Here is a 57671-nt window from a genome sequence, read left to right as displayed (position 1 = left end):
TTCAATTTCTGCTTGTCTCATAATAACTCCTTTTCCTTCAATCATTTATAATGAGTTACTTTACTTATCTTGATTATCTAAAATATCAATAACCTTGTATAAATCTGCTTCATTAATTTGGTAAGGTGCTTCTTTTCGAACAATTGGCTTAGCACAAAAAGCAACCCCAATGCCAGCTGTTTTAATCATTGGCAAATCATTAGCACCATCACCCATTGCAATGGTTTGACGTAATTCCAAATCATTTTCAGCTGCCCATTTAATAAGACTTGCTTTCTTAACGTCTTTTGTAACCACGTCACCAAGAACTTTTCCTGTCAAAAATCCATCTTTGACTTCTAAGCGATTAGCTTTGACATAATCGAGACCGATGCGCTTTGCTAAAACATCTACAGTTTCATGGAAACCACCTGACACAACAGCCACCTTATAACCACGACGATGAAGCTCAGCTACCAATTTTTCAGCACCATTTGTAAAATGCATACGAGCAAGTACTTTGTCAAAGATACTTTCAGGCAAGCCTTTTAGCAAACCAACACGTTCATCTAAAGCTTGTTTGAAATCTAACTCACCATTCATGGCACGTGCAGTGATATCAGCAATTTTTGCACCAACACCTGCTTCTTCACCTAATAAATCAATGCCTTCTTCTTGAATGAGGGTTGAATCCACATCCATTACCAATAAACCATTTACTTTAGTCATGACGCACCTCGATTGCTTTAGCGTGAGCTTGCAAACCTTCTGCATAAGCAAGCGTTGTTATATCGTGACTAGCAGCATTGACAGCATCCTTAGAGTATTGCATGTATTGAATTCGTTTTACAAAATCATGCACTCCTAGTGCTGATGAAAAGCGACTAGTGCTTGTTGTCGGCAAGACGTGGTTAGCACCAGCATAGTAATCTCCAATAGGCTCACTTGTAAAATGACCTAAAAAAACTGAACCAGCGTTTTGAACTTTATCAAGGTAATCGTAAGCATTGTCCATTGCTAATTCCAAATGCTCTGGAGCGACCTGGTTCATCAAATCAAACATAGCTTCAACAGAATCAGCAATAATAATACGACCATTATTTACAACTGACGCACGCGCAATTTCTTCACGTGGCAAAGCTTTAAACTGTTCATCAATCTCTTTTTCAACAGCATCAGCTAATCTAGCTGAATCAGTCACCAAAATTGCACGAGCACGCACGTCATGTTCAGCTTGAGAAAGCAAATCTGCAGCAACGTATTTAGGATTAGCTGAGCTGTCTGCAATCACTCCAATTTCAGAAGGTCCCGCAATCATATCAATTCCTACCAAGCCATAAACCATCTTCTTAGCTGTCGCAACAAAGATGTTTCCTGGTCCAGTAATCTTATCTACTCGAGGAATCGTTTCTGTACCATATGCCAATGCAGCAACACCTTGAGCACCGCCAACTTGGTAAATCTTATCAACACCAGCAAGCGATGCAGCTACCAAAATAGCTGGTTCGAAATGCTTTTGAGGTGGTGTAATCATAATGATTTCTTTAACGCCAGCAATTTTCGCTGGAATCACATTCATCAAAACTGACGATGGATAAGCAGCTGTTCCTCCTGGGACATAAACACCAGCACGTTCAATTGGACGAATCAATTGACCACGTAGGACACCGTCTGTAGGTTGATCTTCAAAACCAGATTCTAATTGTTGCTTGTGATAACTTTCAATGTTAGCTTTTGCATTTTTTAACGCTTCTAAAACTTCAGCGTCGATTTCCTCAAAAGCTTGATCAATCAAATCTTGACCAACTGCAAAATCATCCAAAACAATCTTATCAAATTTTTCTGAGTAAGCTTTGAGAGCTTTATCTCCATTTTCTTTGACATCTTCCAAAATTTGGCGAACCGCATCATCAACATCAAGATTTTCTTTACTTAATTCAAGTTGTTCTTGGTAGAGAATTTTTGAAATTTCTTCTGTCGTTCCTGTTAAACGTTTCATTTAAAAGCTACCTCCTCATTTCCGACGATACTTTCCAATTTTTGGATAAATGGCATAATTTCAGGATTATTTTTCAAGGCCGCCTTATTCACAATTAAGCGAGCAGAGATGCGGCAAATATCTTCGTAAACCTTAAGACCATTTGCAACCAAAGTATTTCCTGTTTCAACAATATCAACAATGGCATCCGCTAAGCCAATAACTGGAGCAATCTCGACACTACCTTGGATAGAGATAATTTCGACGTCTTCTCCTTTTTTATTAAAATAATCGGTCGCAATGGTTGGGTATTTTGTGGCAATACGTTTACGCTTATGGTCATGTGGTTTGTAGTCATCTGTTGAAGCTACTGAGAATTTACACAAACCAAAATTCAAATCTAACATTTCAAGATAGCCAATCGGATGTTCAATTAACAAATCTTTACCAACTACACCAAGATCAGCAACGCCATGGCGCACATAAGTTGTGACATCTGGTGCCTTGACAAGTAAAAAGCGGAATTTCTTATCTGGACTTTCAAAAATTAAATTGCGGCCCTTGTCTGCCATAAATGACATGTCAAACCCTGCTTTTTCCAAAAGTTTTACCGTATCCTTTTCAATACGCCCTTTGGTTAAAGCAATGGTAATTTGATTTTCCATCAGGCACCTCCTTCTAAACTATCATGTACAGCTTGGTAAATAGCATCGATATCAACTGCCCAACCAACAGCTGTTAACTTTTTAGCTTCAAAGCGTTCAAAAAGTTTATCGTAACGACCACCTGAAGCAAAGGCATCTGGAACCTTATCACCAAAGACCTTAAACATGACACCAGTGTAATATGGCATTGATGGAATCTGCGCCAAATCAATATTACTTTCTGGTAAAATATCAGAAACTTGTTCAAGAAGTTCTTCCAAATCTGTCAACGCTGCCAAGATTGCCTCATTTTTAACAAGCTTACGAGCTTCGTTGAGGACTTGATGACTTTCACCAAAAAGGTATGGTAAATTTTTCAAAAAGTCATCAAACTCACTTGGATACTTCTTAGTCAACTCATTTAGCTGTGTGATATTTTTATCTTTAACGGCTACGTCCAATTCTTTTTCGGCCGCAACTGGCAAATTCAAATCTTCAAAAATCGTTTGTAAAATTCCTGCATGTGAAAATTCAAATTGATAAGAAGGAATATCTGCTTTATCAAGTGACGCTTTCGCTGAAGCAATTGCCTCGTAAACCGCTTCTTTAGCAGGATAACCAACAATTTCAATCCCAGCTTGCGTGTGTTCGTTCATCAATCCACGCATTTCTTCATTGTATTTAAAAACTTTGCCAGAATATGAAAATTTGATTGGTGTTTCAACTTGCGTCGAAGCAATAACACGACCAATTTGACTGGTAATATCTGGCCGAAGTGTCAACAGTTCACCGCTTTTATCAAAAAAATTGTAATTATTTTTAGTAATGGTATCACTAAAGACTTCGAAATGTTCCAAGGTAGGTGTTTCAATGCGATTAAAACCTTGACTCATCAAAAAGTCACTAATATCTCGTTCAATTTTGTAGGTCACACGTGCTCGTTTGAATAATTTGTCGTGCATTCCTACAGGTAATGTTGTCTTCTTCATTCAATCACTCCTCAAATCATTTCACATTAAAGTGCTAAAAAATCCTTAATTGCCTTAAGCACTTCTTCCATTTCATCTTGTCTACCGATTGAAATACGCAAATGATTTTTAATACGTTCAACTTTCGGGAAGTAACGGACATAAATATTTTTTGCTTGCAGGTAATTAAATAGATCACCTGCACATTTTTTAGGACATTTCGCTAAAATAAAATTAGTTTTGGATTCTAAAACTGTAAAATCTAGAAATCTTAATTCTTTGGTAAACCAATCTCTAGTTGTCATGATTTTCTGACAAGTATCTTCGTAATAATCCCAAGACTCAACGGCTGCAAGTGCTAAGTTTTCAGCAATTAAATCAACATTGTAAGGATTCACCGAGTTTTTAACGGCATTGATTACTGCCATTAATTTTGGACTCCCCATACCATAACCAACACGAAGACCGGCAAGAGAGGCATCTTTTGAAAATGTACGTGTGATGAAGACATTTTCATATTTTTTAAGCAATGGCAGAGCTGTTTCACCACCAAAGTTGATATAAGCTTCATCAATAACAACCACCACGTCTTGATTTGCACGAATAATCTTTTCTAGCTCATCAAGTGACTTATAAATTCCAGTTGGTGCATTTGGATTAGTAATGATAACTCCGCCATTATCAGCAATATAATCACTTGAATTAATTTCAAAATCACTATTAAGTGGAACCTCACGATAATTCACGCGATATAAATCTGCCCATACCTTATAAAATCCGTAAGTCAAATCAGGAAATAGAACCGGTTCATCACTATTGAAAAATGCTAAGAATGCCATTGATAAAATATCATCAGAACCATTACCAACAATAATTTGATCTGGATCAAGACCATGTTGCTTAGCGAGTGCAATACGCAATGATTTTTGATCTAATGTTGAATATTTTCGCAATTGATGGACGTCAAAATGCGCAAAAACTTCTGCTACTTTTGGACTTGGTCCGTAAGCATTTTCGTTTGTATTTAATTTAATTAAATTTTCACCGCTTGGTTGACTTCCGGCAACATAAGGTTTAATCTCTCTCAATCCTTTTATAGTTGTCATAATATGTTCCTTTCTATTTTCTGATATAAAAAAGACGCCCTCGCAAAAAATCTTTGCAAGGACGTTAAAAACGTGGTTCCACCTCTGATTCAACAGCCAGTCGCCTAGACTGTTCTCATGAAGTACGTGACTTCTATTCCGTAACGTGGAATCACCCGTCGTGCACTACTAACTGATAAAAGCAGCATTCGCACACGCACTCAAGAATGTGTCGCCCAAGGATTGCACGCTTTTCTCACCACCAAGCACTCTCTGTCTGTTGTCTCAGGCTTTTTCTATCGTCGCTTTTTTATATTAAAGTTATTTTACAAGAAAATTCTGAAAATAGCAAGCCATATTTTCGGATTTTTTACATTTATTTAAATTCCTGTAAATATTGTATAAATACCAATATATTATGTATAAAAAAAAAAGACAATCCAAGGATTGTCTTTTTAACTTTATTTAGAAACGAATTTGTTCACGTGTCTTTTCATATGATGATACAAAACGATCAGTAACACCTGGTTCAACTGTTTCAAGAGCATATGAGATTTCATCAAATGATGCTTGATAATCGTTGTCTACTTCAAAAAGATGCAAAGCATGTTCGAAACTACTTTGAACGCTTGGTTCAAAGCTACGGTAACGGTTTGAGTATTGTAACAATTGTTCAGTCAATGTTGCATTTTGAACAACTTGGTAAGTTGCTTCTTCAAGATTAGCAATTGCTGCAGTAGCAACGTCTGTCAAACGAGACACTGCTTCAATATCAATACGTCCACGACTAAGTTCATCAATCAATACTTCTAACTGTTTACTTGTTGTAAAGAATGCACTCAAGAAATCTTGAGGAATTCCTGGCAAGTTACGTTTTTCCATGTAACGTTTGATTGAATGCAAACGATTAATGTATTGATCCAAGCTTTGACGAGCAACACTTTCAATCTGTTCAATGTTCTTAACTTGTTCAAAGACTTGCATTTGACCTTCTTCAACCGCATCAAGAGTTTTCAATGTGCGATCAAAAATCAATTGAAGTTCTGAGAATGGTTTATCTTGATTATCAAATACTTCAACGATTGGCAAGGTTTCTTGTTCAATTTCATCCAAGTTCTTAGTGAATGAACGAAGGCTAAGATTTTCATTGTCATTCAAGATGTATTTGTGAGACAAACGTTTGATTTCGTGTTCCAATTTTTCATTATTGGCTTTAGCATGTGCCAAATAATCTGGAATAATTTTACTGTCTTTAAGCGCAGCCTTGTGAGCAGCAATTTCACGTTCAAACAATTCATACAATGAATCAATTTTTTCTTGAATGTGTTCATTTTCATCACGCGCACGATCCAAGTCCAAAGTTACAAGTTCAGAAGAATTTGCACGAATGGCATCACGAACTTCTTGGAAACGAGATTCGATGTCTCTTTCAGCAAAGTGATAATTTTGTTCAAGCAAACGACGGTAACCTTGTTCCAAATCATCAAGTTGATCTGGAAAATCATCTTCCAATTTAGCAACAATTGCTGGAATTTGCTCTGAAATTTGACCAAGTGCAATAGTGTGTTCTTCAGCACGATCAAGCACTTCTGACGCTTCAACCGGGTCACCAGTTGAGTTAAGTGTCACAAATTGAGAGAACTCAGTTTCAATGTTCTTCAATTGTTTCTCAACTTCAGACATTGTTGAACCAAAATTGTCTTCTTTTTCTGAAATAGACGCTTGAAGTGTTTCATACAAGTCCAAAGCATGTTTAACTCGAGCACTGTTCTTTTCTTCTTGTTCTTTCAAAACAGCAAGTGCTTCTCGAATAGCATTAATATCTTCTTCAACCAAGTTCAATTGGCTTTCAACGTTGTCAATTTCATGTTTAGCACTGATAAATTTGAAACTATCATTAAGGTCTTCTGCTTCAAAAATATGGTTTTCAATATCTGAAAATGAATTTAATGAAAGGTCAACCCATTTTTGGTTCCATTCACGAAATGTTGTTTGACTTTGCCCGATAAGATGAAGGTTTTTGACAGCTTCTACTTCTTCATTGACTGGTAATCCAAATAACGATTGCTTTCTTTCTTCTAAACTTGCAATCAATGAATCATTTCGTTTGCGTACAATGACGCCAACTAAATAAGCAATAATGACTAAAACAACTATTGCTACAAGCAGTAAAATAATTCCGCTCGACATTTAAAACTCCTTATAAATTGTCTTTTTTATCGTAAAAAATAGCTATAACATTACGATTATAACATACTTAGAGATTGTGTGCAGTATTTTTATGTTAATATTCGATTAAATATCAAGCGTACTATAAACCGCATTTTCTTCGATGAACTCACGACGTGGTTCAACCTTATCTCCCATAAGCATATCAAAAATCTTATCTGCTTCGGCAGCGTCATCAACAGAGACACGTGCCATTAAACGATTTTCTGGATCCATTGTTGTTGCCCAGAGTTGGTGATCATCCATTTCTCCAAGACCTTTGTATCGTTGAACAGATGGTTTTGAACGACCATTGCTATAACGTTCAATCGCTGCTTGTAGTTCAACTTCTTGGTTAGCTCCAGGTTGGATATATTCTTTAATTTCGCTACCAACTTTAACACCGTAAATTGGTGGCTGCGCGATGTAAACATAACCTGCCTCCAATACAGGACGCATGAAACGATAAATCAACGTCAAAAGCAACGTGCGAATGTGAGCACCATCGACATCGGCATCGGTCATGATAACAAGTTTATGGTAACGTGCTTTAGTAACGTCAAAATCAGCTCCGAAACCTGTTCCCATAGCAGTAAACAGACTACGAATTTCTTCGTTAGCAAGAATTTTATCCATACTTGCTTTTTCAACGTTCAAGATTTTACCACGGATTGGTAAAATCGCTTGGTGCTCGCGGTCACGTCCTGATTTTGCAGAACCACCCGCAGAGTCCCCTTCGACGATGAATAATTCATTCATTGTCGCATCGTTTGAAGAACAGTCAGCCAATTTACCAGGAAGGTTTGAAATTTCAAGCCCTGATTTCTTACGTGTTACTTCACGCGCACGTTTCGCAGCAATACGAGCTTTAGAAGCAAGAATACCTTTTTCAACGATTTTCTTAGCGATTTGAGGATTTTCTAATAAGAAACGTCCAAAGGCATCGCTAAACAAACGGTTAGTAATTTTAACAACTTCTGAGTTACCAAGTTTTGTTTTGGTTTGTCCTTCAAATTGTGGATTAGGGTGTTTAACAGAAATAACAGCTGTTAAACCTTCGCGGACATCATCACCTGTTAAATTATCGTCTTTTTCTTTCAACAGTTTGTTTTGACGAGCATAATCGTTAATCACACGTGTCAAGGCTGTACGGAAACCTTGCTCGTGAGTACCACCTTCATGCGTGTGAATGTTATTCGCAAAACTCATCACTGTCTCATGATAGCCAGTTGTGTATTGCATAGCAACTTCAACTGAGATACCGTCCATTTCACCGTCAGTATAAATTGGTGTATCAAAGATGACATCTTTATTTTCGTTAATAAATTCAACGTAACTTGAGATACCACCTTCGTAGTGATAATGCTGTTCTTGTTCGATACCTTCACGTTTATCAGTAATTGAAATACGTAAACCGCGATTCAAGAAAGCAAGTTCTTGAATACGTTTAGCTAATTTATCAAAATCAAATACTGTTGTTTCTGTGAAAATTTCACCATCTGGAGTAAAGTGAACTGTTGTTCCGTGACGATCTGTATCGCCAATGACTTTCAAATCATCAACGACATGACCACGGCGGTATTCTTGATAATGGATTTTACCATCACGATAAACCGAAACATCCAATTGTGTTGAAAGGGCGTTAACAACAGATGAACCTACCCCGTGTAGACCACCTGAAACTTTATAACCGCCTCCACCGAATTTACCTCCGGCGTGCAAGACTGTAAAGACTGTTTCAACGGCTGGACGACCAGTTTTTTCTTGAATATCTACCGGAATACCACGTCCATCATCGACAACTGTAATTGAATTATCTTTCTCAATGAAAACCTCAATGTGTGTTGCAAATCCTGCTAAGGCTTCATCGATTGAGTTATCAACGATTTCCCAGACTAAGTGGTGCAAACCTTCTTTTGAAGTTGAACCGATATACATACCTGGGCGCATACGTACAGCTTCAAGTCCTTCTAAGACCTGAATCTGACTGGCATCGTACTCTTTCGCTAATTCTGCTAAATTTTTATTTTCTTCCGTCATTTACTTCACTATCTCCAATAAGGATTTTTTTCCATCAACTAACAAGGTATCAAAGCCAGCAGCCTGACCAGCTTCTTTATCAATTTCACGATCTCCAATAACTAAAGCATTATCAATCTTATACTTTTTCTTAAGGTATAACATTGATTCTGGGTTAGGTTTACGAGCAAAGCCGCTTTCTGAGGTAACGACTTCTGTGAAATAAGGGAGTACCTTTGTTTTTTCTAAAATATCAAGGACTTGTTTATTTCGATGAGAAACCAAGAAATTTCTCCCACCGCTTGCCACAATTGCCTGCAAAACTTCGCTGGCGCCCGTAAAAAGAACCGGTGTTTTCAAATATTCAGCCTCTAATGCCTTATATGCTTTCAAAAATTGTGGTTGGTTTGGGATAAATTTCTTAACAGCGGCATCTGTTGATTCTTTTAGCTTTTCATAAACGTCATCGTGTGACGCTTGGCATCCAAAATCAGCTAAAGTTTTCACAAAAGCCTGAGTGGACATTTCATAATTATCGAGTAAAGTGCCACCCAAATCCCAGATATAATCATGGTAATTCATAACCAATATTATATCACATTTTTACATTTTTTTATAGTCTCTACCTAATCAATTTCTGGCACTAAAAAAGGTTTGGGAAATGTCCCAAACCAACTTAGTAACGTGCACTTCTTCTGAAATGTTCTTCAATTTCTTGCTCATGATGCAAATTATTTTGGTAACTCATCGATAAAATCAAACCAACACAAATCAAATTAGAAATCAATGATGAACCACCTTGTGAAATGAATGGCAAAGGAATGCCAGTCAAAGGTAGAATACCAATAGCTGCGCCAATATTTTCGAAAATATGGAACAAAATCATCATGATAAATCCTGTTGAGATGTAAGTGTAGAATCGATTATTTGATTCAAAAGTCACACGGAGCATTCGATAAATCAAAACAAGATACAAAGTCATGATAACCGCACAGCCAATAAAGCCAAAATCTTCTGCAATGACAGTGAAAATCATATCACTTTCACGAACTGGGACTGAAAGATCAATCACGTTAAAACCTTTACCACCAAGTCCTCCACTACCAATCGAAATCATACCTTGTGTTTGTTGATAAGCGATTGACTTAGCGTATGAAAAAGGATCTAACCAAGCCGAAATACGGTTGATTTGATAAGTATCCATCCCCAATCCATAGAAAATATCTTTGCCATGTGGTGATAGAAAAAGTGCTAAAAATCCACCAATGATTACCGTTACAGCAATAACAACAGGTAAGATAATCCACCAAGAAATTCCAGACAACAAAACCAAGCCAGCTAAAATAGCCGAGAAGACCATAGCTGTTCCCAGGTCTTTTTGTAAACCAAGAAGAATCATCACTGGCAAGGTAATCAACGCAAAGATTCCGAGTAACTTCCAATCATTTTTTAAGTTATCTTCTGGAACCTTATGTCGGAACCAAATCGATGCTCTAGCGAGCATCAAAATATAGGAAACCTTCATGAATTCAGAAGGTTGAAATAAGGTCACAGACCCAATGGTTACCCAGTTTTTTGCCCCGGTTGACTCTACTAATTCTGGACTGTAAAAAATTAATGGTAAAACCATTAAAGCCAATCCCAATACATACAAATAAGGGGTGACTTTCCATAAAAATTCGGTACTAAAGAGCATGACAACAAAGGCAACTACGCATCCTAAGAAAATCCAAACGCCTTGTTGTGTCATTACTTTTGTAATTGTTCCAGGGTAGTCATTTGAAGTTGCAATATAGACAGCCACCAAACCAATTAGCAAAAGAAAAAAAACAGGTAAAATTACAGAATAGTCGATACGACTATCAATAGAATATTTTTTTCTTGCCATTTTACTTCCTTCGTTTCTAGTCAAAAAATATTATATCATTTTTTATTTAGAATAGAGGAAAAATACTAGTGAAAATAAGAGAATTTTTCAGAAAAAATAATCCATTTTTTCAACTATTTTTAAATGTCATTTCAAAAAAATAAGACTATTTACTAAAAATAATTCTAACAAAATACGCAACTTTTTGGGGATAAATTTCGAGTAAATTATATATGATAACAAAAAAGCCCTTGAAACCAAGAGCTTCTAACTAGCTTATATCTCCCCTGCCGGAATCGAACCAGCAACTACTCCTTAGGAGGGAGTTGTTATATCCATTGAACTAAGGGGAGCTATGAAAAAATCTGTCGCTAGGACAGATTTTTATCATCGAATATTTATCGTCAAAATTAACGACGGATTTCTTTAATACGAGCAGCTTTACCTTGCAATGCACGCAAGTAGTAAAGTTTAGCACGACGTACTTTACCGTGACGAACAACTTCGATTTTTTCTACACGTGGAGTGTGAACTGGGAATGTACGTTCAACACCGATACCACTTGAAATTTTACGAACTGTGTACATTTCTGAGATCCCTTGACCTTTACGTGAAATTACCACACCTTCGAAAATTTGGATACGTTCGCGGCTTCCTTCAACAACTTTTGCGTGAACACGAACAGTATCACCAGGTTGGAATGCAGGGATGTCAGTACGTAGTTGACCTTCAGTCAAGCTTTGAATTAATGGATTCATTTATTTATTCTCCTATCTTACTAATCATTAGGTGCTTGTCCCAGCGGATTAGCCGTATTTTAGTGCGTCCATTACACACTCTTCGTATTTTACCAAAAATCACTATAGCTGTAAAGCGAAATGAATGATTTTTTTGAGTGTTTTTACTAAAACGTAAGGACTTCTTGCCCTGTATAAATAGAGTACTTACGGTTAAGACTATAGGCAAAAATCATAACCAAAGCAAAGTAAGGAAGATTAACAAAACCAAAAACTTCTCCGCCAATAAAAATCGGTGCCAAAAAAGTATTTGTCGCACTTCCAAAAACACTAATATAACCTGATGCAGCAACAAATTCAATTGGCAATCCAAAAATATTAGCCAAAACCACACCAAGTGATGCTCCAATAGCAAAGAGCGGTGTTACTTCTCCACCTTGAAAGCCAACCGCTAAAGTGGCCACTGTTAACAAGAGCTTCAAAAGCCAATCATAAAAGTAAATGTCTTTTCCAGAAAAGCTTGCCTCAATCAGATTTGTTCCAAGTCCAGAATAACGTCCATGATAAAGCATTAAGAAAATAAGACTTAATAGAATACCACCAAATAAAATACGATAATAAGGATTATCCATAACTTCTTTAGCTTTTTGTTTAGCATAAGTCAAAAATGCTGCAAAAACATTTCCCACTATCCCAAAAATAATTCCTAATAAAGCTAAACGACAAAAGACTGATGCATTAAGAGGCAAAGAAACATTCACAAAATGAGAGAATTTTTCTAGTCCTAATGCGTGTGATGTTGCGCTTGCGACAAATGAAGCAATTGTCATCGGAACAAGAGCTGGCAATTGTAACTTGCCAAGAACTAAGATTTCAAGTGCGAAGAAAACTGCAGCTAAAGGTGTTTGAAATAAACCAGCAAAACCAGCAGCCATACCAGTCACTAAAAAGATGCGAGAGCTATTTTCAAATGAGAAAAACTTACTAAAAGCATGTGAAATGGTTGCACCAAGTTGAACGGCTACTCCTTCTCGACCAGCACTACCTCCAAAAAGATGAGTTAACCATGTTGCCACAGACACTAACGGCAACATAACTAAGGGAATTTCTTTTTCTTTCCCCTGACCAACTTCAAAAACTAATCCCATTCCTTGGCTAGCTCGTACATCGGCTTTTTGATAAAAAAAGACAATCATAAGTCCAACTAACCCTAAAAATGGAATCAGATAGTTAAAATGTCCCACTCTAAAGGCACTAAGCAGTAGTAAAACACGTCCAAAAACAGTGTCAACACAGCCTACCAGGATACCAATAATAAAACTAGCACCAATTACCTTTAAAAGGGCTCCATAAGAATAGTCTTGATTATCTTTTAGCTTTTTAACCATTATTAGCACCTCTTAGGCCAAATCGTCACTCAATTGTTTTGCTTGATAATCGCGTGAATTTTTCATAATATCTGCAAAAGTATTGACAAGCGTTGTTTCAAAATCTTTATTTTGAACACGGCTAGCCACTTTATTTAAGATGACTTCTTCACGGCTCGTATCTAAAATAGGTTTTCCAGTAGCTTTTTTGTATGCTGCCACTTGATTCACCAAAGTCATACGTTTTTCAAGAAGAGCCACCAATTCTTGATCCACCTGGTCAATTTCTTGACGGATTACATCCAATTCTTTTACTGACATGTCCCTCTAACCTTATCTTTCCAATTTCTACTATAAAGTTACTTTTTCTTTTTTCGTTTGAAATAACTTCCCAACAAAGTGATTGAAACAAACACAACAAAAAGTACAATGATACGTTTTATATTTCCTGCAACGACAGCATCTCCACCTAGAGCATATAATAAACTACTAGGAGCAACACCGACCGTAACATAGAAAAACCACCTGCGCCAAGGCAATTTGATTTTTGCCACATGATAATTAATTAAAATCGTTGGAATCACAGGAATCATATAACCTATCATAATTCCAAGTTCCTGATTTTCAACAGCATCAATGACATTTTTTAAACTAGCAAAATGTTTTTTTAGCTTTGTATCATTTTCTTTCAAGTCAATCATTTCTAGAATTTTAACAAAAACAAAATTGCCCAAGACATTTGCCGTTAAATTCATCAAAAAGCCAATCACTGGACCGTAAATCAAGCCATTAAAGACAGCAAAAATAGCATTTGACATAAATGGAATTGCTGCTGTCAAAGCTGTAAAAAATAACAGAACAGAGATATTCAAAAGATTTTTTGTCCGCAGCCGCATAAAAAACTCAGTTAAAGCCGTCTTGGAGCTCGATTGCCAAAAGGTAGTAATGAGTTGCCAATGTCTTACGACATAAATGATAAAATAGCAGGCCACACTAAGCAAACTAAAAATCACTAAGAATTTGCACAGTTGACTATATCTGTACTTGTGTTTTTTCATATCGCTTCCATTATAAAGAAAAGTTTATAGCTTGACAAGAAAACTTTAAAGATAATGCCTTCTTCTGAAAAAAGATAGTTTATCCAACAGAACCTTCCATACTCATGGTAATGAGACTGTTCATTTCAACAGCATATTCCATAGGAAGTTCTTTAGTAATTGGCTCCATAAAACCATTAACAATCATAGCTGTTGCTTCTTCTTCTGAAATTCCTCGGCTCATCATATAATAAAGTTGTTCTTCTGAAACTTTTGAAACTTTAGCTTCGTGTTCTAAAGAAACATTTGAATTATGAATTTCATTAAAAGGTATCGTATCAGAACTAGATTCTTCATCCATCAAAATTGTATCGCATTCAATATGAGATTTTGAGCCACTGCTATTTTTTCCAAAATAGACCGAACCGCGATAATCAGTCTTACCACCGTCTTTAGCCACTGATTTTGAAATTAAAGTTGACGAAGTATGAGGAGCGTTGTGATAGACTTTACACCCTGCATCCAAATGTTGCCCATAATTGGCAAATGCCATAGAAAGAACTGAAGTTTTAGCATATGGACCATTTAAAATAGAACAAGGGTACTTCATATTAACCTTGCTGCCGAGGTTACCATCAATCCATTCTAACATACCATTCTCTTCAACCCTACCACGTTCAGTAACAAGGTTATAGACATTGTCAGACCAATTTTGCATGGTTGTATAACGAAAGCTTGCATCGCGTTTGACAACAATTTCTACAGTTGCAGCATGTAGGCTATTTGTCGTGTAATTGGGAGCTGTACACCCTTCAATATATTGAATAGAGGCTCCTTCATCCACAATAATTAAGCTGCGTTCAAATTGCCCCGCATTTTCCCCATTAATACGAAAATAAGTCTGTACTGGAATATCACACTGAACACCTTTTGGCACATAAATAAAAGTTCCACCTGACCAAACGGCACCATTTAAAGCGGCAAACTTGTGTTCACTATTTGAAACAATTTTTCCAAAATATTCTTTAAACAGTTCGGGATATTCTTGAAGGGCTGTATCGGTATCGGTGAAAATTATCCCTTGTTTTTGGAACTCTTCTTTCATGTTGTGATAAACCACTTCAGATTCGTATTGCGCAACAGCACCAGATAAATAATCACGCTCTGCTTGTGGGATTCCAAGCCGTTCAAACGTTTCCTTAATCTTATCAGGAACATCATCCCAATCATTGACTTTTTTATCAGATAGCTTTTGAAAATAAATCACATCATCAAAATCAATTCCTGACAAGTCTGGTCCAAAGTCTGGCATTGGCAATTTATAAAACAACTCCAAGCTCCTCAAGCGATAATCAAGCATCCACTGTGGTTCATGCTTGTATGCTGATATCTGACGTACAATTTCCTCAGTTAAGCCCTTGCCTGTTGAATAAGTTGGGGTAAGTTCATCGTGAAAACCATAATCGTAATCTCTATTTTTGGCCATATGACCACCTCACTTTATATAACATTCTTTATGAAATGGAGAAAAAAAGAGATTGGAGCACACTCCAATCTCAGTTAGCTATTTAGTTCACTTTTTCAGAAATAGTTTCTGCGAAAGCTTCTAGATTTGCAATATCTTCGTCTTCTGCAGCCAAGTCAACTTTAACTGAATCAGCACCTTTTGTGGCACCAGTCAATGCAAATTGAGCTTCAAATTCGTCAACTGCTTTACAGAAGTAATCATAGAAAGTATCACCAGATCCAACAACACCAAAGATTTTATCTGACAAATCAACATCTGCAAGATCTTCATAAAAATCAACGATTTCATCTGGCAATTCACCATCACCATATGTATACGATGCAACGATAGCAACATCAGCATCTTCAAAATCAGCTGCATCTACTGTTGTACATTCATCAACTTCGACAGTGTGTCCAAGTTCTTCAAATTTATTTCCTACGATGTCAGCAATTTCTTCAGTATTTCCTGTCATGCTGGCATAGACAATCTTAACTAAAGCCATAGTTCCCTCCAAACATAAATTACCACTATTGTAGCATATTTTTACAGAAATGTTTTATATAAATTGTCAATTTTAGATAATAAATCAGCTTTTTGAGCTTCTGTCGTAAACGATGCACGAATAGCATTTTTATTAAATGTTAGAAAATCATTAATGCCAGCACCGAAATGTTTCACAAAAAGGGAATATTCTTTAGTTAGGTTAGTATCAGAAACCGTACGATTATCTGTATTAATAGTAATATTAGCACCAGCATTTTTTAAAGCAAAGTAAGGAAATTCATCCAATGATTTAGCGGCTCTAGTTTGAAGATTACTTGTTAAACAAAGCTCTGCAGTTACATTATTTTTTACAAACTGCTCAATTAATTCAGGATGGTTATAAATAGCTGTGGTATGACCCAAGCGTTTAATATCAAGGGCAATCGAATCTGCGATATAATGTGCACAGCCACATTCTCCAGCATGAAAAGTTAAAGGTAAACCTAATTCTTGGGTATAACGAATCAATCTTTCAAGCTCAGCTGGTGGAAAATCTAATTCATTTCCAGCAAAGTCAAAACCAACCAACCCTTTTTCCGCTAAGGAAACAACATGGTCAAAGATATCTCGTGTCACATGTGCAGGTGATTGCCTCATTCCACAAACAAGAACTTTGGCTACAATCCCAAATTCTGCTTCTGCCTGCTTAAGCCCTGAAAGAACCGCTTCTACAGTCTCAGATGCTGTCAAACCTTCATCCATCGAAAACTCAGGTGCAAAACGAATTTCAGTGTAAATAACATTTTCCTGCGCAGCCTGTCTAGCCACATCATATGCTGCCAAATGAAGAGCTTCTTTAGTCTGCAAAAGTGGACGAACAAAATCAAATGCTTTAAGATAATCCATCAAAGATTCTGCCTCAGCGGGTGCAACTACCAATTTTTTCAATTCCTTGTCAGATTCTGGAACAGAAATATTCGACATCTCTGCCAATTGACGAATCGTCCCTAGTGAAAGAGAACCATCTAAGTGACAATGTAGTTCTGCTTTTGCCAAATCTTTTAATGCTCTTGTATCCAAGTTAGCCTCCCTAATTAAATTTTTTAGCTACTATCTTAACATATTCTTTTAACTTTGCAAAGAATTTTTACCAAAAAAAGATAAACCAGAATATTTTCATGGTTTATCTCTTTACTTTCTCCATTAAGACTTAAAATAATTGTTTATAAAGTGCGATTGTTTCTTCAAGGGTTGGCATGAATGGATTACCAGGTGCACAAGCATCCACCATAGCATTTTTAGAAAGAAATTCAAAGTCAAATTCTTCTTCCTTAATCCCCAATTCTGTTAATTTCTTAGGAATACCAACGGTAGCTGACAAACTTTCAATGACTGAAATAGCATAATCTGCACATTCTTGGTCACTTTTATCTTCAATATGAAGCCCTAGTCCTTTAGCCACATCACGGAAAGCTGCTGGAACATGTTTGGCATTTTCGCGTTCTACAATTGGTAAAATCATCGCACAACAAACACCATGTGGTAAATGATAAACAGCACCAAGTTGGTGAGCCATCGCATGCACGTAACCAAGTCCTGCATTATTAAATGCCATACCACCTAAGAAAATAGCATTAACCATGGCTTCACGCGCTTCAAGGTCATGACCATCAGCAACTGCACGTGGCAAATATTCTTTGATTAACTCAATCGCACCAACTGAAAGTTTTTTCGTTGCAGCATAAGCACCTGGTGTTACCAAAGCTTCGATAGCGTGAGTTAATGCATCCATACCAGTTGCTGCAGTTAATGACTTAGGCATTGAAACCATTAATTCTGGGTCATTGACTGACATCAAAGCTAGGCTATTTTTATCAACCATAACCATTTTGACTTTGCGTTCTTCATCTGTGATGACGTAGTTGATTGTAATTTCAGCTGAAGTCCCTGCTGTCGTATTAATAGCTACAACAGGAAGACCTTGTTCTTTTGATTTATGAACCCCTTCGTAATCTTGTGGGCGCCCTCCATTTGTAGCCAAGATAGAAATACTGCTTGCAGCATCTTGTGGAGAACCTCCGCCAAGTGAAATAATAAAATCACAGCCATTTTCTTTTAAAACCGCCAACCCCTCTTCAACATTTTTAACAGTCGGATTTGGATCAACATCGCTATAAATAATATAGTCGATGTTTTCAGCATCAAGCGGAGCTGTCACCTGTGGTAGAATGTCGCTTCCAGCAATAAAATGGTCGGTTACCAAAAGGGCTTTGTGATAACCTAATCTTTTGATATAACTACCAATCTCTTTGACAACACCACGTCCAATAAGGTTTACTGATGGAACATAAAACACTGACATAAGCATATCCTCTCTAAGATTTTTAGAAAACGTTTACATAGATATTTTACCACTTTGATCCTAAAAACAAAAAATAAAACATGAACTGAAAAGGAAAACTTAATAACTTTACCACATTCTCAAAAGCCCCATTAACACCTCTCAGTCTTTTCATGCTATAATAGGGTAAAATCTTGCTTACAAAGGAATTATATATGAATACATTTGAAGAAATTTTAGAAAAAATTAGAGCTTATGATACCATTATTATTCACCGTCACCAAAGACCTGACCCAGATGCACTTGGCAGTCAGGCTGGTTTACGTGAATTGATTAAGCATAATTTTCCAAATAAAAAAGTTTTGGCAACAGGATTTGACGAACCAACCCTTACTTGGATGACAAGCATGGACCAAGTTAATGATAGCGATTATGAGGAAGCTTTGGTTATTGTAACGGACACAGCCAACACGCCTCGTATCGATGATGACCGTTATACAAAAGGTGACTGTCTCATTAAAATTGACCATCACCCTAATGATGACGTTTATGGGGATTTGCTTTATGTTAATACTGAAGCTTCAAGTGCCAGTGAAATCATCTCAGATTTTGCTTTCTCAACAGGTTTAAAAATTTCATCTGAAGCTGCCCGTCTCCTTTATTCAGGTATTGTCGGAGACACTGGACGCTTTCTATACCCTGCCACAAGTAGCAAAACATTTTTGATTGCAAGTAAACTTCGTGACTATGATTTTGATTTTTCTGGCCTAGCTCGACAAATGGATTCTATTTCATTTAAAATTGCGAAACTTCAAGGCTTTGTCTATGATAACTTAGAAGTTGATGATAATGGGGCTGCGCGTGTGGTGTTGACGCAAGAAACTATGAAAAAATACAATGTCACTGAAGCTGAAACTTCTGCTATTGTTGGAGCTCCAGGTCGTATTGATTGTGTTCAATCTTGGGCAATTTTCGTTGAACAAGCTGACGGTAACTACCGTGTTCGCTTGCGTAGTAAAACACAGGTCATCAACGAGATTGCTAAACGTCACGACGGAGGAGGGCACCCACTTGCCAGCGGAGCCAATTCTTACAGCCTTGAGGAAAACGTGCAAATCTATCAAGAAATCAAAGATTTACTAGCCTCAAAAAACTAAGCTCAAGCCTGCTGTAGAGCGATTTTTAACAATTATATTTCAATTCAATTAATTTGCACAAAAGTCTTGTCAAAAATTGCATTATTTGATAAACTATAGAAGTTAAAATAACTATGGTGCTGAAAAAGTGCCATGGCAGAAAGGAAATCTTTTAACAATGAAACAAAACATCCACCCAGAATACCGTCCAGTAGTATTCATGGACACAACTACTGGTTACAAATTCCTTAGCGGTTCTACAAAAGCTTCTGACGAAACTGTAGAATTTGAAGGCGCTACTTACCCACTTGTACGTGTGGAAATCTCATCAGATTCTCACCCATTCTACACTGGTCGCCAAAAATTCACTCAAGCAGATGGTCGTGTGGATCGCTTCAACAAAAAATACGGTCTCAAATAAGAAACCGCATTTACTACAGAAAAACCATTTTCGAGAAATCGGAATGGTTTTTTATTTAAATCTAAAAGGATTTTTGATATAATTACAGCGAGGGCACAAAAGTCTCCATTGCTTTCGTGTTGCAACTGGCATTGTATTCATTTGTTTTTGCCCTCGATTTTCGAAAATTAAAACGTTAGCTATATCTAGCTAACGTTTTTTTACTATTAATAAAAAATCCCAAATCTTGCCTGATTAAGGCTTCTAACTTAGTGAATAAAGGCAATCCAGGCTTCATCGTCTGCTAAGATATCTGAGCTTGTATAAGAACCTCTATATTTATTCCAAACATGATTTGGATCAGCTGTTTGAGGTGTTTCTTGGCTATTTTGGTCCTCTTGTACTTCTTCAGGGCTTGTTTGAACTTGCTCAGCCACAACCGGTTCATCATAAGCAGTTAAACCATATTGCTCAATCAAAGCGTTTAACTTATCAGCATACAAAGTATCTGTAGCGTAGCGGCCAGTAAGTGCAGCTGTAGCATCTTGATAGGATGAAGTATTTGACTTCCAAGTATCTGAATAAAGACTCCAACTTAATAAATTAGCATAATCATTTAGTGAATCAGCTAAGCTACTATAAGAACGAAAAGCTTGGTCCACTTCATAAGTATTTCCGCTACCATCATCTTCCCAAGTCTGCATGATTACAGAATTACCGTTATACGCTCCTTTAATCCCAAAAAAATTATAATATGGTTCTTGGCTAAGTGCTGATTGGCCACTGCTTGATTCCAAAACTGCTTGAGCAATCATAACCGAGGCGTAAAGATTTCGATCTTGACCAATTTGTCGAGCTGTTTCGCCAATACTTGCAATAAAATCAGCCGTAGCTGTAGGGGAAACTTGACCTGATTCAGCTATAACAGCATGAGCTGCATGCCTGAAAGTGAGATTAATCCCCAAAGTAATACAAGTAACTAAGGTCGAACAAGCTAAAAAGAATTTTGTAACTTGTTTTTCTTTCACGGGACCTCCTAAAATGTAAGTGCTATCTTAAATCATTATAGCAAAGATTTTATAAGCTGGCAACGCAAGTCAAATCATTCATAAGGCTGCCTTTGATATCAAAGAAAAAAGGTTTGAATCAATGATTCAAACCTTAATCTATCTTAATGAGCAACAAGGTCTTGAGCGATTTCTTGACCTGATTCTTTTGCTGGGAAGTAAGTTGGCCAGTTATCCATTTCTTTTAGGATTTCATCTTGGCTGCTATTTCCCCAGAAGAGATGGAAATGTTCAGCTTTTGTTGATGAAATGTTGTGGTCACTAAATTGAACATACTTGAAGTCACCAGCGTCTTTATCATCTGTTTCGAACAAGTAACGGACACCGCGGTTTCCTTTTTCGTATTTTACAATTTTATAACCATCATATTTATACGTAAAGGTGTGTTTTTCACCATTTTGAACAAAAGTGATTGTGTTCTTTTTACCATCAATATTAATTTGTTCAACATCTGTCTTGTATCCTGTTGTGTAATAATCTTTAACTTCTTGAGCTGTTTGTTGGCCTTTTGAAGCTTTTGCTTTATAATCCCAGACTGGGTCAAGCGTTCCGTCAAGCAAGTATGGATAAACTGATTGCCATTTTCCTGTCCAATCACTTAATTTACGGTCAGTAACATCTTTATCTTTGAAATAACCATGTTGAACAGTTTTTGTATCATCTGTTTCAGCTTTAATTTCTTTACCTTTGACGTCTGTTGTCAATTGCAGTGCTTTCAAGTTTTCTCGCATTACTGAGAAATAATCTTCACCAGCTTTGATTTGTTTATTTGTCAAGCTTTCTAGTGGATTCAAAACTTTTGTTTTTACATCAGCTTCGTCTGCCAAAGTTGAAGCGACTTTACTTGAAGCATTTTCTTCAAAGTAAATATACTTGATATCATATTTTTTAACGTATTTTGCAAGGCTTGCAATACGTTTAGCTGATGGTTCTACTTCTGGTGAAATGCCAGCAATTGAGATTTGGTTCAAACCATAATCAAGTGCTAAATAACCAAAAGCAGCGTGTTGTGTAACAAAGCTTTTTTGTTTAGCATCTGACAAGCCATCTGTATACTCCTCATCAAGAGTATTCAGTTTATCAATGTAAGCCGCTGCATTAGCCTTGAAAGTATCTGCCTTTTCAGGGTATTTTGCAACAAAAGCATCACGGATATTTTCAACTAAAGTGACAGCACGTTTTGGTGACAACCATACGTGTGGATCGTATTGGTGGCTGTGGCCTTCACCTTCATGCTCTTCCCCTTCTTCTTCAGCTGTTCCAGCCATGAGAAGCATATCTCCACTTGCTCTAACAACGGTTAAATCTTTTGATTTAACAGACTTTTGAACTTTTTTAACCCACGTTTCCATGCTATCATCCATGTAAACAAACATATCAGCATCTGAGATAGCGGCTACATTTTTAGTTGAAGGTTCAAAATCATGTGGTTCTGTTCCTGCCTTAATCAGCATGGTAACATCAGCTGTATCTCCTGAAACAGCCTTAGTGAATTCATAGACAGGATAAAAAGTTGTCACAACTTTAATCTTGTCATCCGCTGCAACCTGCTTAATATGGCTAACTTGCCAAACAAGCAAAAGTGCAAGTACATTTATCAATAAAAGAAATCTCTTCTTCATGACGGCCCCTTTTCTTAACTAGTTAATTGTTTACCAGTAAAGTATATCTGAACTTTCAACTTTTTGCAAGCTTTTTTTATAAATTTTTTCGCTTTCATACAAAAAATCCTCTGAAAAATATTCAGAGGATTCGTTATTAGTCACTTACTGAGAAGCGATTTGTCATTAAATTACTTGCATCAAAAAGAATTTTATTCAAAAGTTTTTGTGTTTCTTCTTGGATGTAATCACTCATCGCTTGGTTTTCAGCATCAAAATCAACAGTCTCACCTTTAGCTAAAGCTTCGTCAACACGTTTGATACGCGCATGTCCTGCTGCCATTGTTTTCTCAACATAAGCTTCAATATCGCCTTCGTGTTGGTGGAAATGTGGATCTGCAATCGCTGCAATTAAGCGATTAGCCCAATAGAATGAATCAGTTGAGACATTTTCAGCAGTATTTACAAAATAATCTGGTGTTGTTGAAATCTGAGTGAAGAATGGCACCATTGTTCCAAATGGCATTGAACCATAAGCCAACCATTGAATACCTGTTGTATCATGTGGTTGATCTGGACGCAATTGAAGAATAGCAGTTTGGCTTGTGCGGTTGATACCGATTGTACGGAAAGTACGTTGTGTCACAGCGTTACCTTCTGGACCATATGGATCAAATTCTGTATCTTGGTAGTGATTACTCAAAACATATTTGACATCTTCAATAGTGATTTTACGATAAGGTTTTTGAGCCCATGGAATAAAGAAGCTACGTGGATCTTGCTCAATTTCAGGATTCAAGAAACGTTGCATTGCCCAAGCACGTGGTGTATTGTAATGACGGTCTTTATCACGTTGGCTACCAAAAGCGTAACGAGGATTAAAGTGCTCATTTGAGTAAGTCAAATCTAGATTATTATCCTCGATGAAATCACGCAAGTCACTTGAGTACATGTAATCATCTGGATTGTTAAATTCAAAATGATCAATACCAAGTTGATTTGGATTTGTGACGTAACAATCATCTGGCACTCGTCGAGCAATCCAGTGGTGTCCACCAACAGTTTCTAGCCACCAAATCTCATCAAGGTCAGAGATAGCAACACCATTTGATTCATAAGTACCGTACTCTTCTAGGATAGCACCTAGACGTTCCACACCTTCGCGCGCTGTACGAACATAAGGAAGCACCAAAGTTAGCATATCTTCTTCACCAATACCAGATTCAACCAATGGATCTGCTCCTAGAACACGCGCATTTGTTGTGATTGTTTCTGTCTCACTCATTGCAACATTGGCTTCGTTGATACCAGCTTCTCCCCAGATACCATCTTTACGCAAAGCATCTGGCACTGATGTGTAGCGCATTGGGTTGTCTGGCAGGTCAATCTCAAATGAAGACAGAACTGATTTGTAATGACGTGGTTGGTCTTCTGGGTTAACCACGATAAATTGTTTCGGTGTGAAATCACCACTTTGTGAATCTTCAGTTCGAGCAATGATGGTTGAACCATCATATGACGCTTTTTTACCGACAAGAATTGTAGTACAACTCATAGTAAACTCTCCTCTTTCTTATAATTCATTTGCAATTTTATTGATTTTACGCAATCGATGATTAACACCGCTCTTGGTCAAGGTTCCTTCCAAGTGGTCTGCGATTTGCTGAATCGAGTAATCAGGATTTTCTACACGAATCTTAGCCACTTGTTGCAATTCAATTGGTAAGGTCTCAAGTCCAACGGTATCCATGATTTTGATGATATTATTGATGGTCTTCATGCTTGCTGTGACGGTTTTAGCAATATTTGCCGTCTCTGCATTATTAGCACGGTTAACATCATTACGTGTCTCACGCATAATCTTAACTTCTTCAAAAATATCCTTACACTCTAAGGCACCAATGACTAGAAGAAAATCCATAATATCTTCGGCTTTTTGTAAATAAGTCACTGCACCATTTTTGTGTTCAATAACTTTGGCATCAAGGATAAATTTTCGCATCAAGTTTGCCAAATCTTCAGCGTGATCTTGGTAAACCGAAAAGATTTCCAGTTGGTATTTTCCAGACTCTGGATCACGAATAGTACCCGTTGCCAAGAAAGCCCCACGTAAATAAGCGCGTCCCTTGTCATCATCTTCAAGGATATTAGGATTAATGCCCATCTCAATACCAAAGAAAGAATCCGCCAATTGCAAATCTGTTAAAATCTCTCTGACATTTGTCGCCACAAAAACATTGTAAACACGATTTTTGCGTAGATTCGTCTTTTGATGATACTTAATCTCTGGCTGAACATGATAAATCGTCTCAATCAATTCATAGATATGACGAGCAACTTTTGCGTTTTCTGTCGTGATAGACAAGGTCAATCCTGCACCCGTCAAGCCAAGACTACCAGACATCTTAATAATGGCTGATAATTCACTCTTATCGAATCGCGACAAATTCAACAATTCTTCTTTAACTTTTACTGTAAAACTCATCGCTTTTTCACCCTCACAAGGTTCATTAATTCTTCAACAACATAGTCACCATTATGAAAAGCTCCGCCATTTTCTAAACGTAAGAAATCAGATGAAATAACACGTTTGACTTGTTTACGAAGCCCTGCAAAATCATGCTCAACTTGAACCAAATATTCATCAAATTTATTGTGATCCATATAATCTTGAGGTACTTTTTCAATATTGACTAAGACCGTGTCAATGACATCTTTTCCAAGATGACGATTAAGCACCTCAACATGGTTAGCATCTGTAAAATGCTCTGTTTCACCATACTGTGTCATGATGTTACAAACATAAGCCACTTCAGCTTTCGTCTCAAGAAGGGCCTGCTTAATTTCAGGAATAACCAAGTTTGGCAAAATAGATGTAAATAAAGATCCAGGACCAAGCACAATCATATCACTATCCATGATGGCATCGACCACTTTTCGACTAGCCGACGGTTCATCGTCATTATATGTATTTGTGACATAAACATGGTCAATCATCCCTTGATAATCAGCAATATGACTCTCACCAGTTACTTCATGACCATCTTTAAACACAGCATGCAAAGTCAAAGGATTCTCACTTGCTGGGTAAATTTTTCCTGTAACGTGGAAAAATTTTGTCAAAATCTGCATAGCACTATAAGTTGAGCCTTCCATCTCAGCAATCCCTGAAATAATGAGGTTACCAAGTGGGTGTCCTGCCAATGGCCCATCGCCTTCAGCAAAGCGATACTGAAAGACTTTTTCATAAAACTTAGGCATATCACTCATGGCAACAAGGACATTTCTAAGATCTCCTGGTGGTGTCAGCTGCATGACCGAACGTAAAGCACCTGAGCTACCTCCATCATCAGCAACCGTTACGATGGCTGTAATATCAACGTCTTCATGTCTTAAACTATTTAAAATAACAGGAATACCTGTCCCACCACCAATAACGGTAATTTTAGGTTTTCTCATGAACGGTTCACAGTCTCCTTGCGACGATTTTTATCACGGTGGGTTTCATTGACTACCCAATCCGCTTTGAGCTCTTCAGCTAAGCGATGAGCAAAAGCAACACTACGGTGTTGTCCACCTGTACAACCAACAGCAATCGTTAAAATAGACTTTCCTTCTTTTTGGTAACCAGGCAAGATAGGTTTGATAAGACCAATCAAATGTTGGTAAAAATCCTCAGATTCTTCGTGATTCATCACATAATCATAGACTTCTTTTTCAAGACCTGTTTGATTGCGAAGTTCTGGTTTGTAGTATGGATTTGGCAAGAAACGTACGTCAAATACCAAGTCTGCATCGAGTGGCAAGCCATATTTGAAACCAAAACTCATGACTTCAATACGAAATGAAGCTTGATTTTCATCACTTGAAAATTGTTCAGAAATGGTTTTACGCAATTGACGCGGTGTTAATTCTGTCGTATCAACCACATTTTGACTCAAGTTTTTCAATGGGGCTAACAATTCACGCTCCAACTTAATCCCGTCTAAAATACGACCATCTGCTGCTAGCGGGTGACTTCGACGAGTTTCTTTGTATCGCGCTACGAGCTCTCCATCTGTTGCATCCAAGAAAAGAATCTTGAAGTCGATTTTAGGATTAGAGTCAATCTTATCTAAAACAGAAGTAATTTCATTAAAGAAGAGGCGACTGCGCATATCCACCACAAGGGCAACACGATTATTGTCACTTGATTGCTCAACTAATTCAATGAATTTTGGCACCAAAGTTGGCGGCATATTATCGATAGTAAAATATCCCAAATCTTCAAAGGATTGAATCGCCACTGTCTTACCAGCACCACTCATCCCAGTTACAATAACTAAGTTAATCTCTTTATCAGACATTTTCTTCGCTCCTTCTCATTTTTTCAATTTGACCCATTAAACGTGCCTGTTCTTCCTGCATATTCACTAATTGTTTTGTCAGAGAAGCAAGCATTTCCGTTTGTAATTTTTGAATTTCCAATAAATCTGACTGATCTTGTTGAACCAAGTGATCCAATTTAGTATGCAATAATCGGATACCTTCTTCCGAAACCTTATTAACATTGTAATCATTCTTAGCTTGCAAGCGATCGTAGTCAGAAGCTCGATTTTGACTCATCATAATTAATGGCGCTTGAACAGCTGCTAAAGTTGATAAGGCAAGATTTAACAAAATAAAAGGATATTTGTCAAATACAATTCCAAAAGGCTTCACAACATTGAAAGCCATCCAAACTCCCATAAAGCAGATAAATGTAATGATAAAAGTCCATGACCCACCAAAACGAGCGACATCATCTGCAATCCGCTGACCAAAAGTAATCTTTCTATCCAATTGATCTTGAACATCTAAAGCTGTGTAACCTTTATGCTTAGTCGCATCATAAACAGCTTCACGAACATAGTCATTTTTACGATTGGCTTTATCAATAATCTCTTCTAAAAAGAGAAGGCGATAATAAGTCAGATTCTTATGGCTAATAAAGGTATCTTCGTTAACATCAGGATGTTGCTTTTTGATAATCTCTTGTAATCTAATGTCCAGAGAATTGATTAAAACACCTTCTTCTTCTGGATAATAGTGGTGATCAATGCTATCTTGCATTAGCTGTTTTTGGCTCATAAGATCCTTCTTTCTGTCTGTTCCATTATATCAAAAATAAAATAAAAAAGCTGACTTCTCAGCTCTTTTATACTAATCTTCTCGATCAATAATAACTCCCATAACAGTAAGGTGGCCATTACTAACTAAAGTCAAAACAAGACGTGCCAAATCTTTAGCAGGCATTGAAAAATCTGACTTAATCCACCACATCAAAGTACCTGTAAAAATACTCGTTAAGTAAGCCACAATAAAATCAGTCGGAACTTGTTCACCAGATTCTGTAACGTTCAACTTAGCTAATAAATGATCGTATTTTTCATGAACCAAACTTCCAAATTCTTCTTGCATGACTTCTTGCGAAATGCTTTTCAGAACAATTTTAGCAATTGCGGCATTCTTTTCTAATCCGTGATAAAACTCTGTCAAAAGCTTCTCAGCTCGCTTAACTTTTACCCTCTCACCATTTGTAATCTGAGCCGCATCAATCATATCTGACATTTGTTCAAGAACTTGTTGCTGAATACCTTTTTGAAGATCATCTTTGTCAGCGTAATGCGCATAAAAAGTTGCCCGATTAATCATGGCTTCATCAGCAATATCTTGCACAGTAATTTTCTCATATGGCTTTTCACTGAGCAGTTTAGCAAAAGCGTCAAAAATCAGTTTTTCAGTTCTCAAATAACGAATATCAGTAAGTTTCATGAGCTATTCCTCCGAGATAAACAACAGATTGTCGGGAATGTGTTGTTTAAGCAACACAAGTTAAAAAATTAGCGATTGCAATTGACAATGAGTGTTCTATAATACTATTATAACAAACACTCTGTTGAATAAGCAACAGCTTGTTGTGACATTAACAGTGTGTTAGATAAGGTAAGAAAGGATTGAAATAGTGTTAAAGAACTGTCGACGTAACTACATTATTCGTTGCTAGATAATGAGTCATTTTTAGGAATGATATTTATCTACTACCTTCTAACACTTTTAGGTTTTTTATTAATGTTTAAAGCAGGTATAGATGTCGGGTCGACCACTGTTAAAGTAGTCATCTTCGACGATAATTATCAATTACTATTTTCACGTTATGAGCGTCACTTTTCTGACGTCAAAACAGCAACTATCAAAGTTTTAAGCGAAGCCATTGCTGAAATTGGTGACCAAACAGTCAGTATTGCTATAACTGGTTCTGGAGGTATGGGCTTAGCTGATATAGCTAAAATTCCATTTGTCCAAGAAGTTATTGCTGCAACAACTACCGTTGAAAAATTCATCCCAGAAACTGATGTTGTGATTGAACTTGGTGGTGAAGATGCCAAAATGACTTTCTTTGGTGATACCCTCGAACAACGCATGAACGGAACATGTGCCGGTGGTACTGGTGCCTTCATTGACCAAATGGCTGGCCTCCTAAAAACAGATGCTAACGGGGTTAACGAACTCGCAAAGGGCTATGAAACCATATATCCAATTGCAAGCCGTTGCGGGGTATTTGCTAAAACTGACGTGCAACCATTGATTAACGAAGGAGCTCGAAAAGAAGATATTGCTGCTTCTATTTTCCAAGCTGTTGTTAACCAAACCATCGCTGGACTAGCTTCTGGTCGTAAAATCACTGGAGACATCGCTTTTCTTGGTGGACCACTCTTTTTTATGAGTGAACTTCGTAAGCGTTTCATCGAAACCCTAAATATTACACCAGAGCACGTTATTTTCCCTGAAAATCCACAACTCTTCGTAGCTATGGGAGCTGCTTTAGACCAAGATCAAGCTCAATTGACGCTTTCAGAAATCATTCATAACCTTGAAAATAATACGTCAAAATCATTAGTTCCTAAAAATACTCTCGACGTTCTTTTCAAAGATCAGGCTGAATTAGATGCTTGGCGTGCTCGTCACGATGAAGCAAGTGTAGCATACAAGGATATTGCGACTGCTTCAGGTCCTCTTTTCCTTGGAATCGATGCTGGATCAACTACCTCAAAAGTTGTCCTTACCGACCCAGACGGAGCTATCCTCTTCCAACACTATGGTAACAACCAAGGACAACCCCTTGAAAATGTTATTTCTATCCTAAAAGAGCTCTATCACCAATTGCCACAAGACGCTTTTATTGCCCGCTCTTGTGTTACAGGATATGGTGAAAACCTCATCAAAGCTGCTCTTCACGTTGATTACGGTGAAGTCGAAACGGTAGCCCACTTTAAAGCAGCTAACTACTTCAATCCTGGTGTTGATTTTATCCTTGACATTGGTGGACAAGATATGAAAGCCATGAGTGTCCGTGATGGTGCTCTATCAAGCATTCAATTAAATGAAGCTTGTTCTTCTGGCTGTGGGTCATTTATCGAAACTTTTGCCAAATCCCTCGAATATGATGTCAAAGATTTTGCCAAAGTTGCTCTTCTTGCTAAGCACCCCGTTGACCTCGGCTCACGCTGCACAGTCTTTATGAACTCTAAGGTAAAACAAGTTCAAAAAGAAGGGGCTACGGTTGCTGATATTTCAGCAGGGCTTTCTTATTCTGTTATCAAAAACGCCCTCTATAAAGTTATCAAACTCAAACGTCCTGAAGATTTAGGCGAAAAAATCGTTGTACAAGGTGGAACATTCTATAACGAAGCTGTTCTTCGTGCCTTTGAACTCGTCAGTGAACGTGAAGTTGTTCGACCAAGCATTGCAGGACTTATGGGAGCATATGGCTGTGCTATCATCGCTAAAGAAAAATACGAAGATGAAATAGCCAATCATGAACCTGCTCTTGAAGTTAGTGCGGTTCAGTAAAGGAGGTAAAGCATGACTGAAACATTACTGACAGCCAATCGCAACAAATCAAGCCTAATGGGGTTAGAAGAACTCGATCAATTTACCACTCAAAAAGAATTCACACGTTGCGGCATGTGTGAAAATAACTGTGCTTTAACTGTTACCATTTTTAATGACGGTTCAAAATTTGTTACTGGTAACCGTTGTGAACGCGGAGCTGAAAAGGTCACTAAAATCAAATTCGACCGTAGCAACAAAAAAGAAAATCTGGTCGATTACAAATACAAAAAACTCTTCAAGTTCAAAGCTTTGTCAAAACGCGATGCTGTCCATGGTATCGTCGGGATCCCTCGTGTGCTAAACATGTATGAAAATTACCCACTTTGGCATACTGTCCTTACTGATTTAGGTTTTCGTGTTCAAATCTCACCAAAATCAGACAAACGTTTATTTGAAAAAGGAATTGAAACCATTCCTAGTGATACCGTTTGTTATCCTGCCAAAATGGTTCACGGACACATTCAAAGCTTAATTGACCGTAAAGTTGATGCCATTTTCTATCCTAGTGTCATCTACGAGCAAATTGAAAATAGCAAAGCACCTAACCACTACAACTGTCCAATCGTTCAAAGTTATCCAGAAGTCATCGAAAAAAACATGGACCCTATCCGCAATGGTGAGGTCAAATACTTCCATCCATTTGTTAACTTGGCCGACCATGAATCTGTTGTCAAATCACTTGCCAAAAGCTTTGCAATTTATGATGATATTACTATTGAGGATATCCGTAAAGCCGTTGAACATGGCTATCAAGTATTAGCTGATTTCAAAAAAGATTTACAAGACAAAGCTGATGAACTTCTTAGTCGACTAGCTCTTAACAATGAAAAAGCAATTGTTCTTTCTGGACGCCCATATCACCTTGACCCTGAAATCAATCACGGGATTGCTAATATCATTACGCAAGAAGGTTTCCACGTTTTAACTGAAGATATGGTATCAGGCTTAGAAGAGGTAGCTGGTCTGCGCGTGGTTAATCAATGGGTTTACCACTCACGCCTATACGCTGCCGCTAAAGTGGTCTCTAAAAATCCTAATCTTGAATTAGTCCAATTAAATAGTTTTGGTTGCGGACTTGATGCTGTAACAACGGACCAAGTCGAAGAAATCATGCGAGCTCACAACAAACTTTACACTGTGCTAAAAATCGATGAAGGAAGCAACCTCGGTGCTATCCGTATTCGTCTTCGTTCCCTCAAAGCAGCCGTTGAAGAACGTGATAAGAAAGCTAAAAAAGCCAATCTCAATCACATTTTCAACCAAGCTCCTCAATTCAATGCTGCAACTGAAGAAGAAATCAAAGAACCTGTCTTTACTAAAGACATGAAAAAACGCCACACTCTTCTTATGCCAATGCTTTCACCAATTCACCAAAACGGTCTTATTGAAGAAGCCTTCAAACAAGCCGGTTATAATGTTGTCATTCTACCAGCTATGGACCGTAAAGCCGTTGATGTTGGTCTAAAATTTGTTCATAACGATGCCTGCTACCCTGCCATCATTACCATTGGTCAATTAATTGAAGCTCTTCAAAGCGGTAAATACGACCTCGATAATACCAGTGTTATGATGACACAAACAGGTGGTGGCTGCCGTGCAACAAACTATATTCCACTCTTACGAAAAGCCTTAAAAGATGCTGGATATCCTCAGATTCCTGTTGTTTCTGTTTCTATGGGAAATCAAGGTACCGAAGAAACACCTGGTTGGAATATTACTTTACCATTTGTAAAACGTCTACTTATCAGTGTGCTTTATGGTGACCTCTTTGAACGTGTGCTTTATCGTGTTCGTCCATATGAAGCCGTTCCAGGTTCTGCCAATGCTCTGTATGAAAAATGGTTAGAAATTGCCCGTAAAAATGTCAAATCAGGCTCATACTTCGAGTTCAATCACAATATGAAACGTATCATCAAAGAGTTTGACACACTTGAAACCATTGATTTTGGACAAAAACCACGAGTTGGTGTGGTGGGAGAAATTTTAGTCAAATACGCTCCAACAGCTAATAACGACATTGTTGCTATCATTGAAAATGAAGGTGGCGAAGCTGTTGTTCCTGACTTGATTGGCTTTATGAATTACTCACTTTTTAACCAAATCTGGAAAGCTGACGAACTCAACATGAGCCAAAAATCAAAACGCTTAGCTAAGCTTGGTATCGATGCTATCAATCTTCTTGAAAAACCAATGAACAAAGCCCTTGAAAAATCTGAGCGCTTTGAAGGTATTGAATCCATTTACGATATTGCAAAAGGTGCTGCAAAAGTCGTTTCAATCGGTAATCACACCGGTGAAGGCTGGTTCTTGACGGGTGAAATGATTGAATTGCTTAACAACGGTGTTAAAAATATCGTTTGTTTGCAACCATTTGGATGTCTTCCAAATCACATTGTTGGTAAAGGCATGTTAAAAGAACTTCGCCGACAATTCAAAGGGGCTAATATCTCACCAATCGATTACGACCCAGGCTCATCTGAAGTTAACCAATTGAATCGTATTCGCTTGATGATGACAACAGCTAAAAAGATGCAGAAAGCTTCTTTAGCCAATTCTAAATAAAAAATGAAAAAAGTTCGCCGAGAGAGTAGCGAACTTTTTTCGTGTCAAATAATATTAAGAGAACATCTAGTCGAGATAAGCGATGACTTCAATTTCTACCTTGACGTCTTTTGGCAAACGAGCAACTTCAACAGCAGAGCGCGCTGGGAAATCAGCTTTAAAGGCCGTAGCGTACACTTCATTAAATGGAACAAAGTCATCCATGTCACTTAAGAAACATGTTGTTTTGACCACATGGTCAAAATCAGTACCTGCTTCTGCTAAAATAGCAGAAATATTTTTAAGGACTTGTTTGGTTTGTTCTTGAATGCTTGTACCAATAACTTCGCCTGTTTCAGGTGACAAAGGAACTTGGCCTGAAGCAAAAAGGAAGTTACCAACAACTTTTCCTTGAACGTAAGGACCAATTGCTGCTGGCGCTTTGTCCGTATGAATTGTTTTCGCCATAAATTTTCACCTTCTCTCAAATAGATTAGGATTATTATAACAAAATATTCTGAAAATTGAAACATATTGATAAATAAAAATGCATTTATTTTCAAATATTTACAAAAAGGCGATTTGTTTATATAATAGAAGGCGTGCATAATCAAAAGTACTACTTTTGGACTGGTTCGAAAACTCCCAGAATAAAAAACTAGCTATCTATCAATTGACAAGCTCTTATAGAGCGTCTTTTTGAGTGGCTTTGTTTTTTATAAAACAAGGCTATTTTTTATTTTCTATAAAAATTTCTTGGGAAAGGAGGACAAAATGACCAAACAAAAAATTATTATCGATTGTGATCCAGGTATCGACGATACTCTAGCACTACTTTATGCTTTAAAACATCCTGAATTGGAAGTTGTTGCTATTACCATTGTCGCTGGAAATTGCCCAACAGATTTTGGCATAAAAAATGCTTTTACAAGCTTAGAACTTCTCAATCGTCTAGACATCCCAGTCTACAAAGGTGCTGATGCCCCTTTAAAACGCGACTATGTTTCTGCCCAAGACACACATGGTATGGATGGTCTCGGGGAAAATGATTTTGAGCTCAAGCATACGCCTTGCGTTCAAGAAAAATCAGCAGAACAGTTTTTAGCAGATTACTTTAAAAAACCTCAAAACACTTCTATCATCGCGCTTGGTCCTTTGACTAATATCGCTAAAGCACTTGAGATTAATCCAGAACTCGGCAAAAACTGCCATCGTTTTGTCAGCATGGGAGGCAATTTCAAATCACACGGCAACTGTTCACCAGTCGCTGAATATAATTACTGGTGTGACCCTCATGCCGCACAAATCACTTTTGAGCAATTAGGACGTAAGGTTGAAATGGTTGGACTTGATGTTACACGTCATATTGTTTTAACACCTAATCATTTAGAATATATGAATCGTATTAACGCTGAAATGACAGCATTCATTTCTAAAATTACTCGATTTTACTTTGATTTTCATTGGGAATACGAACATATTATCGGCTGTGTCATCAATGATCCATTAGCCCTAGCATACTTCGTTAATAGCGACGTTTGTTCTGGATTCGATGCTTACACTGACGTTGTAACAGATGGTATCGCTCTTGGTCAAACAGTCGTGGACCAATATGATTTTTACCACAAGCCTAAAAATAGCACAATCCTAACGCAAGTAACCCCAGCTTTATTCTGGCAAGATTTTCTAACCGTACTTTTAGATGCACAAAAAGACATCATTCAAGATGATCTTAAAAATCTACAGTTAGAAAGTTAAATTATGAAACAATCATCTACTCGACTTATTTCATTTATGGCAATCGCCATTGCTATTAACTACATTGGTGCAAACATTGCACTCTTTCTGCGCTTACCAATCTACCTTGACATGATTGGAACTTTATTGGTTGCTGTGGTCCTTGGACCATGGTTAGGTGCTGGTGCTGCTATTATTAGCGCACTAATTAGTTGGATGACAACTGATATCTTTGCTATCTACTTCGCACCTGTTGCCATTGTTGCTGCTTTTATCACTGGTTTCCTTGTTAAAGAAACAAGTAAATCAAGAGATTTAATCTGGAAAAGTCTTCTTGTCTCACTTCCTGGAACCATTGTATCATCAAGTATCACAGTGATTCTTTTCCATGGTATCACCTCAAGTGGCTCAGGAATCTTAGCACAAGTTCTACATGGTCTTGGCATTGATATGACAGCAAGCCTCGTCTTAGTACAAGCCATTACTGACTACGCTGATCGCCTTATCAGCCTTATCCTAGTATTTGCCATTATCAAATCTCTTAAAACCTTTGCACCAAACCTTGTGGCTGCTAAAGGGTAAAGACACATAAAGACCAGCTTTTAACAAGCTGGTCTTTTTATCTTATTTTAAAGTCTGGCAAGTAATTGAAGCAATTGCTTCGTGCTTTCCCAAATCCGAAAAATGCTCCTGCAAAATTCTGATAAAAAACGTGTTACAGAAAAATATCTCGCCTGATAGTCTGTCAACCGTATCAGAAAAAGCTTCTTGCCAAGCATCTAAATCATGCTTAACTAAACCTACTTGTCGTTTAATTTGTTCTAAGAGTGAATGTGAGACTTTTTTTAGGTCTAGTGTAATACAAAATGTCTTATCAAAAAAGGTAATTTTCGCGATATAAGTTATCATGTTAATCACCTCTCCTAAGGAGGATTTTAGCAAAGCTTTCTTAAATAAACTTAAAAAGCCTAAACTTCAAACGTTCAGGCTTTTTGTATTTTTTATTTCTAAGGTTTAATGCGGTGTAGCATACGTGGGAATGGAATAGCTTCACGGATGTGTTTAGTTCCAGCTACGAATGTTACCATACGTTCGATACCAATACCAAATCCAGCGTGTGGTACTGAACCATATTTACGAAGGTCAAGATAGAATTCATATTCTGATTTATCCATACCAAGAGCGTCCATTTTAGCAACGAGTGTATCGTAGTCATCTTCACGAACAGAACCACCGATGATTTCTCCGTATCCTTCTGGTGCAAGAAGGTCAGCACACAAGACGCGTTCTGGGTTACCAGGAACTGGTTTCATGTAGAAGGCTTTGAAGCTTGCTGGGTAGTTGATAACAAATGTTGGTACACCAAAGTAGTTTGAAATCCAAGTTTCATGTGGTGAACCGAAGTCATCACCGTGTTCTAGGTGTTCATAATCAGCATCTTCATCATTTTCGTGTTCTTGAAGAAGATCAATAGCATCATCGTAAGAAACACGTTTGAATGGTTCTGCAATGTATTTTTTAAGCAAATCAACGTCACGTTCCAAGATTTCAAGGGCTTGTGGAGCACGGTCAAGAACACCTTGGATAAGAGCTTTAACATAAGCTTCTTGAAGATCAAGAGATTCTTCATGTGAAAGGAATGAATATTCAGCATCCATCATCCAGAACTCGGTCAAGTGACGACGAGTTTTTGATTTTTCAGCACGGAATACAGGACCAAAATCAAAGACACGACCAAGAGCCATAGCTCCAGCTTCAAGGTACAATTGACCTGATTGACTCAAGTAAGCAGGTGTACCGAAGTAGTCTGTTTCAAATAATTCTGTTGAATCTTCAGCAGCATTTCCAGACAAGATTGGGCTATCAAATTTAATGAAACCATTTTTATCAAAGAATTCATATGTAGCGTAGATGATAGCGTTACGGATTTGCATGATAGCCATTTGTTTACGAGAACGCAACCACAAGTGACGGTGATCCATAAGGAAGTCAGTACCGTGTTCTTTTGGAGTGATTGGGTAATCTTCTGAGTGACCTACAATTTTAAGATCTGTCACATCAAGTTCGTAACCAAATTTTGAACGTGAATCTTCTTTAACGATACCAGTGATAAGGATAGAAGTTTCTTGGCTAAGGTGTTTAATTGTGTTGAATTTTTCAGTTCCTTCTTCTTCACCATATTTTTCAATAAAGTTTGGTTTGAAAGCGACTGCTTGGAAGAATGCTGTCCCGTCACGAAGTTGTAAGAAAGCAATTTTTCCTTTTCCTGATTTGTTAGCTACCCAAGCCCCAATTGTGACTTCTTCACCAACATGATTTTTAACATCAATAATTGATACGTAATCTTTAGACATAATTCCTCTTTTCAAATATTACTCTGACACTTTTGTCAGTTTAATCTTATTAATTTTAGTTTTAGAGCTACTGATAGTAACGTGGTAAGTCATCTCCTTCTTACCTCCGTCCCAATTTTGACAATACGTTAAATCAAATTCTTGCTGACCAGCTTTTTTAACTCTTCCTGTAACACGACTGTAGCCAGAAGAACCTAGTCGATTATCTTTACTTGGATAAGATTGATAAAAAATGTCATCTAAACTACAGTTATTCTTATCCACGCCACTAGCAGTCCAAGTATAACCAGTCGTACTATTGCTAGCCAAGTCAATTTCAAAACGCATGCCTTTAGAAGTAATTGAGTAATCCCCCAGTTTGGTTAATTCTGGAGAATTTGGTTTAAAATGAATGCCAAGTCCAACTGCAACGATTCCTGAAAAAGCAACTAATGCAATAATAAGTTTTCGCTTTTTGGACATCTTATTTTTCCATAAAGGCTTTCAAGCGTCTTACAGCTTCTTTTAAAGTATCCAAATCAGTTGCATAGCTCAAACGAACATTTTCAGGAGCACCAAACCCAGCACCAGTAACAAGAGCAACTTCTGCTTCTTCAAGAATAGCAGTTGTAAAGGCAGTGACGTCAGTGTAACCTTTCATTTCCATTGCTTTTTTCACGTTAGGGAAAAGGTAGAAAGCACCTTGAGGTTTGATAACCTCAAACCCAGGAACTTCACAAAGTAATGGGTAGATTGTATTAAGACGTTCTTCGAATGCTTGACGCATGTCTTCAATAGAATCTTGTGGTCCTGTAAGAGCTTCAATTGCTGCATATTGTGAAACAGCAGTCAAGTTAGATGTTGTTTGGCTGATAACTTTTGACATTCCAGAGATGATTTCTTCATTACCAACCGCAAAACCAACACGCCAACCAGTCATAGCATAAGTTTTTGATGTACCATTTACAACAACTGTTTGATTTCTGATTGCTTCAGAAATTGATGAAATTGGTGTGAATTCATTTCCATTATATACCAAACGACCATAAATATCGTCTGCCAAGATTAAGATATTGTGTTCAACAGCCCAATTACCAATTGCTTCTAATTCATCACGGCTGTAAATCATACCAGTTGGATTAGATGGTGAATTCAATAAAAGAACTTTTGTTTTATCTGTACGAGCAGCTTCAAGTTGTTCTACAGTAGCTTTAAAATCATTTGCTTCGGTTGTTGCAACTGTCACCGGAACACCATCAACCATTTTAACTTGATCGACATAAGACACCCAACATGGTGTTGGGATAATAACTTCATCGCCTGGATTAAGAACAGTTGTAAAGAAAGTATAAAGAATGTATTTTGCACCTGTCGCTACAACGACTTGATTACGATTAACTGAATAACCGTAGAAATTTTCCAGGTAGGTATTAATAGCATCCTTCAATTCTGGAAGTCCAGAAGCAACAGTATAAAAGCTAGCTTTACCATTTTGAATAGCTTCAATTGCAGCATCTTGGATATTCTTAGGAGTTACAAAATCAGGTTCTCCCAAAGTTAGTGATAGAATATCACGACCTTGTGCTTTCAAGGCTTTGGCACGCGCACTTGCTGCTAAAGTCACACTTTCTTTCATGTTCAACACGCGATTTGATAAGTTTGTCATATGCCCTCCTTCTTCACGAGCTCACTTGTTTCAAAATTCACAAGATAATAACCATCAGTAGCTGTAACTTCCCAAATAGGGGTCTTACCATCAATTCCGTAAACGACTTTTGAAATACCAGTCGCTCCATTTGCTGCTGCTACTTGCTCAGCTTGTTTACGACTAATCCCATCATTTACAGAATAAACAAATACCTTACCATTGTCTTCACCGACAGCGACAATCTTCTGTTCGCCTGATGCTGTCGTTCCAAAAACACTATAGTATGTCTTAGAACCATTATAAAGGTCAACAGAAGACGTTTTAACTAAGTCAGCTTTTTCAATGGCTACTTGGGTCGCCAATTTTTCTGCTCTCTGTCTTGGCTGTATCGCCAAATCCAAAACAGATGCAGCAGAAATCAAGAGAACTAATAAAATCAAGCTAAAACCAAGTAAATATTGTTTTACTGGAGTTAATTTTTTCATTTACTTCTCCCTTTTTGTTTATCCCTTTTATTATAGCAGAAAATTCTTTATTTCAGTGAGACTCTTTGAAAATTTTTGATGAGAAATGTAAAATTCTTCAGCTAAAGCATCACTAATTATTTTTCCGTACGATTTTGTTAAAATTCTTGAGTCTAGTAAAAGCACAGCCGAACGTTGATTGTTGCGTCTCATAGTCCTTCCAATAGCCTGTTTTAGTTTCAAAATCGCTAAAGGTAGGGAATAATCATTAAATGGTGACTTTGCTTGAGCAAGCAGGTGATTGCTAATTTTCTGAACGAATAAATCTTTAGGATTTTCAAATGGTAAACGTGTAATCACTTCAATCATTTTATCTGATTGAACAAAGTCTACGCCTTCCCAGAACGCTCCCGTTCCAAGAAGAATGTGACTTTCACCGCGTTCGAAACGACGTTTAACATTATAAGCTGTCCCATTTTTCTCCTGTGCTAAGTGGTGAAGTTCCATCTCATCTAGAAGGTCAGAAACATCGAGCATAGCTTTTTTAGAATTAAACAGCACTAACATCTGTTCATCTAATTGCCTAATCTGATAAATTCGCTCTGCGATTACTTTAGCGTACTCTTCATCAGAAATCTCAGCAACATTTGGCATTTCCTCATCAATCCAAATACGCTGTGACTCTTGCTTATCACGTTCAATGCTCATATAGTGATATTGCTCAAATCCTAGTAAATCAGCTAAGCTAACTTGAGGACTAATATGTAATGTTGCAGAAACCATGTAAGTCTTGCGTGTTTCCGGTAAAAATTCGCTGAAATTCAAAAGCTCATCACTACTTGCATTGAGGTACGTTTGACGCTTCTCATTTTCATAACTTGTCTCAAACCAAAAATCTGTAAATGGCTGTGCAAATAAAGCTAATACATCTTCCAAGCAAATGTATCGCCACTCAGGATTAATAGCCACTAATTCTTTTGCAGCTTGCTCAATACGATGAGCATCTTCTGTTGTCACATAAGTTTCTTGATGTTGATAAAAACGTGTGGCAAGATGACTTAATTGGAAAGACAGACTTTCAATTAAGCGTTTTTCAAGCGTTGGTAAAGCAGCGTCCAATTGTTTTTCAAGTTTTTGCACCAATTGCGTCACGTTAACACGACGGCGTGAAAATTGTTCCAAATTCAGAATTAATTTTTGAGCTTCATCGAAAACCAAAACTTTTTTAGCCGCAAAGGCTTTATCATCTTGGACACGTTCTAAAAAGTAGGCATGATTAATGATTAAAAGTTTGCTGTGCTTAGCATTTTCATAAGTACGATTCCAGAAATCAACATCTTTATAAAGTGATTTTTCACTCAAGTTACCATCGTGCTTAATTTGTTCGAAGAAGGTTTCAAAACGTTGTTTTTGTCTAATTTCGTCTAAATCCCCCGTTAAGGTCTCAGTCAACCAGACAAGCAACTGCATCTTGTAGCGATTCACCAGACGATTATCCCCTTCTCTATGCAAGCTTTCTGCAAAAGTATCTAGCTTAATATAATTTCCAGGACCTTTAATTGACTGACAAGGAATATGAAAGACTTCTTGAATTCGCTGAGCTTCATTAGCCATAATCTGATCTTGCAAAATCTTAGTTGGTACAGAAACAATGATTTGCTCATCTTGAACCATCTGCAAAAGAGGTAAAAGGTAACCATAAGTCTTTCCAAGACCAGCCTGCGCTTCTAAAAATGACACTTTTGGTGATTGAAAATCATCTTTAACCATTTGAGCAAATTGGCTTTGTTTCTTACGGGCATCTAAACCCAAAAGAGCCATATTAAGGTCAAAGTCTTCTGATAACTTACGTTCACTACCAATAGCCTTATCACGTCGTAAAATAAGACCTCCAACTTCTTGGTAATCTTTTTTTGACATGACTTTTGCCTTTTTAAAACTCTCTTTGACTAACATTCCTGTTTCAAATAAAAGATTATCTGATAGCGGTAATAACTGCTCTAAAAGTTCTTTTGGCAAACTCTCCATTTTTTCTTTTAGCTTCAACAATAGCTGAGCTGTTGCATAAGCATCAGAAATCGCTGTGTGAGCATCAGTCAAATCAAGTTGTAAAACTTCGGCTAAATGACCTAGCGTGTATTTTTCAAGAGTCGGATAAAAAACTTGTGATAACTCAACCGTATCAACAAGCGGCGTACGCAATTCGTAGCCTTCTAAGAATAATTTTTCTGCTAAAAGATTGGCATCAAATTTCACATTGTGAGCAACAAAGACACAATCTGAAATCAAGTGATAAATCTCTTGAGCAACTTGTGAAAAATCTGGCGCCTTAGCCAATTGCTCATCAGTGATTCCTGTTAAATGAATAATGTGTTCAGACAAAGCTTCGTGCGGATTAACATCCGTCTGATAGGTCTTCACAATCTGATTATTTTCAATAATGACAATGCCAACCTGAATAATTTCAGCCATTGCGTGAGCACCCGTTGCCTCCAAGTCCACAACAGCATATTTTTGAGAATTAACTTGCATCATAACATATAGATTATACCATTTTTAAGACCCACATTCACCTATCCTAAAAATAAGATATTGAAAAAAGCCCTTTTGAGAAAAGACATTATATGACTTTTAAAGATTTTTTTGATACACTTTTTCTATGAAGATTTATAGACTATTAAACCACGTTGCACGTGAAAATACTTACTTATTGGTCAATGATCAAGCTATCATTGTTGTTGACCCAGGTAGTGATACCGACAAAATTAAAGAAAAGATTACCACCCTTGATAAACCTGTAGCAGCAATCTTGATTACTCATGCGCATTATGACCACATCATGGGACTTGATGTCATTCGTGATGCTTTTGGACAGCCACCAGTCTACATTTCAGAAAAAGAAGCATCTTGGCTTTACTCACCTAAAGATAACTTTTCAGGTTTAGACCGACATGCTGATATGGATGATGTGGTTTTAAAACCAGCTGAACATCACTTCCAATACCAAGACGATTATGCCATTGCTGATTTTCGTTTTCAAGTACGTCAAACTCCCGGGCACTCTTGGGGAAGTGTTTCTCTAGTCTTTCCTGATGATGAACTGGTTCTTACCGGCGATGCTCTCTTTAGAGAAACTATTGGACGAACTGATTTGCCAACTGGAAACGCAGAACAATTACTAAATAGTATCAAAACTGAACTCTTTAGTCTTCCAAATCACTTCACCGTATACCCTGGTCATGGTCGTGAAACGTCTATTGCACATGAAAAGAATTTTAACCCGTATTTTAACACACTATGAAAAAACTTAAAAAATATCTACTCTACTTTTTAGTTTGTTTAACAACTCTGCTTGTTCTAGGCCTAGGTTTTATTCGTTATAAAACCTACCATGCGCATCAAAGTTCTATGGCAGCTGCTAAATCCGCTGAAATCACAAAAGACTATCTACTCTTTGAAAGTAAAGGAAGCGCAAAAGCAACTATTATCTTTTACCAAGGTGCTCTCGTTGAGGAAAAAGCCTACGCTAATTTAGCAAATGATTTAACCGAATCAGGATATAATGTTTACATCTTGAAAACACCCCTAAATCTACCTGTGCTATCGAGTAAAAAAGCTTTAGCCGTCATCAAAGAAAAAAACTTAAAAAATGTCTACCTCGCTGGGCACTCACTAGGTGGCGTTGTTGCCTGCATGAACGCTGATGCAGCCAAAACAGACGTTACTGGTTTAATTCTTCTTGCAAGCTATCCAAGTGAGAAAACAGACTTATCAAAAGACAAGCTAAAAGTTCTCTCAATCACAGCTAGCAAAGATAAAATCCTTAAATGGAACCAGTATAACAAAGCTAAAAAGAGACTTCCGCAAGATACAAAATACGTCAATATCTCTGGAGGTAATCACAGCGAATTTGGAGATTATGGTCACCAAGCAAAAGACGGAAAAGCAAATATTTCTCAAAAAGAACAAGAAAAAGAAATTGCTACAGCTATTTCAAGCTTTATTAATTAAAAAACAACTTCTGAAAGTCAGAAGTTGTTTTTCTATGTTAAATTTTAAGATAACGTCTCATTGAAATAACTGAACCAAGAGATCCAATAAGAATTCCAACTAAGAACATACCACCAATAATCATTGGAAGGAATGAATCAGCAGGGTACAATGTTAAACCTTGTACTTCAAATTGTGGATTAACTGATGCATAAACAGCTTTGTAAGCAAAGTAGATAACAATTGATGGTACAATTGCTCCAAGTAATCCTACCCAAGCACCTTCAAAGAAGAATGGGCCACGGATATAAGAATTTTTAGCACCAACCAAACGCATAATTTCAATGTCACGATGACGAGACATAATTGTCATGCGGATTGTATTTGAAATCAAGAAGATAGCTACGATAACCAAAAGAACTGTTCCGGCAAATCCCCATGTACGGATAAATTTAGACACTTTGAAAAGTTGATCCGAGTTTGATCCACCGTAATCGACAGATTCAACGCCTTCAATTTTAGAAATCTTATTAGCTATTTTTTTAACTTTAGCAGCTGATGTTGCTTCTACAACGTAGACATCTTGCAATGGGTTTGAGTCACCATCAAACATTGCCCAATCATCACCGTAAGTTTCTTTTAATTTGGCTAATTGCTCATCTTTACTTGAGAATTTGACAGATTTAACACCAGAAAGAGCATCAATTTGGTCATAAACTTGGTGGAAAGCATCGTTTTGAACTGTTTCACCAACTTCATTTGTTTTTGTTTCTGAGTTATCAGCTGAGTTAACATCCAAGTAAACATTAATTTGGATATTTTTTTCAATACCTTGAGCAATTTTCTCAACATTCATCAATACAGCAGCGAAAATACCAACCAAAGTTAAAGTAATCGCAACTGAACTAACTGAAGCAATGGTCATCCAAATGTTACGTTTCAAACTTTTAATGGATTCCCATAAGTGGCGGAAAAAGTTTCTAATCATTATATCCGTATTCTCCTTCCTCTTCATCGCGAACAATACGTCCTTCTTCGATAGCGATAACGCGATGGCGAAGATTATCAACGATTTGTTTATTGTGAGTTGCCATTAGAACTGTTGTCCCTTGAAGGTTAATACGTTCTAACAATTGCATGATTTCCCAAGAAATTTCTGGGTCAAGGTTACCAGTTGGTTCGTCAGCAATCAAAACCTTTGGATTATTGACGATTGCACGCGCAATTGCCACACGTTGTTGTTCACCACCAGATAGTTGATCTGGGAATGAACGCATTTTATGTTTAAGGCCAACTAATTCAAGAACTTCTGGAACACGTTTTTTGATTTCACGTGGTTTTTCACCAATAACTTGCATTGCATAGGCAACATTTTCAAAAACTGTCTTTTTAGGAAGAAGTTTGTAGTCTTGGAAGACAACCCCAATGCTACGGCGCAAAATTGGAATTTGACGTTTTTTCATTTTTGTAAGGTTAAATTCCCCGACTTTAAGTGTCCCAGCAGACACTTTTTCTTCGCGGTAAAGCAATTTAATGAAACTTGATTTACCGGCACCAGAAGGACCAACAATATAAACAAATTCACCTGGGTTGACGGACACATTAATGTCTCTCAAAGCAGTTGTTGAGCGGTGATACTTTTTAGTTACACCTTTCATTTCAATTAATGCCATGTGTATTTTCCTTTACGATTTTGTTATCCTAAAATTTTACTTTCGAGTTAATCAATACGCCATTTCAAGAAAGCATCGATGAAACCATCAATGTCACCATCCATGACTTTATCAACTTGAGCAACTTCATATCCAGTACGGTGGTCTTTAACCATTGTATATGGAGTGAAGACGTATGAGCGGATTTGGCTTCCCCAAGTGATTTCTTTTTTATCACCTTTAAGAGCATCCACTTCTTGCGCCTTTTTCTCTTGCTCTAATTGATAGAGTTTTGCTTGCAACATTTTCATTGCGCGATCACGGTTACCGTATTGCGTACGGTCAACTGTAGATGCAACAACAATACCTGTTGGAATGTGAGTCAAACGGACACCGGTTGAAACCTTGTTGACGTTTTGTCCACCAGCACCACCTGAACGGAAAGTATCCATCTTGATATCATCATCACGAATTTCAACTTCAATCGTATCATCCAATTCTGGCATTACTTCGACAGAAGAAAATGATGTGTGACGACGTTTAGCTGAATCAAATGGTGAAATACGAACCAAACGGTGAACCCCCATTTCAGATTTCAAAAGTCCATAAGCATTTGGACCTTCAAAAGAAAGAGTTACTGATTTAATTCCAGCTTCATCACCAGCCTGATAGTCAAGGGTTTCAACTTTAAAGCCTTTGGCATTTCCATAACGAGTGTACATACGGAAAAGCATATCAGCCCAGTCTTGAGCTTCAGTACCACCTGATCCTGGGTGAATTTCCAAGATGGCGTTGTTACGGTCATAAGGTTCTGATAATAGAAGAGTCATTTCATAACCTGTCATGATTTTATCAAGTTTTTCAAGACTTTCTTCTAAATCTGCTTGAACAGAATCATCTTCGTCTAACATTTCCAAGTAAAGCTCTGTTTCATCAGAGAGTTCTTGCATTTGGTTAAATGTTTCGTAGGTTTGTTTCAAACCATTTAGTTCTTGAGATGTTTTCTGCGCTGCAATATTATCATTCCAAAAATCTGGCTCAGTCATTTTGTTTTCAAGAAGTGCAATGTCTTCTTCCAAACGATCTAAGTCAAAGAGACCTCCTGAAGCTAGTCAACTTCTCTTGATTTTCTACTATTTTTTGGCGGATTTCAGCCACTTCCATGAGATAACTCCTTTATTTAAGATATTAAGTTCGTTAAACGAGCAAAGCAATTGCACATTTTACAAGACTCACTGATTAAATCTACAAAGGGCTAAACTTAACATCTTCTAAGCCTCTATAGATTTTCTCTACTGCCTTCTTATTTTAACATAAAGCCTATAAAATTGCTATTCGATACCATTAGTAGCAAATAGCTTTCATAGCCTATTGTTGATTCAATACGTTAACAGTATCACCCTAAGCTTCTTTTTCAATGACAAACGATGCTTCTGTTAAATTATCAACTAAAAGACTTGCCTGAGACTGATCAATACCAAACACTTTATCACGGATAGCAATCACTCTAACACCTGCTGCTACACCAGCCTGAATTCCTTTTTGACTATCTTCAATGATAACAATGTTTTCTTTATCGAATCCTAATTTCGCACAAGCAGCGTTGTAAATCGCTGGATTTGGTTTTCCTTCTTTGAAGTCATCACCTGTTAAAATATAAGTGAAAAACTCAATCAAACCACATTTTGTCAAAGCTCGTTCAACATCTTCTCGCACTGTATTTGAAGCAAGCGCTAAAACATATCCCTTAGCTTTTAAATCAGCTAGGACTGTTTTAGCATCTGAAAAAACTAACTGACTATAATCTGGTCGATGAACATTCTTATAAGCTGTATATTCTGCTTCTAAAGCTTTGGTATCGTAGTCTGAAATCTTGTCCCCAAGAATTTTTTCCCAGAATTGATCCATACGACCACCTACGAAAAATTTTGGTGGCAAATGTTTAATCGAAATATCTTTACTTCCTAGAAATGCTTCTCTACGTTCAAAATAAAAATTCTCAGTGTTAAATAAAACACCATCCATATCAAATATAACTGCTTTAATCATAAAAGCCTCCCCGAACTATTCTATCATAAAACGTTGCAAAGATTTTCAGAAAGTAAAAAAAGGGAGTGGGACAGAAATCGGTAATTTCAAAGAAATTCGATTTCGTCGTCCCACTCCCGCAAAGTTAAGTAGGGTTGTAAAAGTTGATTTATCAACGCATTAGAACCCACTTAACCACTGCGTTTTGCATATTCTAACTACGTAAATAAAGAGGTTGAGGAATTTTGTCCTAGCCTATCTATTTACACTAAATTGCTTTTTCATCTTGTCCAAGTAAACGTTGAATAGCTTTTACAATTTCTGTAAGAACAACCATCAATAGACTTCCCACAATAACAGCCAACCATTGAGTAACACTCAAGTGTGATACATGGAAGAGTTGGTTAAATCCAGGAACTGCAATAGTCACCATCAAAAGAAGGAAGGCTACTGGAATTGCCCAGTTAAAGGTTCTATTTCTGAATGCACCAACAGTGAAAATTGATTGGTAAACAGATTTTACGTTAAAGGCATGAAGCAACTGGATAAGACCAAGTGTTGCAAATGCCATTGTCAACGCATCTTCGTGCATCATGCGATTTGAAGCATGTTCTGGGAACATCAATGCCCAAGCATAGACACCTAAAACAAGCAATGTTTGGAAGATACCTTGATAGATAATGGCTCCCATAACACCACCATCAAAGAAGTTTGATTTACGACCACGAGGTTTGTGAGTCATCACATCTGGTTCAGCAGGTTCAACACCAAGTGCAATCGCTGGTAGTGTATCAGTTACCAAGTTAATCCAAAGAAGGTGAACTGGTTGAAGAACATCCCAACCAAATAAAGTAGCAAAGAAGATTGTAAATACTTCTGCCATGTTGGCTGAAAGGAGGTATTGAATTGATTTTTGAATGTTAGAGAAGACTTTACGTCCTTCTTCAACCGCAACGATAATAGTTGCAAAGTTATCATCAGCAAGGACCATGTCTGAAGCACCTTTAGATACTTCAGTACCTGTGATACCCATACCAATACCGATATCAGCTGTTTTAAGTGATGGCGCATCGTTAACACCATCACCAGTCATGGCAACAACCTTACCTTCATTTTGCCATGCTTTAACGATACGAACTTTGTGTTCAGGAGATACACGCGCATAAACTGAGTATTGTTTGAAGACTTTTTGGAATTCTTCATCAGACAATTCATTTAGTTCAGCACCTGTAAAGACATGGTCTTCACCGTCATCTTCGATGATACCAAGGCGTTTGGCAATAGCTTCCGCTGTATCTTGGTGGTCACCAGTAATCATGATTGGACGAATACCAGCTTCTTTAGCAACTGCTACAGCTTTAGCAGCTTCTGGACGTTCTGGGTCAATCATTCCGACAAGACCTGAGAAAATCAAATCAGCTTCAACAATTTCTGATTCAAGATTTGGAACTTCAGAAACATATTTGTAAGCCATCATCAAAACACGAAGTGCTTGTTTGGCAAGGTCTTTATTGACATTAAGAATAGCTTCTTTTTCTGCTGCAGTGATGTCGCGAACTTGACCATTTTCTTCGATACGAGTCACACGTTTAAGAAGTTGGTCAGGCGCACCTTTAACAGCGACAAAATATTTTCCGTCAGCTTCTTTGTGGATAGTTGACATCAACTTACGATCAGAATCAAATGGCAATTCAGCCACACGTGGTTCTGCTTTCAACACTTCACGAATGTCAAAGCTGTGATCAAGACCAAATTGAACAAGTGCTGTTTCAGTTGGGTCACCAATCAATTTACCATTTGGATCGATTTTTGTATCATTTGCAAAGTTCATAACACGAAGTGTGTTATTGTCAGATGCAATCTCGCTGGCAGAGCTTTGCAATTTTCCGTTTGTGTAAACTTTTTCAACTGTCATTTGGTTCATTGTCAATGTACCAGTTTTATCTGATGCAATGATTTCTGTAGAACCAAGTGTTTCAACAGCTGGTAATTTACGAACAATTGAATTACGTTTAGCAAGTGTTGTTGTTCCCATTGACAAGACAATTGTCACAATGGCTGGAAGTCCTTCTGGGATAGCAGCCACAGCAAGTGCTACGGCAACCATCAAACCATTAAGTGGAGCTTCTCCTCGAACAAAAACACCGATAAGGAAAGTAACAGCAGCGATACCAACAATCAAGTATGTCAATACTTTAGACAATTGGTTCAAACTTTGTTTAAGTGGTGTATCTGTTTCATCAGCGTTGGCAAGCATGTCAGCAATTTTACCAACTTCAGTGTACATACCTGTATTAACAACGACACCAACACCTCGTCCGTAAGTAACGTTTGAGTTTTGGTAAGCCATGTTTACACGGTCGCCGATTCCTGCATCAGCTGGTACTTCAACTGACAAATCTTTTTCAACTGGAACTGATTCACCTGTAAGAGCAGCTTCTTCAATTTTCAATGATGCTGCTTCTAAAAGTCGCATATCAGCTGGAACAACATCACCAGCTTCAAGCATGACAATATCACCAGGAACCAATTCACGTGAATCAATTTCCACTACATGACCATCACGACGGACACGAGCGATTTGACTTGACATATCTTTAAGAGCTTCAATCGCCGCTTCTGCTTGACCTTCTTGGTAAACACCAAATGCCGCATTCAAAATAACAACGGCTAAAATAATCAAAGCATCAGTTAAACCGTGCATACCTTCTGTGATGACAGAAAGTGCTGCTGCAACCAACAAGATAATAATCATCAAGTCCTTGAACTGGTCAATAAACTTAGCTAGCAAGCCACGTTTCTCACCTTCATCAAGTTCGTTGTGACCGTATTCGTCCAAGCGTTTTTGAGCTTCTGCTGTAGACAAACCTTCACGTGATGAATTTAGAGTTTCCAATGTTTCATCTTTGCTCTGTGTATAAAACAGAGCTTTACTTTGTTCTTTAGACAAAATAGCTTCCTCCTATGGTCTCCTCTATAGAAAAAGAGACCTGTTTTTTTAAAACAAGTCTCGCTGTTTAAGACATGGCCGGAAATTTCTTTCGTAATGACGACCATGTCACGGGATTTACCCGTCTGCTACTCCCTTGAATACAGAGTAATCATATCAATTTTTAAAAAGTTTGTCAACTAAACACATTAGTCACAAAGCCTTATATATCAAGCTTTGTTTATGCTTACAACCATTTGATTTCTAGTTGATAATTGGCAAAAACACTATCTCCTTCAAGCTGTTTTAGTTGATAATGAATTTTTAGATTTTGCTTAGTTTCATCCAATTCATAAACGCTTGTTTTTGTTTGTAAATGTTGTAATCCAACAGGAGTTGGAATAGCAACTACAGCTGGAATTTCACGATGAAAACGCATGATTGATTTTGGATTTGAATAGCGTGTCATAATCAATTCTTGGTCATTGCATTTTAGCATAACCGTTTCTTTTTCTTCATTGGTATAAGTCAGGTAAATATGACCATTTTTTTCTGTTAATTTGACTGGGTATGATTGCTCAACTAACTCAACTTGTCCATCTAAATCAATTTTATTCTTAATATGAAGTTTCATTTAATGTAAGCTTCTTCCTTTCTCTAAAATTATACCAATTCTTCCTTCGTAAAGCCAATAATAACGCTATTCTAGCGCTTAATAGCAGATGAACGAAGCAAACTTGTTCCTGTAAAGATAGCAATGAAAATAATAAGAACTTTAAAATTATTAATATCAAGCTGACTGAGGAAAAACGCCGCAGTCAATACCCCAAAAGAACCACCAATAATAATTCCAAGAACTCCTGGCCAATTCACACGTCCAGATTTAATAAAATCTGTCGTACTTGCCGACATAATAACAGCTGCATCAAGCATCATCACTGGAAGGGCAATCGACGGATTAATCCCAAGCATTGAAAAGAAAATCAACTCAGGAGCGTAATTACCAAGTCCCATCGTCATCAAAATACCAATTGTGAAATTAAAAGCAATCCCAAGCACAAGCCAGATACCGTGAAGGCCATGAACACCATCACTCATACCAGCTCCTGGATTAACAATCATACGATAAACCATGATAAAGGCAGCAACAATCAACAAAATTCCGAGCACTCTTTGAACACGACGCGTATCCCAATTTTTTGTGATTCGTGTACCAACGAAAGCTCCTGCAAATGAGGCTGTAGCCATTGTCAGTAAAGTTGGCAACTCTACCTTAACAATCGTGATAAAGCAAAGCGCCTCAATCAATACCGGAATAACGTGTGCTGTCGATAAGGTTGCAGGTATCTGCTTGTCATCCTTTATTAACTTTGTCGCTTTAAAAAGGGCTGTGCTTGTAGCAAAAGTCCCAATTCCTAATGTATCTAATAAATCTGTCAAGTAACCAATCCATAGTCCTGTCCAGAATTTTTCCTTTAAATTAATCTTATTTTTTTTGGCATGATAAAAGATATTTCCCAAAACCCAAACGATTAGGAATACCAAAAAAAGTTGGATTAAACGTAAAATAAGTTCATTTGTCATAAGCTCCATTATAAGCAATTTTTTAACTTTCGTAAACATAAACCTTTTAAGAGTTAAGCCAATATTATTTTTGGCATTTTTGTTATAATGAAACTATGAATGAAAAAGTATTTCGTGACCCTGTTCACAATTATATAACTGTCAATCATCCGGTCATTTATGACCTCATTAATAGTAAAGAATTTCAACGCCTACGTCGCGTCAAGCAAGTCTCGACAACTGTATTTACCTTCCATGTTGCAGAGCACAGTCGTTTTTCACACTGCTTAGGTGTTTATGAGATTGCTAGACGAGTTACTGAGATTTTTGATGCTAAATTTCCAGATATCTGGGATTCAAATGAAAATCTCTTAACTATGGTAGCTGCGCTCCTGCATGATGTTGGGCATGGTGCTTACTCACACACTTTTGAAAAGCTTTTTGACACTGATCACGAAGCTATTACTCAAGAAATCATCACTAGCCCTGATACAGAAGTCAATGCTATCTTACGTCGTGTTTCACCAGATTTTCCTGAAAAAGTCGCTAGCGTTATTAACCACACTTATCACAATAAACAAGTGGTGCAACTCATCTCAAGTCAAATCGATTGTGACCGAATGGATTATCTTTTACGTGACTCTTACTATAGTGGCGCTAACTACGGTCAATTTGATTTAACACGTATTCTACGAGTTATTCGACCAACAAAAGATGGTATTGTTTTTGAATACAATGGCATGCACGCTGTTGAAGATTATATCGTCAGCCGATTTCAAATGTACATGCAAGTCTACTTCCATCCAGCTAGCCGAGCAATGGAAGTTCTGCTACAAAATCTTTTAAAACGTGCTAAATATCTTTATCAGATTGATAGCCGTTTCTTTGAAAGAACATCACCAAACCTCATGCCATTTTTAGCTAATCATGCCAACTTGCATGATTATCTTTCACTAGATGATGGTGTAATGAACACTTATTTCCAAGCATGGATGACTGCTGAAGATGATATTTTAGCTGATTTAGCAAGCCGTTTTGTTAACCGAAAAGTCTTTAAATCCGTAACTTTCGAAGAAGCATCACGTCAAGAATTGAGCCACTTAGTCGACTTAGTCAAATCTGTTGGCTTTGATCCAGAGTATTACACTGGTATTCATGTTAATTTTGACCTGCCTTATGATATTTATCGCCCAGAAAAGAAAGAACCTCGCACTGAGATTAACATGATTCAAAAAGATGGTTCAGTTGTTGAATTATCAACTATCTCACCGATTGTCAAAACTTTGACAGGCACCATTTATGGAGATAGACGTTTTTATTTTCCAAAAGAAATGCTCAGTGAAGATGACTTATTTGCACACACCAAAAAGGAATTTATGAGCTATATCGCAAACGATCATTTTGTATCTCATGATTAAGGAGATAAGGATAAACCTTGAGACGTTTTGTCAAAGGGATATCCTGCTCCTTTTCTTTTATATTTTTAAAATGAAAACGGTACCTATTAGAATTCCTTGTGTCCCCCATGACAAATAGGCCACTTTTTAGTAAGATATATAGGTAGAGATTCTTTAGGAGGGGTAAACTAACCTTATGTCTATTAAATTAGTCGCTGTCGACATCGACGGCACACTTTTAACCAACGACCGTAAAGTCACGCCTGAGGTTTTTGAAGCTGTTCAAGAAGCTAAAAAACAAGGTGTTAAGGTCATTATCGCAACTGGACGTCCAATTCCTGGTGTTCAGCCACTTCTTAACGAATTAAACCTAAGAGAAGAAGGCGATTATGTCATTACCTTCAATGGTGGGCTAGTCCAAGACACGTCAACTGGTGAAAATATTATCACTGAAACCATGACCTATGAAGACTATCTTGATATTGAGTTCCTTAGCCGTAAATTAGATGTTCACATGCACGCTATCACGAAAAAAGGAATTTTCACTGCTAACCGCAACATTGGAAAATACACGGTTCATGAATCAAGTTTGGTTAATATGCCAATTTTTTACCGCACTCCAGAAGAAATGGGCGATAAAGAAATTATTAAAATGATGTTCATCGACGAACCTGAAATCCTCGATGCAGCCATCGAAAAAATTCCACAAGAATTCTTCGATAAATACACGATTGTTAAATCAACACCATTTTACCTAGAATTCATGAACAAAAAAGCCAGCAAAGGAAATGCCATCAAACACCTTGCTGAAAAAATGGGGCTTACTCCTGACCAAACTATGGCCATCGGCGATGCTGAAAACGACCGTGCCATGCTTGAAGCTGTTGGTAACCCTGTCGTTATGGAAAATGGTACACCTGAGCTTAAAGAAATTGCTAAATATATTACAAAATCAAACGAAGAAAGTGGCGTCGCACACGCCCTTAGAGAGTGGGTCTTAAAATAATGTATAGCTATAAAATCGGTATCTCAGCTGAAGAACACGATAATTTTGCGAAAGCAAGTAATCAAACTAATCTATTACAATCTTCAAATTGGGCAAAAATCAAGGATAACTGGGACAATGAACGTATTGGTTTCTACAAAGATAATCAATTAGTCGCTTCTGCTTCTGTCCTTATCAAAGCTTTGCCACTTGGTTTTACCATGCTTTACATTCCTCGTGGACCAATCATGGACTACAGCGATAAAGAACTCGTAGCATTCGTGATTGGCTCACTTAAAAAATATGGTAAAACAAAACGTGCTCTTTTCATCAAAATGGATCCAGCATTGTTATTAAAACAATATAAAATCGGTGAAGAAGTTGATGAAAACAAAGATACACTTCTTGCTATCGACAACTTGAAAGCAGCTGGTTGCGAATGGACTGGACGCACAACAACAATTGCTGAAAGTATTCAACCTCGCTTCCAAGCTAACGTCTACACACAAGAAGACATGACATCAACTTTCCCTAAACACACAAAACGTTTGATGAAAGACGCTATTCACCGAGGTGTTATCACTAGCCGTGGTACAATAGATGATGTAAAAGCCTTTGCTGATGTCGTAGCACTTACTGAAAACCGTAAAGGCGTTGCCCTTCGTAACGAAGATTACTTCCGCAAAATGATGGAAACATACGGTGATGATGCTTACCTTCACTTAGCAAAAGTAAATCTTCCAAAACGTTTAGCTGAATACAAGGAGCAACTTGCTCAAATCGAAAAAGACTTGGCAGAAACAGCTGAACATCAGAAAAAACGTTTAACAAAATTAACACAACAAAAAAATTCTGTTACAAAATACATTACTGAGTTTGAAGAATTTGTTGAAAAATACCCAGATGAACTCATCATTGCAGGTATCTTATCTGTATCATTTGGTAATGTCATGGAAATGCTTTATGCTGGTATGAATGATGAATTCAAGAAATTCTACCCACAATATTCCCTTTATCCAAAAGTATTCGAAGATGCTTATGCTGATGGCATCATCTGGGCAAATATGGGTGGTGTTGAAGGAACACTTGATGATGGTTTAACTAAATTCAAATCAAACTTCAACCCAACAATCGAAGAATTTATTGGTGAATTTAACATCCCAGTAAATGGTTTACTTTACAAACTATCAAACTTGGCTTATAACATTCGCAAACAAAGGAGAAATGGCCATTAATGTCTCTTGAGATTATCGATAAAAAAGTTTTTGAGACTTTTTGCAATACTGTCAATTACAAATCATTCATGCAATCTGTCGAAATGGCTGATTTGCTTGAAAAACGTGGTTACCAAGTCACTTATCTTGGATTAAAGGAAGCTGATGAACTGCAAGTCGCTGGTGTTCTTTATAGCACGCCAGTAGCTGGTGGACTTCACATGGAAATCAATTCCGGTCCTGCTTCTCGGAATCATATCTATTTGAAAGCTTTCTATCAAGAACTTCAAGCTTATGCTAAAGAAAACGGCGCTATCGAGTTATTGGTTAAACCATTTGACACCTATCAACATTTCGATACCAATGGTGAACCAACAGACCAAGCTAATACAGCTTTGCTAGAAGATTTCCTATCACTAGGCTATCATCACGATGGATTGTTGACAGGTTACCCCGGTGGTGAACCTGATTGGCATTACGTCAAAGATTTGACTGACCTAACTGAAAAGACTTTGTTAAAATCATTTAGTAAAAAAGGTCGCCCACTTGTCAAAAAAGCTAAAACATTTGGTATCACGTTACGAAAACTTGATCGTGATGAGCTACCACTTTTCAAAAAAATTACTTCTGCTACTTCTAACCGCAGAGATTATGTAGACAAGTCTCTTGACTACTACCAAGATTTCTATGATAGCTTTGGAGATTCTTGTGAATTTATGGTGGCAACCCTTAATTTCCAAGATTATTTACAACACCTTGAAAGCGATCAAGGAAAACTTAACCAAAGAATTGAAAAACTTCGCTCAGCTATTGAAAATAACAACGGTTCTGAAAAGAAACAAAATCAATTGCGTGAACTATCAAGTCAATCAGCTACATTTGACACTCGTATCGCTGAAGCTAAAGTCTTTATTGAAAAATACGGCTCACAGAATGTTATTTTAGCTGGTAGCCTCTTTGTTTATACCAAACAAGAAGCCGTCTATCTCTTCTCAGGTTCTTACCCAGAGTTTAATAAATTCTATGCACCTGCTCTTTTACAAGAATACGTCATGCTAGAAGCCATCAAGCGTGGTATTACAACCTATAACCTCTTAGGTATCACTGGAGAATTCGATGGCTCTGACGGCGTTTTACGCTTTAAACAAAACTATAACGGCTACATCACTCGAAAAATGGGAACCTTCCGTTATTACCCACACCCACTCAAATACAAACTTATCCATAATCTCAAAAAAATTCTTAGACGTTATTAAAAGACAAAGGCTTGGAACATAGGTTCTAAGCCTTTTTAGTACAAAAAAACTACCTGTCCTAAGACAAGTAGTTTTTAATATGACTTCAATGATTCTTGATTATTTTACAAAGTCAAGAAGAGCAAGGAAGCTTTCTGGTTGAAGTGATGCACCACCAACAAGGGCACCATCAACGTCTGGGCAAGCCATGTAAGCTGCAACGTTTTCAGGTTTAACTGAACCACCGTATTGAACGCGAACTTTATCAGCTACTGCTTGACCGAAGTCAGCTGCAACTGTGTCACGAACTACTTTACACATTTTTTGTGCGTCATCTTGGCTAGCTGATTTACCAGTACCGATAGCCCAGATTGGTTCGTATGCAATAACAAGTGAAGAAACTTGTTCTTCTGACAATCCAGCAAGAGCAGCTGAAACTTGTCCACCTACGAATTCAGCAGCTTTACCAGCTTCGTAAGTTTCAAGAGTTTCACCACAGCAGATGATTGGAAGCATACCATTAGCAAAGATTGCTTTAGCTTTTTTGTTGATATCTTCGTCAGTTTCGTGGAAGTATTCACGACGTTCTGAGTGACCGATTACAACGTAGTCAGTTCCCATTTCAGACAATACTTTAGGGCTGTTTTCACCAGTGAAAGCACCAGCGTTTTCAAAGTAGCAGTTTTCAGCAGCAACTTTAAGGTTTGAACCTTTAGCTGCAGCAAGAACTGTTGAAAGGTCAAGTGCAGGAGCTGCGATACCAGCTTCAACAAGTTCTGATGAAGGCAATTTAGAAGCTACTGCTTCAACGAATGCTTTAGCTTCTTCTGGATTTTTGTTCATTTTCCAGTTACCAGCGATAAATGGTTTACGTGACATTTCACATACCTCTTCTATTTTTATTTACCCCCTTATTCTATCATATTTTCAGCATCTTTTAAAGGTTCGAGGGGATTTTTACACATAATCATGAAAGAAATTGCAAAAAAAGAGCCCCTTACGGGACTCTTTCCACAATTACTATCTGACTAATAATTGTTATCTGGGAACTTAATTAATTAACTAAAATTAAGCTTCGATTTCTGAAACGATACCTGAACCAACAGTACGTCCACCTTCACGGATTGAGAATGTAGTACCTTGTTCAACGGCGATTGGGTGAATCAATTCAACGTCGATAGTAACGTTATCACCAGGCATTACCATTTCAGTACCTGCTGGAAGTTCGATTGAACCTGTAACGTCAGTTGTACGGAAGTAGAATTGAGGACGGTAGTTGTTGAAGAATGGAGTGTGACGTCCACCTTCTTCTTTAGTAAGGATGTAAACTTCACCTTTGAATTTAGTGTGTGGGTGGATTGAACCTGGTTTAGCAAGAACTTGACCACGTTCGATTTCATCACGTTGGATACCACGAAGAAGAACACCAACGTTATCCCCTGCAAGACCTTCATCAAGTTGTTTACGGAACATTTCAACACCAGTAACAACAGCTTTTTGGATGTCGTCACGGATACCAACGATTTCAACTTCGTCGTTGACTTTAACAGTACCACGGTCGATACGTCCTGATGCTACAGTACCACGACCAGTGATTGAGAATACGTCTTCAAC

53 protein-coding genes, 1 tRNA gene, 1 pseudogene and 1 riboswitch (1 of these 56 running past the window's edge) are annotated in these 57671 nt (G+C 37.5%); of the genes and pseudogenes, 12 read left to right on the top strand and 43 right to left on the bottom strand.

Annotated features, from left to right (window positions below; translation table 11 throughout):
* The 19 genes from hisB to B4D49_RS03460 all read right to left on the bottom strand — a co-directional run.
* Nucleotides 1–21 carry the start of an imidazoleglycerol-phosphate dehydratase HisB gene (gene hisB, locus B4D49_RS03550; RefSeq protein ID WP_286783193.1) on the bottom strand. 564 nt of this gene lie to the left of the window's left edge, so the window shows 21 of its 585 coding nt (coding positions 1–21); it begins with the start codon at nucleotides 19–21; its stop codon lies beyond the left edge, outside the window.
* A 39-nt stretch (nucleotides 22–60) separates the two neighbouring features.
* Nucleotides 61–708: a phosphoserine phosphatase SerB gene (gene serB, locus B4D49_RS03545; protein ID WP_286783192.1), complete on the bottom strand. Its 648-nt coding sequence runs from the start codon at nucleotides 706–708 to the stop codon at nucleotides 61–63.
* Nucleotides 701–1978 carry a histidinol dehydrogenase gene (gene hisD, locus B4D49_RS03540; RefSeq protein WP_286783191.1) on the bottom strand — a complete coding sequence of 426 codons (1278 nt, stop codon included), beginning with the start codon at nucleotides 1976–1978 and terminating at the stop codon, nucleotides 701–703. Before hisD ends, serB begins: the two co-directional genes overlap by 8 nt.
* Nucleotides 1975–2622: an ATP phosphoribosyltransferase gene (hisG, locus tag B4D49_RS03535; protein WP_074481505.1), complete on the bottom strand. Its 648-nt coding sequence runs from the start codon at nucleotides 2620–2622 to the stop codon at nucleotides 1975–1977. Before hisG ends, hisD begins: the two co-directional genes overlap by 4 nt.
* Nucleotides 2622–3590: an ATP phosphoribosyltransferase regulatory subunit gene (locus B4D49_RS03530; RefSeq protein ID WP_286783190.1), complete on the bottom strand. Its 969-nt coding sequence runs from the start codon at nucleotides 3588–3590 to the stop codon at nucleotides 2622–2624. Before B4D49_RS03530 ends, hisG begins: the two co-directional genes overlap by 1 nt.
* A gap of 26 nt (nucleotides 3591–3616) precedes the next feature.
* Complete coding sequence (gene hisC, locus B4D49_RS03525; RefSeq protein WP_286783189.1) at nucleotides 3617–4675, bottom strand: histidinol-phosphate transaminase; 1059 nt, start codon at nucleotides 4673–4675, stop codon at nucleotides 3617–3619.
* A 444-nt stretch (nucleotides 4676–5119) separates the two neighbouring features.
* Nucleotides 5120–6844, bottom strand: coding sequence for a septation ring formation regulator EzrA (gene ezrA / locus B4D49_RS03520; protein WP_286783188.1), 1725 nt, complete (start codon nucleotides 6842–6844; stop codon nucleotides 5120–5122).
* A gap of 105 nt (nucleotides 6845–6949) precedes the next feature.
* Nucleotides 6950–8902, bottom strand: coding sequence for a DNA topoisomerase (ATP-hydrolyzing) subunit B (gene gyrB / locus B4D49_RS03515; RefSeq protein ID WP_074481501.1), 1953 nt, complete (start codon nucleotides 8900–8902; stop codon nucleotides 6950–6952).
* Complete coding sequence (locus B4D49_RS03510) at nucleotides 8903–9463, bottom strand: HAD-IA family hydrolase (RefSeq protein ID WP_132869902.1); 561 nt, start codon at nucleotides 9461–9463, stop codon at nucleotides 8903–8905. It lies immediately after the preceding gene.
* 94 nt (nucleotides 9464–9557) lie between these two features.
* A complete protein-coding gene (locus B4D49_RS03505) occupies nucleotides 9558–10769 on the bottom strand; it encodes an FtsW/RodA/SpoVE family cell cycle protein (protein WP_286783187.1) in 1212 nt (403 codons plus the stop codon).
* A gap of 260 nt (nucleotides 10770–11029) precedes the next feature.
* A tRNA-Arg gene (locus tag B4D49_RS03500) sits at nucleotides 11030–11101 on the bottom strand.
* 57 nt (nucleotides 11102–11158) lie between these two features.
* Nucleotides 11159–11506: a 50S ribosomal protein L19 gene (gene rplS / locus B4D49_RS03495; RefSeq protein WP_021142699.1), complete on the bottom strand. Its 348-nt coding sequence runs from the start codon at nucleotides 11504–11506 to the stop codon at nucleotides 11159–11161.
* Between the two features lie 146 nt (nucleotides 11507–11652).
* On the bottom strand, nucleotides 11653–12873 hold the full coding sequence (locus B4D49_RS03490; protein ID WP_286783186.1) for a chloride channel protein: 1221 nt from the start codon (nucleotides 12871–12873) through the stop codon (nucleotides 11653–11655).
* Between the two features lie 12 nt (nucleotides 12874–12885).
* On the bottom strand, nucleotides 12886–13173 hold the full coding sequence (locus tag B4D49_RS03485; RefSeq protein ID WP_132869654.1) for a chorismate mutase: 288 nt from the start codon (nucleotides 13171–13173) through the stop codon (nucleotides 12886–12888).
* A 38-nt stretch (nucleotides 13174–13211) separates the two neighbouring features.
* Nucleotides 13212–13748, bottom strand: coding sequence for a TVP38/TMEM64 family protein (locus B4D49_RS03480; RefSeq protein ID WP_286783185.1), 537 nt, complete (start codon nucleotides 13746–13748; stop codon nucleotides 13212–13214).
* A gap of 241 nt (nucleotides 13749–13989) precedes the next feature.
* A complete protein-coding gene (sufB, locus tag B4D49_RS03475) occupies nucleotides 13990–15375 on the bottom strand; it encodes a Fe-S cluster assembly protein SufB (protein WP_199542500.1) in 1386 nt (461 codons plus the stop codon).
* An 82-nt stretch (nucleotides 15376–15457) separates the two neighbouring features.
* Complete coding sequence (locus B4D49_RS03470) at nucleotides 15458–15901, bottom strand: flavodoxin (protein WP_132869609.1); 444 nt, start codon at nucleotides 15899–15901, stop codon at nucleotides 15458–15460.
* Nucleotides 15902–15942: 41 nt separating this feature from the next.
* Nucleotides 15943–16962, bottom strand: a complete 1020-nt coding sequence (add, locus tag B4D49_RS03465; RefSeq protein ID WP_286783184.1) for an adenosine deaminase — start codon at nucleotides 16960–16962, stop codon at nucleotides 15943–15945.
* A 130-nt stretch (nucleotides 16963–17092) separates the two neighbouring features.
* Complete coding sequence (locus tag B4D49_RS03460) at nucleotides 17093–18244, bottom strand: iron-containing alcohol dehydrogenase (RefSeq protein WP_286783183.1); 1152 nt, start codon at nucleotides 18242–18244, stop codon at nucleotides 17093–17095.
* Between the two features lie 194 nt (nucleotides 18245–18438).
* Between B4D49_RS03460 and B4D49_RS03455 the strand changes: the two genes are divergently transcribed.
* Nucleotides 18439–19380, top strand: a complete 942-nt coding sequence (locus B4D49_RS03455; RefSeq protein ID WP_286783182.1) for a DHH family phosphoesterase — start codon at nucleotides 18439–18441, stop codon at nucleotides 19378–19380.
* 157 nt (nucleotides 19381–19537) lie between these two features.
* The gene (locus B4D49_RS03450; protein WP_132868741.1) at nucleotides 19538–19780 is read left to right on the top strand and encodes a type B 50S ribosomal protein L31; all 243 of its coding nucleotides are present in this window, start codon (nucleotides 19538–19540) and stop codon (nucleotides 19778–19780) included.
* A 248-nt stretch (nucleotides 19781–20028) separates the two neighbouring features.
* On the opposite strand, the gene B4D49_RS03445 is transcribed toward B4D49_RS03450, so the two are convergent.
* The 8 genes from B4D49_RS03445 to B4D49_RS03410 all read right to left on the bottom strand — a co-directional run bounded on the left by B4D49_RS03445 (nucleotide 20029) and on the right by B4D49_RS03410 (nucleotide 28220).
* Nucleotides 20029–20787 carry a glucosaminidase domain-containing protein gene (locus B4D49_RS03445; protein ID WP_286783181.1) on the bottom strand — a complete coding sequence of 253 codons (759 nt, stop codon included), beginning with the start codon at nucleotides 20785–20787 and terminating at the stop codon, nucleotides 20029–20031.
* Nucleotides 20788–20930: 143 nt separating this feature from the next.
* Nucleotides 20931–22448 (bottom strand): zinc ABC transporter substrate-binding protein AdcA, encoded by a 1518-nt coding sequence (locus B4D49_RS03440; protein ID WP_286783180.1) that lies wholly within the window; start codon nucleotides 22446–22448, stop codon nucleotides 20931–20933.
* A gap of 136 nt (nucleotides 22449–22584) precedes the next feature.
* A complete protein-coding gene (locus B4D49_RS03435) occupies nucleotides 22585–23982 on the bottom strand; it encodes a C69 family dipeptidase (protein WP_286783179.1) in 1398 nt (465 codons plus the stop codon).
* A gap of 18 nt (nucleotides 23983–24000) precedes the next feature.
* Nucleotides 24001–24912, bottom strand: coding sequence for a DNA-binding protein WhiA (gene whiA / locus B4D49_RS03430; protein ID WP_132868737.1), 912 nt, complete (start codon nucleotides 24910–24912; stop codon nucleotides 24001–24003).
* Nucleotides 24909–25886 carry a YvcK family protein gene (locus B4D49_RS03425; RefSeq protein ID WP_286783178.1) on the bottom strand — a complete coding sequence of 326 codons (978 nt, stop codon included), beginning with the start codon at nucleotides 25884–25886 and terminating at the stop codon, nucleotides 24909–24911. Before B4D49_RS03425 ends, whiA begins: the two co-directional genes overlap by 4 nt.
* Entirely contained in the window at nucleotides 25883–26773 is an 891-nt protein-coding gene (gene rapZ / locus B4D49_RS03420) for an RNase adapter RapZ (protein WP_286783177.1), read from the bottom strand. Before rapZ ends, B4D49_RS03425 begins: the two co-directional genes overlap by 4 nt.
* A complete protein-coding gene (locus B4D49_RS03415) occupies nucleotides 26766–27536 on the bottom strand; it encodes a DUF1003 domain-containing protein (RefSeq protein WP_286783176.1) in 771 nt (256 codons plus the stop codon). The genes rapZ and B4D49_RS03415 overlap by 8 nt, the downstream gene beginning before the upstream one ends.
* A gap of 72 nt (nucleotides 27537–27608) precedes the next feature.
* Complete coding sequence (locus B4D49_RS03410) at nucleotides 27609–28220, bottom strand: TetR/AcrR family transcriptional regulator (protein WP_074481486.1); 612 nt, start codon at nucleotides 28218–28220, stop codon at nucleotides 27609–27611.
* Nucleotides 28221–28517: 297 nt separating this feature from the next.
* Here B4D49_RS03410 and B4D49_RS03405 point away from each other — a divergent pair, with 297 nt between their 5' ends.
* Nucleotides 28518–30299 carry an acyl-CoA dehydratase activase gene (locus B4D49_RS03405; protein WP_286783175.1) on the top strand — a complete coding sequence of 594 codons (1782 nt, stop codon included), beginning with the start codon at nucleotides 28518–28520 and terminating at the stop codon, nucleotides 30297–30299.
* Between the two features lie 48 nt (nucleotides 30300–30347).
* Nucleotides 30348–32903 (top strand): annotated as a pseudogene (locus B4D49_RS03400) (acyl-CoA dehydratase activase-related protein); the annotation flags it as partial.
* A gap of 66 nt (nucleotides 32904–32969) precedes the next feature.
* On the opposite strand, the gene B4D49_RS03395 reads toward B4D49_RS03400, so the two are convergent.
* Nucleotides 32970–33350 (bottom strand): RidA family protein, encoded by a 381-nt coding sequence (locus B4D49_RS03395; RefSeq protein ID WP_006532694.1) that lies wholly within the window; start codon nucleotides 33348–33350, stop codon nucleotides 32970–32972.
* Nucleotides 33351–33506: 156 nt separating this feature from the next.
* Nucleotides 33507–33550, top strand: a riboswitch (PreQ1 riboswitch).
* 106 nt (nucleotides 33551–33656) lie between these two features.
* Here B4D49_RS03395 and B4D49_RS03390 point away from each other — a divergent pair.
* Both B4D49_RS03390 and B4D49_RS03385 read left to right on the top strand, forming a co-directional pair.
* Nucleotides 33657–34640 (top strand): nucleoside hydrolase, encoded by a 984-nt coding sequence (locus B4D49_RS03390; RefSeq protein ID WP_286783173.1) that lies wholly within the window; start codon nucleotides 33657–33659, stop codon nucleotides 34638–34640.
* A gap of 3 nt (nucleotides 34641–34643) precedes the next feature.
* Complete coding sequence (locus B4D49_RS03385) at nucleotides 34644–35201, top strand: ECF transporter S component (protein WP_132869783.1); 558 nt, start codon at nucleotides 34644–34646, stop codon at nucleotides 35199–35201.
* A gap of 42 nt (nucleotides 35202–35243) precedes the next feature.
* On the opposite strand, the gene B4D49_RS03380 is transcribed toward B4D49_RS03385, so the two are convergent.
* The 6 genes from B4D49_RS03380 to B4D49_RS03355 form a co-directional block, all read right to left on the bottom strand.
* Complete coding sequence (locus B4D49_RS03380; RefSeq protein WP_132869782.1) at nucleotides 35244–35528, bottom strand: hypothetical protein; 285 nt, start codon at nucleotides 35526–35528, stop codon at nucleotides 35244–35246.
* Nucleotides 35529–35626: 98 nt separating this feature from the next.
* Complete coding sequence (gene asnS, locus B4D49_RS03375; protein ID WP_204983072.1) at nucleotides 35627–36973, bottom strand: asparagine--tRNA ligase; 1347 nt, start codon at nucleotides 36971–36973, stop codon at nucleotides 35627–35629.
* 18 nt (nucleotides 36974–36991) lie between these two features.
* The gene (locus tag B4D49_RS03370) at nucleotides 36992–37435 is read right to left on the bottom strand and encodes a protease inhibitor I42 family protein (RefSeq protein WP_158914234.1); all 444 of its coding nucleotides are present in this window, start codon (nucleotides 37433–37435) and stop codon (nucleotides 36992–36994) included.
* A gap of 1 nt (nucleotide 37436) precedes the next feature.
* On the bottom strand, nucleotides 37437–38618 hold the full coding sequence (locus tag B4D49_RS03365; protein WP_286783172.1) for a pyridoxal phosphate-dependent aminotransferase: 1182 nt from the start codon (nucleotides 38616–38618) through the stop codon (nucleotides 37437–37439).
* Nucleotides 38615–39085: a DUF5590 domain-containing protein gene (locus B4D49_RS03360; protein ID WP_286783171.1), complete on the bottom strand. Its 471-nt coding sequence runs from the start codon at nucleotides 39083–39085 to the stop codon at nucleotides 38615–38617. The genes B4D49_RS03365 and B4D49_RS03360 overlap by 4 nt, the downstream gene beginning before the upstream one ends.
* 30 nt (nucleotides 39086–39115) lie before the next feature.
* Nucleotides 39116–41599: a bifunctional DnaQ family exonuclease/ATP-dependent helicase gene (locus tag B4D49_RS03355; RefSeq protein ID WP_286783170.1), complete on the bottom strand. Its 2484-nt coding sequence runs from the start codon at nucleotides 41597–41599 to the stop codon at nucleotides 39116–39118.
* 124 nt (nucleotides 41600–41723) lie between these two features.
* Between B4D49_RS03355 and B4D49_RS03350 the strand changes: the two genes are divergently transcribed.
* Nucleotides 41724–42365, top strand: coding sequence for an MBL fold metallo-hydrolase (locus B4D49_RS03350; protein WP_286783169.1), 642 nt, complete (start codon nucleotides 41724–41726; stop codon nucleotides 42363–42365).
* Nucleotides 42362–43075, top strand: a complete 714-nt coding sequence (locus B4D49_RS03345) for an alpha/beta hydrolase (protein ID WP_286783168.1) — start codon at nucleotides 42362–42364, stop codon at nucleotides 43073–43075. Before B4D49_RS03350 ends, B4D49_RS03345 begins: the two co-directional genes overlap by 4 nt.
* Before the next feature lie 37 nt (nucleotides 43076–43112).
* On the opposite strand, the gene ftsX is transcribed toward B4D49_RS03345, so the two are convergent.
* The 7 genes from ftsX to B4D49_RS03310 all read right to left on the bottom strand — a co-directional run bounded on the left by ftsX (nucleotide 43113) and on the right by B4D49_RS03310 (nucleotide 51247).
* The gene (gene ftsX / locus B4D49_RS03340) at nucleotides 43113–44042 is read right to left on the bottom strand and encodes a permease-like cell division protein FtsX (RefSeq protein WP_132868943.1); all 930 of its coding nucleotides are present in this window, start codon (nucleotides 44040–44042) and stop codon (nucleotides 43113–43115) included.
* On the bottom strand, nucleotides 44035–44727 hold the full coding sequence (ftsE, locus tag B4D49_RS03335) for a cell division ATP-binding protein FtsE (RefSeq protein WP_074481476.1): 693 nt from the start codon (nucleotides 44725–44727) through the stop codon (nucleotides 44035–44037). The genes ftsX and ftsE overlap by 8 nt, the downstream gene beginning before the upstream one ends.
* 47 nt (nucleotides 44728–44774) lie before the next feature.
* A protein-coding gene (prfB, locus tag B4D49_RS03330) for a peptide chain release factor 2 (RefSeq protein ID WP_132868944.1) occupies nucleotides 44775–45870 on the bottom strand; the annotation gives its coding sequence in 2 pieces (ribosomal slippage) (nucleotides 44775–45797 and nucleotides 45799–45870; 1095 coding nt in all).
* A gap of 237 nt (nucleotides 45871–46107) precedes the next feature.
* Nucleotides 46108–46755, bottom strand: coding sequence for an HAD family hydrolase (locus B4D49_RS03325; protein ID WP_132868945.1), 648 nt, complete (start codon nucleotides 46753–46755; stop codon nucleotides 46108–46110).
* A 247-nt stretch (nucleotides 46756–47002) separates the two neighbouring features.
* The gene (locus B4D49_RS03320) at nucleotides 47003–49684 is read right to left on the bottom strand and encodes a cation-translocating P-type ATPase (protein ID WP_039691707.1); all 2682 of its coding nucleotides are present in this window, start codon (nucleotides 49682–49684) and stop codon (nucleotides 47003–47005) included.
* A 226-nt stretch (nucleotides 49685–49910) separates the two neighbouring features.
* Nucleotides 49911–50297 (bottom strand): DUF1934 domain-containing protein, encoded by a 387-nt coding sequence (locus B4D49_RS03315; RefSeq protein WP_286783167.1) that lies wholly within the window; start codon nucleotides 50295–50297, stop codon nucleotides 49911–49913.
* A gap of 71 nt (nucleotides 50298–50368) precedes the next feature.
* The gene (locus tag B4D49_RS03310; protein WP_165941974.1) at nucleotides 50369–51247 is read right to left on the bottom strand and encodes a sulfite exporter TauE/SafE family protein; all 879 of its coding nucleotides are present in this window, start codon (nucleotides 51245–51247) and stop codon (nucleotides 50369–50371) included.
* A 95-nt stretch (nucleotides 51248–51342) separates the two neighbouring features.
* Between B4D49_RS03310 and B4D49_RS03305 the strand changes: the two genes are divergently transcribed.
* From B4D49_RS03305 to B4D49_RS03290, 4 genes are all read left to right on the top strand, one after another.
* Nucleotides 51343–52644 carry an HD domain-containing protein gene (locus B4D49_RS03305; RefSeq protein ID WP_286783166.1) on the top strand — a complete coding sequence of 434 codons (1302 nt, stop codon included), beginning with the start codon at nucleotides 51343–51345 and terminating at the stop codon, nucleotides 52642–52644.
* 175 nt (nucleotides 52645–52819) lie between these two features.
* On the top strand, nucleotides 52820–53629 hold the full coding sequence (gene yidA, locus B4D49_RS03300; RefSeq protein ID WP_286783165.1) for a sugar-phosphatase: 810 nt from the start codon (nucleotides 52820–52822) through the stop codon (nucleotides 53627–53629).
* On the top strand, nucleotides 53629–54843 hold the full coding sequence (locus B4D49_RS03295) for an aminoacyltransferase (RefSeq protein ID WP_286783164.1): 1215 nt from the start codon (nucleotides 53629–53631) through the stop codon (nucleotides 54841–54843). Before yidA ends, B4D49_RS03295 begins: the two co-directional genes overlap by 1 nt.
* Nucleotides 54843–56078: an aminoacyltransferase gene (locus tag B4D49_RS03290; RefSeq protein WP_286783163.1), complete on the top strand. Its 1236-nt coding sequence runs from the start codon at nucleotides 54843–54845 to the stop codon at nucleotides 56076–56078. Before B4D49_RS03295 ends, B4D49_RS03290 begins: the two co-directional genes overlap by 1 nt.
* Before the next feature lie 99 nt (nucleotides 56079–56177).
* Here B4D49_RS03290 and tpiA read toward each other — a convergent pair whose 3' ends face one another.
* Together tpiA and B4D49_RS03280 are read right to left on the bottom strand one after the other, a co-directional pair.
* A complete protein-coding gene (gene tpiA / locus B4D49_RS03285) occupies nucleotides 56178–56936 on the bottom strand; it encodes a triose-phosphate isomerase (RefSeq protein ID WP_009854602.1) in 759 nt (252 codons plus the stop codon).
* 189 nt (nucleotides 56937–57125) lie between these two features.
* Nucleotides 57126–57671: EF-Tu/IF-2/RF-3 family GTPase (locus B4D49_RS03280; protein WP_286783162.1), on the bottom strand; the 546-nt coding region annotated here is incomplete at its 5' end.

Source organism: Streptococcus sp. UBA4344, assembly GCF_002393675.1.
Lineage (GTDB): Bacteria > Bacillota > Bacilli > Lactobacillales > Streptococcaceae > Streptococcus > Streptococcus vicugnae.
This window is presented reverse-complemented; position numbering and strand designations above follow the sequence as displayed.

What these genes read in the sequence shown, in the direction of transcription:
- serB (WP_286783192.1), bottom strand. Translation starts at nt 708, where the DNA reads ATGACTAAAGTAAATGGTTTATTGGTAATGGATGTGGATTCAACCCTC.
- hisD (WP_286783191.1), bottom strand. Translation starts at nt 1,978, where the DNA reads ATGAAACGTTTAACAGGAACGACAGAAGAAATTTCAAAAATTCTCTAC.
- hisG (WP_074481505.1), bottom strand. Translation starts at nt 2,622, where the DNA reads ATGGAAAATCAAATTACCATTGCTTTAACCAAAGGGCGTATTGAAAAG.
- B4D49_RS03530 (WP_286783190.1), bottom strand. Translation starts at nt 3,590, where the DNA reads ATGAAGAAGACAACATTACCTGTAGGAATGCACGACAAATTATTCAAA.
- hisC (WP_286783189.1), bottom strand. Translation starts at nt 4,675, where the DNA reads ATGACAACTATAAAAGGATTGAGAGAGATTAAACCTTATGTTGCCGGA.
- ezrA (WP_286783188.1), bottom strand. Translation starts at nt 6,844, where the DNA reads ATGTCGAGCGGAATTATTTTACTGCTTGTAGCAATAGTTGTTTTAGTC.
- gyrB (WP_074481501.1), bottom strand. Translation starts at nt 8,902, where the DNA reads ATGACGGAAGAAAATAAAAATTTAGCAGAATTAGCGAAAGAGTACGAT.
- B4D49_RS03510 (WP_132869902.1), bottom strand. Translation starts at nt 9,463, where the DNA reads ATGAATTACCATGATTATATCTGGGATTTGGGTGGCACTTTACTCGAT.
- B4D49_RS03505 (WP_286783187.1), bottom strand. Translation starts at nt 10,769, where the DNA reads ATGGCAAGAAAAAAATATTCTATTGATAGTCGTATCGACTATTCTGTA.
- rplS (WP_021142699.1), bottom strand. Translation starts at nt 11,506, where the DNA reads ATGAATCCATTAATTCAAAGCTTGACTGAAGGTCAACTACGTACTGAC.
- B4D49_RS03490 (WP_286783186.1), bottom strand. Translation starts at nt 12,873, where the DNA reads ATGGTTAAAAAGCTAAAAGATAATCAAGACTATTCTTATGGAGCCCTT.
- B4D49_RS03485 (WP_132869654.1), bottom strand. Translation starts at nt 13,173, where the DNA reads ATGTCAGTAAAAGAATTGGATGTAATCCGTCAAGAAATTGACCAGGTG.
- B4D49_RS03480 (WP_286783185.1), bottom strand. Translation starts at nt 13,748, where the DNA reads ATGCGGCTGCGGACAAAAAATCTTTTGAATATCTCTGTTCTGTTATTT.
- sufB (WP_199542500.1), bottom strand. Translation starts at nt 15,375, where the DNA reads ATGGCCAAAAATAGAGATTACGATTATGGTTTTCACGATGAACTTACC.
- B4D49_RS03470 (WP_132869609.1), bottom strand. Translation starts at nt 15,901, where the DNA reads ATGGCTTTAGTTAAGATTGTCTATGCCAGCATGACAGGAAATACTGAA.
- B4D49_RS03460 (WP_286783183.1), bottom strand. Translation starts at nt 18,244, where the DNA reads ATGTCAGTGTTTTATGTTCCATCAGTAAACCTTATTGGACGTGGTGTT.
- B4D49_RS03455 (WP_286783182.1), top strand. Translation starts at nt 18,439, where the DNA reads ATGAATACATTTGAAGAAATTTTAGAAAAAATTAGAGCTTATGATACC.
- B4D49_RS03450 (WP_132868741.1), top strand. Translation starts at nt 19,538, where the DNA reads ATGAAACAAAACATCCACCCAGAATACCGTCCAGTAGTATTCATGGAC.
- B4D49_RS03440 (WP_286783180.1), bottom strand. Translation starts at nt 22,448, where the DNA reads ATGAAGAAGAGATTTCTTTTATTGATAAATGTACTTGCACTTTTGCTT.
- B4D49_RS03435 (WP_286783179.1), bottom strand. Translation starts at nt 23,982, where the DNA reads ATGAGTTGTACTACAATTCTTGTCGGTAAAAAAGCGTCATATGATGGT.
- whiA (WP_132868737.1), bottom strand. Translation starts at nt 24,912, where the DNA reads ATGAGTTTTACAGTAAAAGTTAAAGAAGAATTGTTGAATTTGTCGCGA.
- B4D49_RS03425 (WP_286783178.1), bottom strand. Translation starts at nt 25,886, where the DNA reads ATGAGAAAACCTAAAATTACCGTTATTGGTGGTGGGACAGGTATTCCT.
- rapZ (WP_286783177.1), bottom strand. Translation starts at nt 26,773, where the DNA reads ATGTCTGATAAAGAGATTAACTTAGTTATTGTAACTGGGATGAGTGGT.
- B4D49_RS03415 (WP_286783176.1), bottom strand. Translation starts at nt 27,536, where the DNA reads ATGAGCCAAAAACAGCTAATGCAAGATAGCATTGATCACCACTATTAT.
- B4D49_RS03410 (WP_074481486.1), bottom strand. Translation starts at nt 28,220, where the DNA reads ATGAAACTTACTGATATTCGTTATTTGAGAACTGAAAAACTGATTTTT.
- B4D49_RS03405 (WP_286783175.1), top strand. Translation starts at nt 28,518, where the DNA reads ATGTTTAAAGCAGGTATAGATGTCGGGTCGACCACTGTTAAAGTAGTC.
- B4D49_RS03395 (WP_006532694.1), bottom strand. Translation starts at nt 33,350, where the DNA reads ATGGCGAAAACAATTCATACGGACAAAGCGCCAGCAGCAATTGGTCCT.
- B4D49_RS03390 (WP_286783173.1), top strand. Translation starts at nt 33,657, where the DNA reads ATGACCAAACAAAAAATTATTATCGATTGTGATCCAGGTATCGACGAT.
- B4D49_RS03385 (WP_132869783.1), top strand. Translation starts at nt 34,644, where the DNA reads ATGAAACAATCATCTACTCGACTTATTTCATTTATGGCAATCGCCATT.
- B4D49_RS03380 (WP_132869782.1), bottom strand. Translation starts at nt 35,528, where the DNA reads ATGATAACTTATATCGCGAAAATTACCTTTTTTGATAAGACATTTTGT.
- asnS (WP_204983072.1), bottom strand. Translation starts at nt 36,973, where the DNA reads ATGTCTAAAGATTACGTATCAATTATTGATGTTAAAAATCATGTTGGT.
- B4D49_RS03370 (WP_158914234.1), bottom strand. Translation starts at nt 37,435, where the DNA reads ATGTCCAAAAAGCGAAAACTTATTATTGCATTAGTTGCTTTTTCAGGA.
- B4D49_RS03365 (WP_286783172.1), bottom strand. Translation starts at nt 38,618, where the DNA reads ATGACAAACTTATCAAATCGCGTGTTGAACATGAAAGAAAGTGTGACT.
- B4D49_RS03360 (WP_286783171.1), bottom strand. Translation starts at nt 39,085, where the DNA reads ATGAAAAAATTAACTCCAGTAAAACAATATTTACTTGGTTTTAGCTTG.
- B4D49_RS03355 (WP_286783170.1), bottom strand. Translation starts at nt 41,599, where the DNA reads ATGATGCAAGTTAATTCTCAAAAATATGCTGTTGTGGACTTGGAGGCA.
- B4D49_RS03350 (WP_286783169.1), top strand. Translation starts at nt 41,724, where the DNA reads ATGAAGATTTATAGACTATTAAACCACGTTGCACGTGAAAATACTTAC.
- B4D49_RS03345 (WP_286783168.1), top strand. Translation starts at nt 42,362, where the DNA reads ATGAAAAAACTTAAAAAATATCTACTCTACTTTTTAGTTTGTTTAACA.
- ftsX (WP_132868943.1), bottom strand. Translation starts at nt 44,042, where the DNA reads ATGATTAGAAACTTTTTCCGCCACTTATGGGAATCCATTAAAAGTTTG.
- ftsE (WP_074481476.1), bottom strand. Translation starts at nt 44,727, where the DNA reads ATGGCATTAATTGAAATGAAAGGTGTAACTAAAAAGTATCACCGCTCA.
- B4D49_RS03325 (WP_132868945.1), bottom strand. Translation starts at nt 46,755, where the DNA reads ATGATTAAAGCAGTTATATTTGATATGGATGGTGTTTTATTTAACACT.
- B4D49_RS03315 (WP_286783167.1), bottom strand. Translation starts at nt 50,297, where the DNA reads ATGAAACTTCATATTAAGAATAAAATTGATTTAGATGGACAAGTTGAG.
- B4D49_RS03310 (WP_165941974.1), bottom strand. Translation starts at nt 51,247, where the DNA reads ATGACAAATGAACTTATTTTACGTTTAATCCAACTTTTTTTGGTATTC.
- B4D49_RS03305 (WP_286783166.1), top strand. Translation starts at nt 51,343, where the DNA reads ATGAATGAAAAAGTATTTCGTGACCCTGTTCACAATTATATAACTGTC.
- yidA (WP_286783165.1), top strand. Translation starts at nt 52,820, where the DNA reads ATGTCTATTAAATTAGTCGCTGTCGACATCGACGGCACACTTTTAACC.
- B4D49_RS03295 (WP_286783164.1), top strand. Translation starts at nt 53,629, where the DNA reads ATGTATAGCTATAAAATCGGTATCTCAGCTGAAGAACACGATAATTTT.
- B4D49_RS03290 (WP_286783163.1), top strand. Translation starts at nt 54,843, where the DNA reads ATGTCTCTTGAGATTATCGATAAAAAAGTTTTTGAGACTTTTTGCAAT.
- tpiA (WP_009854602.1), bottom strand. Translation starts at nt 56,936, where the DNA reads ATGTCACGTAAACCATTTATCGCTGGTAACTGGAAAATGAACAAAAAT.